We start from the raw sequence: 55,878 nt of genomic DNA on the forward strand, positions 1-55,878 counted from the left end.
TCGGTGAGCTCTCCACGCGCCATGGCGATGGCCTACCAGGACGGCAAGCCACCGCGCAGGCGAATCCCTCTGATCTCAACCTCGTACAGGCCCTAAGACGGGTCCCGAGCCACGGGGCCCGCCTGAAGGTAGGCGAGGACGGCCATGACGCGGCGGTTGTGGTCGTCAGAGGGCGGAAGGCCGAGCTTGGCGAAGATGTTGTTGGTGTGCTTGCCGATCGTCTTGTCCGTGACCCCGAAGCGGGTCGCCATCGCCAGGTTGGACAGGCCCTCCGCCATCAGGGCGAGGACCTCGTGCTCCCTGACGGTCAGCTCCGCCAGGGGTTCGTCCCTCGAGCGGCGGGTCAGGAGCTGGGAGATCACCTCCGAGTCCATGGCCGTGCCGCCGCCGGCGACCCGGCGGACCGCCTCGACGAACTCCGCCACGTCGCCGATGCGGTCCTTCAGGAGGTACCCGACGCCGCCCGACCGGTCCGAGAGGAGTTCGCGGGCATAGAGCTGCTCGACGTACTGCGACAGGATCAGCACGGGAAGTCCTGGCCGGCGCCGCCGGGCCTCCAGGGCGACGCGCAGGCCCTCGTCGGTGAAGGTGGGCGGGAGCCGTACGTCGATGACGGCCACGTCGGGGTTCCGCTCCACCAGGGCGGTCAGGAGCATGGGGCCGTTGTCCACCGCCTCGACGACCTCGAAGCCGTGCGCCGACAGCAGCCGGATCAGGCCGTCGCGCAGCAGGACGAGATCTTCGGCGATCACAACGCGCACGGCAGCTCCATGGTGAGGACGGTAGGACCGCCCGGCGGGCTCCGCACGGTCAGCGTGCCGTCGAAGGCGGACAGGCGCTGCGCGATCCCGCGCAGTCCGGTGCCCGCCGCCGGATCCGCGCCGCCGTGCCCGTCGTCGCCGACGACCAGGCGGAGGCCGTCGCGGGTGTGGCTCAGCCGTACCCAGGCACGGGTGGCGTGGCTGTGCTTGGTGACGTTGGACATGGCCTCGGCGGTGGCGAAGTAGAGCGCGGACTCGACCGGCGGCTCGGGGCGGCCGGTCAGGGCGAGTTCCGTCGCGACCGGGACGGGGCAGAGCAGGACGGCCGCTTCGATCGCGCCCGTCAGGCCGCGGTCGGCGAGCACGGGCGGGTGGATGCCGCGTACCAGATCGCGCAGGTCGGCAAGGGCCTGGCCGGCCGACTCCCATGCCTCCTCGATGAGCTCGCGGGCCTGCTCAGGGTCGCCGGCGTTCCTGGCCAGGCCGAGGCTCATCCGTACGGAGACGAGCCTCGCCTGCGCGCCGTCGTGCAGGTCGCGCTCGATCCGGCGCAGCTCGGCCGCTCGCGCGTCGACGGCGGCGGCCCTGGAGGCGGTCAGCTCTCGCACCCGCCGCACCAGCGGGCCGCCGTCGCCGAGGAGCAGTTCGGCGAGCCGGGCCTCGGCCAGTCCCATGAGAGCGGCGACGATCAGGGCGAGTGCCGAGAGGGTGAGCAGCGCCAGGCTGAGCGTGAAGGTCACGCTGGGACCGTTGACGGCGGGCCGCAGGGAGAAGACGACGCCCACCGTGTTCAGCACGGCGGCCACCGCCATCAGCAGGGCCGGGCCGGCGACGGTGTTGATCGCCAGCCAGGCCAGGACACGCGGCCCGGACCCGCCCGCGGGGACGGCCCGGCCCAGCGCCGCTCCCGCCCACGCTCGCTGCAGGGAGACGAGAGCCCTGCGGATGTCCGGCACCCAGGCGAGGACCACCGCCACACCCATGATCGCGTTCAGCGGCACCCCGGCCGCCGCGATCAACCCCCTCCTGACTCTGCTCACCTCGCCAGTCTGCCCTCTGGTCATCCGCCACACGGTAGGCCCAGCCCTACCTTCGAGGGTGGGAAATCCCGCCTCACGTGGTGGGCGTGGGCTGATGGAGGACGCGGGCGCACCGCGGCGAGGCTGGATCCGTGATCGAAGTCAACGACCTCACCGTCAGGTACGGCGACGCCATCGTGGTGGACGGGCTCACCTTCGCCGCGAAACCGGGCCGGGTGACCGGCTTTCTCGGCCCCAACGGCGCCGGGAAGTCCACCACGATGCGAGCCGTCCTCGGCCTGGAGGCCCCGCAGGCCGGCACCGCCCTGGTCGCCGGGCGGCCCTACGCCTCGCTCAAGCGCCCCCTGCTGACACTGGGGGCGCTGCTGGACGCGGGAGCCGTACACGGTGGCCGCACCGCACGGGCGCACGTGGCGTGCGTGGCGCGCAGCAACGGCATCGGCCTGGCCCGCGTGGACGAGGTGCTCGACCGGGCCGGGCTGACGTCCGTGGCGGGCAGGCGGATCGCGAAGTTCTCCCTGGGGATGAGGCAGCGGCTCGGGATCGCGGTGGCGCTGCTGGGCGACCCGGAGGCACTGATGTTCGACGAACCGGTCAACGGGCTGGACCCGGAGGGCGTGCGGTGGATCCGCGAGCTGATGCGCGCGCTGGCCGCGGAGGGCCGGGCGGTGCTCGTCTCCAGCCACCTGATGGCGGAGATGGCCATGACCGCCGACCACGTCGTGGTGGTGGGGCGCGGCCGGTTGATCGCCGACACGGCCATGGCGGCGCTCGCCGAGCGGTGCCGGCGCGACGTGCTCGTCCGTGCCGCCGACCCGGCGGCGCTGGCGACGGTCCTGCGGGCCGACGGGGGCACCGTACGGACCGAGAACGCCCCGGCGTCGGCGACGGTCCTGCGGGCCGAGGGGGGTGTCGTGCGGGCCGAGAAGGGGCTGGCGGTGACCGGCCTGGAGGTGACCGGCCTGGAGGCCGGGCGCATCGGTGAGCTGGCCTTCGCCCACGGCATCGCGCTGTACGAGCTCACACCGCGCGAGGCCTCCCTGGAGGAGGCGTTCATGGAGCTGACCGACGACAGCAGGGAGTACGTGGCACGATGACGGACGCGATCGCGGCGGAGTTCCTGAAGTTCAGGACGCTACGCGCCAACCTCTATCTGCTGATCTCCTCGCTGGCCGCGGTGGGCCTCAGCGCGGGCGTGGCCTTTCTGGTCACGCGCGGCTTCGACAACCAGCAGGGGGCGGACCTGCGGCGCTTTGACAGCCTGGGCGACGGGCTGGGCGGCGGGCTGCCCTTCGCCCACCTCGTGATCGGCGCGCTCGGCGCGCTGTCCGTCACCACCGAGTACGGCACGGGCCACATCGGCACCAGCCTGACGGCCGTACCGGCCCGCCACACCTTCCTCCTCGCGAAGATCCCGGTCCTGGTGGCCGTGAGCCTGGTCGCGGGGCAGGTGCTGGTCTTCGGCATGTACGCCGCCACCATGGCCGTCCTCGGCACCAGAGCGGACACGGTCCTGCTGGGCGGGGAGACGCTTGGCGCCTCCCTGTCCGAGCCCGGCGTCCTGGCGGGGCTGCTGATCACCGGTGCCTCGATGCCGCTGGTCGCGCTCATCGGGCTCGGACTGGGCACGGCGATCCGTTCCACGGCGGGCACCCTGGTCACGCTGACGGCCTTACTGGTGATCCTGCCTGTCGCCGCGCAGACCCTGCCGCGTCCGCTCGGCTACCAGGTCGGCGCGCACCTCATCGGGGCGCTGCCCGCCCAGATCGCGGCCGAGGGCCTGCTCACCCCGATCTCCGCGGGCGCGTTGCTGGCCGCCTACACCGTGGCCGCCCTGGCCGCCGCGGCGGTCGCCGTCGCGCTGCGCGGACGCCGCGTCCGGCCGCTGCTGGCCGGTTCGGTCGCCACCGTCGTCCTGGTGGGTGCCACGTCCGCGTCCGCCGCCGCCCCTCCCGCTTCCACCTTGGCGTGGAAGCCCTGTGACAAGATGCTCTGCGGTGAGATCCGCGTCCCGGTCGACTGGACCGAACCCCGGGGTCGTACGATCACGCTCCCCCTCGCGATGTTGCCGCACACCGGCAGGCGCCACCGCGTCGGCGTGCTGTTCTCCATCCCCGGCGGGCCCGGCGGGTCGGGAGTGCGGGACCTCGAACGGCACGCGGGCAGCTTCGCCCAGATCCGGGACAGTTTCGACGTCGTCAGCCTCCTGCCGCGCAACGGCATCGAGCTGGGCGTCCTCGACCAGGACTGCCTCACCACCGGGCCGTGGATCACCAGGCCGGACAGCGAGCGCGACTGGGGCGCGCTGGCCCGCTCGAACCGGGCGGCCGCCGAGGCATGCCGAGCCGCCGACCCCGAACTGTTCGCTCACCTTGACTCCGCCTCGTTCGCGCGCGACATCGACGCGATCCGTGCGGCGATGGGCGAGCGGCGGCTCACCCTCATGGCCACCTCCTACGGCGGTGTCCCCGGAATCGCCTACGCCCGGCTCTTCCCCGGCCGGGTACGGGCGATGTACCTGGACGGAAGCGTCAACACGCTCCGGGGCAGGACCGAGCAGGATCGGGCACGGTACACCCTCATGGAGGCACAGTTCGCCCGCTTCTCCCGGTGGTGCGCGAACGACTCCGCCTGCGCGTTGCACGGACGCGACGTCGGCACCGCCTGGGATCACCTCGTCTCCGCGGCCGACCGCTCTCCCGTGCCCGCCGAGAATGGGGTCGCCTACACCGGCTTCGACATCACCGTGGCCGCCATGCCCCACATCGTCACGCCCGGCGAGGACAACGCCCGGTGGAAGGAACTGGCCCGGGCGATCAGGCGGGCGGGACAGGGAGACGCCACCGGATTCTCCGACTACGTCAAGGCGGGGACGCTGGGCAGCGTGAAGCCGCCCTCGCCCGTCGGGATGAACATGACCCATTGCCTGGACGGAATCCGCTACCGCGACTACGCCGAGTACCGCCGCTCGCGGGCCCTGGGCGACCGGATCGCGCCGCGTCTGTCCGGCTCCGGGCTGTGGCACCCCCTGGGCTGCGTGGGCTGGCCGGAACCGGCCCGCGACCTCGCCGCGCCTCTCCCCGTGGACCGGTTGCCGCCGTTCGTCGGCGCGGGGACGTGGACCGACTACGCGGACACCGCCGACCTCGCCCTGCGGGTACCGGGGTCGGGCACGATCCGCTTCGAAGGGCCTGGGCACGGGCTGTACCACACGGGTGACCCGTGCACGATCGCGTACGCCAACCGGTACTTCGTCGACCTCCGCGTGCCGCCCGGGGACACCACCTGTCGCGCGGAGAGTTGATCCGTCGTACGGCCCCCCGGCCGGGATGTCATCCGGCGTCCCGGCGGGTGATCGAACCGTTGCCCGGACGGGTGACGACCTTGCCGGTGAGCCCGCGCAGGACGACGTCGCCGTTGCGGCTGTGGACGGTGACGTCGATGCCGGACGGGACGACGAAGGAGTAGTCGGTACGGTCGCCCGGCGTGTCGCGCATCGTCGTGCAGACGAACCCCTCGTCGCACAGGAGGCCGATGGTGAGGGAACCGCCTCCCGACGACTCGCTGCGCGGGGCGTCCCCGTGGTGGCGGCGCGTCACGCGGACGTCGGTGACGTCGGCGCCGACGATCTCCACGTTCCCGTGGTCGGTGTCCACGGAGAGGCTGCGGATCCCGGGGAAGACGGTCTGCTCGGGCGCCTCCCCGATGTTCCCCACGGAGAACGCCACCATGAGCGCCAGCACCAGCGCGATCGGGGCCGCGGCGAGGACCCACGCCCACGAGCCGAACCCGCGCACCGCGCCCATCGCCTCCCGCCCGAAGCCGTGGAGCGTCTCGTGGTCGTTCCATTCGGAGGTCGTGGAGCGTGTCGTGCGCATGCCGGGTCGTCCTTTCTAACGGGCGCGGGTGCCCGAGGTGGTGAGAGGTTTGTACCGCACCGGACATGCACGGCCCTTGCAGAGGGGTTGCCGGGTGGTTAGCGGCGCCTGCGGCTGGTCATCACCGGGGGACCCGGCAGCGGCAGGACCACCCTGGCCGTCCGGCTGCTGCTGCACCTGGCGGGCCCGGAGCGCGACGAGGCCGATCCGGGGCCGGTGCCGGTACCCGTCAACGGCTGGGACACCACCGCCCATCCGCGGCTGCACGACCGGCTCGCCGTCCGCCTGCCCCTGGACTATCCGGCACTGACCGCCCCGCGGTTCGGGACGGGCGCCGCGAGAGTCCTGCTCGATCCGACACCTCCCGGCTCGTCGGCTTCGCTCTCGTCACCTTCGGCCGGAACGAGCAACCGGCCGGGGATCGTCACCTCGACGCGAAAGATCGTGACCTCAAAGTGAATCTGACCGCGCCCGGCCGATCGAATGACCGTCCATGGGGCACAGCCAACAGGTGAGCAGCGGACGGCCCGGGCGCGGGGCGGTGCGGGAACGGCCTTCGCCGGCGGGAACGCGCGCACGCGTGGCGAGCGCGCTCGGCGCGGCGCTGCTGGCCGCGATGGTCGTCGCGCAGGTCGCCTCGGGGCTGCAGGCCCGGCCGATCACGCTGACCAGCGTGGTCGTCCTGCTGCTGGCGGCGAGCGCGCTGGCCTTCGCCTGCGCGACCCACCCTCCGGCCAGGGTCGTCGCGGCGTTCGCGGCCGTGGTCGCGACCGGGTACGCCGCCGAGTGGATCGGGATCAGGACGGGCCTGCCGTTCGGCGACTACCACTACACCGGCGTCCTGTGGCCCGCGCCCGGCGGGGTGCCGGTGATCGTGGCGCTGGCGTGGGGCGGCATGGGACTGGCGGCCCACGCGGTGGCCGCCGCCGTCGCGCCGGTGAGCCGGGCGGCGCGGATCGTCACCGGGGCGCTGGCCCTCACCGCCTGGGACCTGTTCCTGGACCCGCAGATGATCCGGCTGGGCCTGTGGGTCTGGCACGACCCCGGCCCCTACCGGGGCGTTCCGCTCGGCAACTTCGCGGGCTGGCTCGTGGTCTCCCTGCTGGTCATGGCACTGCTGGATCACGTACTCGCCGAGCCGTCCGCCTGGAGCGCCGGGCTGGTGTCGATCTACACGGTGATGGCGGTCATGGAGACCGTCGGCTTCGCGGCCGTCTTCGTCCCGCCGGACCCGCTGGTCGCCACGGCCGGGGGGCTCTCGATGGGGCTGTTCACGCTGCTCGCCTGGCGGCGCGGACGTCGTGGCGCTCTTGCGAAGGCGGGCCTGACATGACGGCGACCTACTCCCCGGAACTCCCCGGAACTCTCCGGAACTCTCCGGAACTCTCCGGAACTCCCTGGAACTTCCCGGAAAGGAACGCGGATGCCCGAGGTAACGGTGATAGGCGGCGGCGTCGGGGGGATGGTCGCCGCGCTGCTGCTGGCCCGGCAGGGGCACGAGGTGCGCCTGTACGAGCGGCTCCCCCGGCTGGGCGGCAAGCTCGCCGAGCACACCAGGGACGGTTTCACCTTCTCCGTCGGCCCCTCCCTGCTCACCCTGCCCGCCGTCTTCACCGACCTCGGGCTGGAGCTCGACCTCGTGGAGCTCGACGAGCTGTGCCGCTACCGCTTCGCCGACGGCTCGACGCTGGCCGCGTACCGCGACCCGGCCCGGATGGCCGCCGAGGTCGACCGGCTCGCTCCCGGGCAGGGGCGCGCCTGGCTGGCCTTCCACGACTGGGCGCGGGGCTGCTTCGACGCCTCGCGCCGCACCTTCTTCACCGGCCCGCTCACCCGGCCGCCCACCGAGGCCCGCCTGTCGGACCTGCTGGCGGTGGCGCCGGGCCGTACCCTCGACGGCCTGGCGCGCCGCTTCTTCACCGACCCGCGCCTGCGCCAGTACGTCGGCCGTTACGCGACCTACGCGGGCTCCAGCCCGTACCGCGCCCCGGCCGCGCTGGGGTGCGTCCCGGCGATCGAGCACGGCGAGGGCGGCTGGTACGTCCCCGGAGGGCTGCCCCGCATCGCCGACGCCCTCACCCTGATGCTGGAGAAGGCGGGGGTGGAGGTCGTCCTGGGCGCGGAGGTGGACCGGGTGCTCTCCGACGGCGATCGGGTCAGGGGGGTGCGGCTCGCCTCGGGAGAGCGCGAGCGCGCCGACATCGTGGTCGCCAACACCGACGCGGCGGCGCTGTACGGGAGGCTGCTGCCCGACCGGCGGCGGCTGCGGCGCATCGCCGGGCTCGGCACCTCCTCGTCGGTGTTCCTGCTGCTGGCCGGGGTGGAGGGCAGGACCGAGGGAATGGCGCACCACTCGATCGTCTTCTCCGGCGACTACGAGCGGGAGTTCGGCGACATCTTCCGGCGGCGCAGGCCCCCCGAGGACCCGACCGTCTACATCGGCCGTTCGGTCGTGGACGACCCGTCGCAGGCTCCGCCGGGCACGGAGAACTGGGTCATGCTGGTCAACGTCCCGGCCCGCGACCCGGGCCGGTGGCCGATGTCCCCCGAGGCGTACCGGGACCTGGTGCTCGACCGGCTGGCCTCAAGGGGGCACGACCTGTCGGGGCGGCTGCGCTTCGTGGACCTGTTCACTCCCGCCGACCTGCGCGACCGGTACGGCGCCTGGGGCGGCTCGATCTACGGCGGCGCCTACTCGGGCAGGCTCGCGCCCTTCCGCCGCCCCGGCAACCGGGGCCCCCGGCGCGGCCTGTACCTGGTGGGCGGCTCGGCGCACCCCGGCGGCGGGCTTCCGCTGGTCGCGATGGGCGCCCGCATCGTCGCCTCGCTCGTACGGGAGGACTTCCCCGCCACCCGCTCGGACGCGACCGGGACCACCTGGTGAGCCGGACGGCCTGGCCACGCGGACCATCCGGGGCATCCGGGGCATCCGGGGCATCCGGAGAGAACACGACCCGCCGTGAAGACACGACTCGCGGAGGCACGACGATGAGACTCCTGAACGCGCTGCAGGCCGTCGCCGCGGTGGCCGTGGCGGTGCGGCTGGCCGGGGGGCGGCGTCGCCGGCCCGCGCTGGCCCCCGTACGGGCCGCGTCGCCGCGTGTCTCGGTGGTGATCCCGGCCCGTGACGAGGAGGCCCGCCTGGGCCCGTGCCTGTCGGCGGCGCTCGCCGATCCGGACGTCGCGGAGGTGCTCGTCGTCGACGACGAGTCACGCGACGGCACGGCACTGCTGGCGGCCGGGCTCGGCGCGAAGGTCCTCACGGGGGCGCCGCTCCCCAAGGGCTGGGTGGGCAAGCAGTGGGCGCTGCAGCAGGGCGTCGAGGCGGCGGGAGGTGAGATCGTGGTGACCCTGGACGCGGACGCCCGGCCCGCGCCGGGGCTGTTCGGCGCGCTCGCGGCGGCCCTGGACGAGTACGACCTGGTGAGCGCGGGTCCCCGGTTCGTGTGCGAGGGGACGGCCGAGCAGGCGCTGCACGCCTCCTTCCTCGCGACGCTGGTCTACCGCTTCGGCCCGATCGGTCCGGCCACTCCCCCGCCCCCGCACCGGGCGATGGCCAACGGCCAGTGCACGGCCTTCCGCCGCACCGCGATGCTGGACGCCCACGGGTTCGCGCGGGTACGCGGGCACATGGCCGACGACGTGGCGATGGCCAGGACCCTGGCGGCCGACGGCTGGGCCGTGGGGTTCCTGGACGCCGGGGGCCTGCTGGAGGTCGACATGCACGACTCGGCCGCCGGGGTGTGGCGGGAGTGGGGACGGTCCCTGTCGCTGCGCGACGTCACCGCGCCGGACCGGCAGGCCGCCGACCTGGCCGTGATCTGGCTGGCCGCCGCGCTGCCCGTGCTCCGGCTGGTGACCGGCCGTCCCACCCGGCTCGACCTGTGCCTGCTGGCCGTACGGCTGCTGCTGGCCGGCGCGCTGCGCGGCAGCTACACGCGGCCGGGGCCGGGCGTGCTGCTCTCCCCGCTGCTGGACCCGCTGGCGGCCCTGCGGCTGACACAGGCCACGCTGCGCCCGGTACGCGACTGGCGAGGCCGCGCCTACCCGGCCGCCACGGTGGCCTCCCGGCTCGGCTCCGGCACGACGGGCACACGGCCGGGACCGGGGCCGGGCACAGCACCGGGGCCGGGGCCGGGGCCGGGTCAGGTCACGACGGGCGTTCGGTCCGCGCCGCCTGGCCGAAGCGCAGCCCGATGAGGCACATGAGCAGGCCGGTCGCGGCCACGTGCGTGACCGGCGCGAAGAGCAGCTGGAACAGCGGGATGCCGAAGACGCCGGCGCGCGCGCCGATCGCGAAGGATCGCGTCGCCACGGCGACCGTGACCAGGGCGGCCACCCCCAGCAGGAAACCCGGGGTGCAGATGACGGCGAAACCGCCCACGAAGGCGAGGATCGACCGGCCGCCCCTGAACCCGGCGAGGACCGGCCAGGCGTGCCCTGCCATGGCGGCGGCCACCGCCAGATACACCGGCAGCACGCTGTCGCCGCTCACCCCGCCGGGCCAGGTGAGGTGCGCGCCACCGGCCCACAGGCCGAGCAGCCCGGCGAGCGTGCCCTTGAGCGTGTCGCCCGCGAAGACCGGCACGGCGGCCCGCCAGCCGAGCCGCTCCTTGACGTTCCAGAAGCCGGGGTTGCGGTCGCCGACCTCGCGGGGGTCGAACCCGTGCGCGCGGGCGACCAGCACGGCGACCGGCACGGATCCGAGAAGGTAGCCGCCGATGACCGAGACGAGCAGCGGAACCATCGCTTCCTTCCATCTCATGAGATATGCGGATATAGGGGCTATGCGGTATATGGCGTTCGACCGGCCGGTGCTGAGACGCACGCCGGGGCTGACGTTCTGGCGGCTGCTCGGCTCCGGCCGCGGGGCCTCGACGAGCATGGGCGCGGACCTGCGCCGCTGGGCCCTGCTGGCGGTGTGGCGCGACGAGCGGGACCTGGACCGCTTCCTGCGCGACTCCCCGGTGGCGGAGCGCTGGCGGAGCACGACGCGGGAGTCCTGGCAGGTACGGCTGATCCCCCTCGCCTCGCGCGGCAACTGGAACGGGGTGGCCCCCTTCGGCCCCCTCCCCACGAGCCCGCCCGGTCTTCCCCCCGGGGACGCGTCCGGGTTTCCTCACGGGGGTGCGGGTGGGCCCGATCCCGGGGGTCCCGTCGCCGTGCTGACCCGCGCGTCGATCCGGCCCGCCCGCCTGGTGGCGTTCTACCGCTCGGTCCCCGGGGTGGACCGCCTCCTGGCGGAGCAGGACGGCTGCCTGGCCTCGGTCGGCGTCGGCGAGTGGCCGCTGGCCAGGCAGGGCACGTTCTCGCTGTGGCGCGACGCCGCCGCGATGCGCGACTTCGCGCACCGGGGGCGGGCCCACCGGCAGGTGATCGGCAGGACCCGCGCGGAGGGCTGGTACTCCGAGGAGCTGTTCGCCCGCTTCTCCCCGTACGCCAGCGAGGGCACCTGGGACGGCGCCGACCCCCTGGCCTGACCCGGCCCGGGCCGCCGGGCCGCCCCCTGCCCCTCAACGGACGGGTTCCGTGGCGAGGCGGTCCCCGAAGCGGGTGGCGACCCCGCCCTCGGCGAGGTCGTGCGCCACCGCGCAGGCGCGTGCGATCGTCGCCGCCCGCGAGGAGCCGTGCGCGACGACGACGGTGCCGCTCAGCCCGAGCAGCGCCGCCCCGCCGTGGGTCTCGGGGTCGTAGCGGCGGGCCACCTCCCGCAGGTCCTCGGCCCCGGCGACACCGGAACGCGCCACGAGCGTCAGCGCGGCCCGTACGGAGCCCTCGACGTTCTTGAGCACCACGTTGCCGGTGAAGCCGTCGGTGACGATCACGTCGACGGTGCCCGCGAGCACGTCGTGGCCCTCCACGTTGCCGTGGAAGCGCAACGGCAGATCGGGGAGCAGCTCACCGGCCCTGCGCGTCAGCCGGTTGCCCTTGCCCGGTTCCGAGCCGATCGACAGCAGGCCCACCGACGGGTCGGCGACGTCGAGCACGAGCTGGGCGTAGGAGACGCCGAGCAGCGCGAACTGGGCGATCATCTCCGGGGTGGGGTCGGAGGTCGCCCCCGCGTCGATCAGCACGGTGGCGCCGCCGGTGACCGAGGGCAGCGCGATGGCCAGGGCGGGCCGCAGGACACCCGTGGCGCGGCCGATGCCCCGGATGGCGCACGAGACGACCGCGCCGGTGGATCCGGCCGACACGAACGCCGAAGCCGCCCCGCGCCGTACGAGCTCGCAGCCGACCGTCAGGCTGGTCTTGCCGGAGGAGCCGGAGGAACCGGAGGAGACGGAGGAGACCGCTCCCGCTCCCCGCTCGGCCATCGGGACGACGTCCTCGGCGTGCACCACGTCGATCTCGGCGGCGGCGCCGTGCCGGTCGAGCTCGGCGCGGACGTCCCCGGCCCTGCCCACCAGCAGCACCGGGATCCCCAGCTCGCGCCGGGCCGCCACCGCCCCGGCGACCGTCTCGACCGGTCCGTGGTCTCCGCCCATCGCGTCGACCACCACAGGTTCCGACATCACGCCCTCCCGGCGACAGTGTTGAACGACCCGGCGAACGAGGGTGGCCCCGTGACGGACGCCCTCGTAATGGACACCTTCGTGATGGACACCTTCGTGACGGGCCACCCGACGACAGACGACACGGCGACGGGCCTCCCCATGACATGCCGCCCCGTGGCGGCCCCGTACGGCCCGTTCACGGGAGCTCGGCGATCAGGCGGCGTTCGGCGCGGTCGGCCGCGGACGCCGCGAGCAGGTGCCGCGCGAAGATCACCGCTCTCCTCCGCCGGGGTACGGCCACCCTCCCGCCGAGGACGTCGTAGCGAGCGTTCTCGATCCGGTCGAGGATGCCCCCGTACAGCTGGAAGGCCGCGCGGATGCACGGCCGGGAGGAGGGGGTCAGCATGCCGATGCCCTCCTCGGCCCGCGCGTAGTGGTCCCTGGCCCGCCGGGTCTGGAAGGCCAGCAGCTCGCGCAGGGCCGGGGTGGCTGTGTCGCGCCCCAGGTCGGCCACCGGCACCCCGAACTCCTTCAGGTCCTCCAGCGGGAGGTAGACCCGGCCGCGTTCCAGGTCCTCGGCGACATCGCGCAGGAAGTTGGTCAGCTGGAAGGCCAGCCCCAGCTGGCGGGCCGGTTCGCGGGCCTTCTCCTCCATGCCGGGCAGCGGTTCGAGGACGGGCAGCATCATGGTTCCGATCACCGCGGCCGAGCCCTCCATGTAGGCGAGCAGGTCGTCGTAGGTCTCGTAGCGGGTGACGGTCAGGTCGGCCCGCATCGAGCGCAGGAACGCGTCGATGTCCCCGTGCTCGACGCCGAAGGAGCGCACGGTCTGCGCGAACGCCGGGAGCACCGGGTCCTCGGTGCTCCCGCCCGCCAGGGTGGTGGCCAGCCGGGCGGTCAGGCCGTCGAGCGCCCGCGCCCTGTCGCCGGTCATCGTGAAGGAGTCCACGATCTCGTCGGCGTAGCGCGCGAAGCCGTACAGGGCGTGCACGTGCGGGCGCTTCCAGGCGGGCAGCAGCAGGGTCGCCAGATAGTACGAGCGGCCGTGGCGGGCGTTGAGCCTGCGGCAGAGCTCGTAACTCGCGGTCAGGCTCATCGGGCGCCCTCCAGCACGCGTTCGGCGGCGAGCCGGCCGGAGATCAGCACCGGGGGCACCCCCACTCCCGGCGCGGTGTACATCCCGGCGAAGTGCAGCCCGGGAACACGCCTGGCCGCGCCCGCGGGCCGGAACCAGGCCGTCTGGGTGAAACGGTGGTCCAGCGCGAACGGGGTGCCCGCCGAGTGGCCGAGCCGCGCCCAGGCGGGCGGGTCGAGGGTGAGTCTCGGCGCGGAGGACAGGTCGCCGTAACCGAGGTCGGCGAGCCTGCCGAGCAGCCGGTCCTCCAGGTGCGGGGTGAGCCGGTCCCAGTCGGCGCCGCCGCGCAGGTTCGCCGTCGGCTCCAGCACGGTGAGGGTGGCGTGGCCGCGCGGCGCCGCGCCGGTGTCGGACTCGGGATAGGTGACCAGCAGGTTCGGGTCGGGCTGTGGCCGCCCGGCCCGCAGCGCGTCGAAGGTGGCGTCCCACTCCCTGCCGAAGTGCAGGGTGTGGTGCGCCTGCCCGGCCAGGCGCCGGTCGAGGCCGAAGTGCAGGACCAGGCAGGAGGGCGAGTAGCGGGGGCGCCGGAGCCGCCAGTCGCCCGCGCCCTTCGGGAGCAGCCCGGTGTGGGCGCGGGACAGGTCGCAGGCGACCACGACGTTTCCCGCCGCCAGGCGCTCCCCGGTGTCGAGCCTCACCCCGGAGACGCCGGAGGACCCGGCCTCGACCTTCACGGCGCGCACCCCGTACCGGATCCGCGCGCCCGCCTTCTCGGCCAGCGCGGCCAGGGCACGCGGGATGGCGTGCATCCCGCCCTCACGCGGGAAGAACACGCCCCCGACGGTGTCCATGTGGGCGATGACCGCGTAGATCCCGAGCGCCCGCCGGGGCGGCAGGCCCACGTACAGCGCCTGGAAGGTGTGCGCCTTGACCAGCCGGTGGTCGGTGAGGTGGCTCCTGACGAGGGAGTCCAGGCTGCGGAAGCCGCCCAGCGCCGCGATGCGGGCCAGGACGCGCGGCCGGGCGAGGTGGCGCAGCCGCGTCATGTCGTGGTCGATGAAGGCGGGCCACTCCGCGTCGAACAGCTCGCCGAGCCGGGCGCGGAAGCGCCGGTACCTCTCGGCCTCCGCGGGGCCGCTCAGCGCGCGCACCCGCTCGGCCATCGCCTCCTCCCCGGCCACCACGTCAAGGTGGGAGCCGTCGTGGTAGCGCAGCCGGTAGTACGGGTCCAGCCGCCGCAGCGGGAGCGCGCTCTCCATGTCCTCCCCGGCGGCGGCGAAGACGTCGGCCAGGACCTCCGGCATGGTCAGCACCGAGGGGCCGGTGTCGAAGCGGTACTCCCCGAGGGCGGCCGTACCGCAGCAGCCGCCCGGCACGTCGCTCGCCTCCACGATCGTGACGTCCCGCCCGGCGGCGGCCAGCCGGACGGCGGCGGCCAGCCCGCCCAGACCGGCGCCGATCACCACCACCCGGCTCACGCGGTCCTCCCCGTCGCCAGGTCTCCGCGACCGGCCGGCGGAACCGCTCCTCGCCCGGTACGGGGGTCCGTCCGCTCACCGGGCCGATCGGCCTCACACGTGACAGCGGCCATGGGGCATCACTCCTTAGCGTCCATGGAGGACTTCGCGAACGATGCCGCGTCCGGATGCGTCCGGACGCGTCCGTGCGGCGGCATGCTCGCGGCCCATGACCGACGGCGTCGGGCGACCCATCCCCGGACGGGGCTACCGGTAAATCAACCCGTCGCGCAAGAAGGGGCAAAGGAAGCGATGAGGGCGCGAGAGAGACCAGGTCAGAGGTCGAGCGCGCGAGAACGCCGGGCCACGTACCGGGCAGCCGGCGGGAAGAACGGGTCAAGCGGCTTGTGCGGGTGTGCGGGTTGTATGGCCCGTCCCGATCGGGCACCCGCGACCGGGCCAGGCCGCCGCCTCGGGCGTGGGACGGCCGGTGACACCCGGCCCCTTCCCCGTACGGGGAAGGGGCCGGGTGCCCACGGTTCAGGTCAGCGGACCGCCCTGAGGGCGTCGACGATCCCGTGACCGTAGAAGCCGTTGCGCAGCACGTTTCCCTCGCAGGTGTGCGTCGAGGTCGCCGTGGTGCCGTCCGGCAGGTTCCTGGTGTAGGTGTAGGCGGGCGGGGTGGGGCAGGCCGTCCTGGTCGCGGTGCCCTTGAGGACCGTCTCCACGACGGCCGGGTGGAGCTTCTTGCCGCCGTGCACCCGGTCGCGCTGGCCGTACTTGCCGACGATCAGCGCGGCGACCCCGGCGGCGCGCGGGGAGGCCATCGAGGTGCCCTGGAGATACACGTAGTAGGCGCAGACGGAGCCCTTGCAGCTGCGGACCACGTTGGTGACGTTGGGCGTGCCGTCGGGGTTGAGCTGGCCGCGCGCCTCGGCCACGGACCGGGGGTAGGCCGCCAGCGTCGCCCTGGTGACGTCGCGGGTGTTGCCCGCGGTGTCGTAGACGTCGCCGCCGGGGGAGGAGATGTCGACGTAGCCGTTGCCGTAGTTGGAGTAGTACGACTTGCGCTTGCTGATGCCGGTCGAGGAGACCGAGATCACGTGCTTGCCCTCGCTCGGCATGGAGACGCAGCTCGGCGGGATCGTGCGCGTGTAGGGCACCTCACCGGGCACACCGGCGAAGTTGGGGCTGGAGGCGTCGACGATCGTCTTGGTGTAGTCGGAGGCGCCGTTGCCCGCCGCGGCCACCAGGGTCACGCCCTTGGCGTGCGCGTAGTCGAGCGCCCGCTGCATGGCCTTGATGACCGTGGCCTGCTCCTGCCGGTCCTCCGGGGAGTCGGCCGGGTTGTCGACGCAGTTGAACAGCCACGGGTCGACGTAGTAGCTCATGTTGACCACGTCGATGCCGACGTCGCCGGCGTAGGTCAGCGCGTCGATGCTGGGCTGCAGGAAGAAGTATCCGGAGTCCTGGCCGGCCCGCAGGTTCACGATCGAGGCCTTGGGCGCCACGCCCGACGTGCCGAGCCCGTTGACGGGCGAGGCGATCGACGACGCCACGTGCGTGCCGTGCTCGTTCTCGTCGACGTCCGCCGGGTCGTTGCAGGAGCCGTCGGGCTCGGCCTCGCACGGGCCGTCGACCTCGTTGCCGTCGGCGTCGACGGGGATGTCGACGGTGAAGTTGCGGCTCAGCGCGCGGTTGAAGTTCGGTGCGATGTCGGGGTGGGAGCCGTCGACACCGGTGTCGATGACACCGACCAGCACGCCCGGGTCACCCTGCTGGTGACGGTAGGAGCCGTCGACGGTCGCGTGGATCTGCTTCATGTCCCACTGGAGCTCCGACAGCGGCTCCGCGGCGGGGGCGGGCCTGCCGAAGGTGGAGGCGGCGGGCGCGCCGTCACCGGCCTTCTCCACCTCCCTCGACTGCACGATCGCGCGGCCGGTGCTCCCCCGCCTGGCGGTGGGCACGCTGCCGATGGACCGGTTGTGGGCGATGTCGTCGATCGAGGCGGCGTCGCGCACCGTCTCGGCGAAGCGGTCGTTCGTCGTGGTGATGGTGGCGACGCCGACCGCGGCGTTCTCCTTCAGAATGCTCCCGCCCGCCTCCCGGATGGCCCGCTGGGCGTCCGCGGGACGCGCGCCTTCCGCGTAGAGGACGACGTACTCGGCTTGCGCGCCCGGTTCGGCGGTCGCCTGCCGGGCCTGCGCCGGGGGCACCAGCGCGGCTGCCGTAAGGGCGGCGACAGCTGCGGTGATGATGACGCGTTTCACATATACCTCCGTATATCCGAAGAGCTCCCCGCAAATGTGATTTCACGCGCGCCGAACAATCCAGTCGTGCCCACATTTGCCGCCAAGGTGTAATAAAGCCAGCAGTCGCCGGGGAACCCGGAACTCCTGCGACCTGCACACGTTGGCGAATCATGCCATCGGGGAACCGTTACGCGGGAATTCTCGCGCCACAACCGGTGACAGCGTGGAGTTTCACATGGTCAAGCCTGCTTTTAGACGGGCGGATATGGGGACAAAAGTGTCACAGAGGGCGGAAGGGGCAGATGGAGGACAGGACGGGGCTCAGCCGGGCGGGCCGACCCGCTCCTGCCGTTCCGGCCGCGAGGTCACGTACGAGATGAGCGCGCGGAGCGGACCGGGCAGGTCGCCCTCGCGGGCGCGCGTCGCGAGCACCCGGCCGCCGTCCTCGACGGTCAGCTCGTAGTCGAAGCGGTCGGGCCGCCCCTCCGGGGGCGCCTGCCGCTCCGGCGCGCCGGACAGCCCGGCCCGCTCCACCCTGGCGCGCAGCTCGGCGGTGACCTCCGGCGCCAGCGAGGCGGAGTCGACCGTGATGACCGTGACGAGGCCGGCGATGCCGCCTCCCCGGACGATCGAGACCTTCATGAGAACGATCCTAGACGGACCCGCGCGGCCCGGCCGGTGCCGTCGTCGACGATCGGACGATGCCCGCCACCGGGTCGCGCCTCACCCGCGGCAGGCGCGCGAGGAGACGCGGGCGGCCTCCCGGCTCCTCGCGGCCTCCCGGCTCCTCGCGGCCTCCGGCTCCTCACGGCCTCCCGGCTCCTCACGGCCTCCCGGCTCCTCACGACCCCCGGCTCCTCACGGCCTCCCGGCTCCTCACGACCCCCGGCTCCTCACGGCCTCCCGGCTCCTCACGACCCCCGGCTCCTCGCGACCTACGCGCGGGTCACGGAGGCGACGGTGGCGGTGGCGACGGTGGTGCGAAAGCGTGCCCGGTAGGTGGTCGGGGCGATGCCCAGGGTGTGCTGGAAGACGCGGCGCATGGTCTCCGCGGACCCGAAGCCGGACTCCTCGGCCACCTTCTCCACCGGGTTGTTCCCCGCTTCGAGGAGGGCCTGGGCGGCCTCCAGCCGTACCGATTCGAGATAGTGCCCCACGCTCAGCCCCGTCTCGCGGCGGAAGAGCCTGCTGAGGTGACGGGCGCTGACACCGGCGCCACGGGCCAGGGACTCCAGGCTGTGCGGGGCGGCCGGGTCGGCCACGACGGTGTCCATCACGAGCCGCAGCACCGGGTGCGCCGCCTCGCGCGGGGCCAGGCGGGCGCTGAACTGGGACTGCCCTCCGGGGCGGGCCATGAAGACGACCAGCTCGCGGGCGACGTCGCGCGCGAGGGCGGCCCCGTGGTCGGCCTCGACCAGGGACAGCGCCAGGTCGATGCCAGCGGTGACGCCGGCGGAGGTGACGACGTGGCCGTCCCTGACGAACACCGGGTCCTGCTCGACCCGTACCCGGGGATAGGCGGCCGCCAGCTGCGCCGCGAGCCGCCAGTGGGTGGCGGCGCGCCGCCCGTCGAGCACGCCGGTCTGCGCCAGTACGAAGGCCCCGGCGCACACCGAGGTGACCCGCGCCGAGCGGCGGGCGAGCTCCGCCACCAGGGTGAGCAGGTCCTGGTCGGCCACGGCCCGCCGCCAGTCGTGGCGGCCGGGCACGACGACCGTGCCCAGTCGCGCGGGCAGGCTCTCCAGGGCCCCGTCCACCCCGATCCGCATCCCGGACGAGGTCCGCACGTCCGCGCCGGACGGGGAGACGACCCGGACCGCGTAACGGGCGCCGAAGCCGTTGGCCGTGGTGAGGACCTCGGCGGGACCGGTGACGTCCAGCAGCTGCACGCCGTCGAAGGCCGCCACCGCGACCACGTGCTCCGCCCGCCGCCGTGAGACTACTCGGCCCACGGGGAGTCCAGGATGGTGCGCACGAAGTCCCCGCGCACGAAACCGGGAACGTAGTGGGCGAGCACGTCGGCCTTCACGTTGCCGAACGTGGTCTCCGGCTTGTCCCTGATCCCCTCGGTGAAGGCTTCGAGGATGCGCCGCTTGAAGTCCGGGCGCGGGTGCAGGGCGACGACCGCCGCCCGGTCGGCCTCGCCGAGGTCGTCGTAGCCGATGCCCAGCACGTCGTACTCCACCCCCGCCGTCACCAGCGCCACCTCCGGCTCCATGAACTCGGGGATGCCCGGGGTGGTGTGCAGGGCGATCGCGGTCCACACCCGGCGGACGCCGTCCTCGGGCACCCGGTGCTCCCGGAGGAAACGGCGGGCCTCGTCGGCGCTGTCGACCTCGAACCGCCGCCCGCTGCCGTGGAAGGGCTCGCCCAGGCCCAGGTCGTGGAACATGGCCGCGACGTAGAGCAGCTCGGGGTCGAAGTCCAGACCCCGGTCGCGCCCCCGCAGGGCGCCGAAGAAGTACACCCGGCGCGAGTGGTCGTAGATCAGCTCGCTCGCGGTGTCGCGTACCAGCGCGGTCGCCTCCCTCGCCAGCGTCGAGTCCGGTACCCGTACCCCGGCCGGTGCGGAGAAGTCCCCGATCATCGCCATCACCCCTGCTCACGATGCCTGCCGGCCCCTCCGGCGGCACCTCCAATCTACGAACCGCCCGGCCACGGCGCCATGACCGTGGGGCCCTTTAACCCACAGATACGGACATCGACCATCGCCCGGAATCGACGGCGCGCCGCCGTCGGACGCCGGACCGCGCCGGAATCGCTGGAGGCTGTGATCTGCCCCCGTGGCCGGTGGAGTCGCGTTCGCGCTTTTGGGAGGATCGGACCGGATCCGGCGGCGGGTACAGGGTCGCAGCACGAGCCTCCGATGGGAGTATCGAAAACTGAGAACAACTCGGGTCGTCGCCGCGGCCCTCGCCCACGGGATCGCGATCTTCCTGCTGGCCGGTGGCGCGTCGCGACGGTTCGCGACACACCTGCGGGACTGCCGGACATGACCCAGGCATGAACGTCACCGACACCGGGCCGCCGCGCACCCAGCGCTTCGCCCACCTCTACGAGCAGACGTACGCCGCGCTGCTGCGGTTCGTCGAGCGTCGCGTCCAGCCCTCCCACGCCGAGGACGTGGTCGCCGACGTGTTCCTCGTCGCCTGGCGGCGCCTGGACGACGTGCCGGCGGCGGCGGACGAGGCACGGGCCTGGCTGTTCGGCGTGGCGCACCGCACCCTGCGCAACGGTCTGCGGGCCGACCGGCGACAGCAGGCGCTCACCGTCCGCATCGCCGACAGTCAGCTGACCGGCACCGAGGCGGCCGGGCTGGACCCCGAGCTGGTGGCACGCCGGCTCGACCTCGTCCGGGCGTGGCGGCGGCTCAGCCCGCGCCACCAGGAGACGCTCGCCCTGGCCGTGTGGGACGGCCTCACCGCCCCGCAGGCCGCGCGGGTGCTCGGCGTCTCCCCCGTCGCTTTCCGGCTCCGGCTCACCCGGGCCCGGCGTGCCCTGCGCCACCACGCGGACTCGGCCCCCGCCACCACGACCCGGCCCGTGGCGAACGCCACCGAGAACTCCCGGAGCACGCGATGAACGACATCCTCGGCCGCGCCCTGCGCGACCTCGACCCGGCCGTCACCCCCGCCGACCTGGACACCGGCACCGACCCCCGGGCTCGGGCCCTGCTGGCCCGGGTGATGGCCACCGACCCGACGGCGGCGCCCGAACCGGCGACCGGCGACCCTCGCCTGCCCGTCAGGCGTCTCACCGCCGTCGGCGCGGGGGTGGCCGCCGGCGTCGCGGCAGCGCTGCTGCTGCCCGGCGTGTTCGGCGGCGGCTCGGCGATGGCGGCGTGGACCGCGACGCCGCACCCGGTGAGCGGAGACCGGGCCGCCGACGCCCAGGAGAGGTGTCTCGACAACGCCCGCGACGCCGCCGAGCGCACGACCGGGCGCGAGTTCGGCTTCCGGCCCCTGGTGACCGAGGGCCGGGGGCCGTGGACGCTCGTCTACGTCAACGACGGCAGCAGCCACCTCGCCGAGATCACCTGCCTGCTCCACGACGGCGACCTCGTCGGCTCGACGGGCAGCACGCCGGGGCCCGGCGCGCGACCGCTTCCGCCGGTTCCCGCGGGATCGGCGCGGGCCGTCCTCGGCTCGGTCATGAGCACGAGCGAGGAGAGCGTGCGTACCGTGACCGGCAGGGTCGGTGCCGGCGTGGTGGGTCTGGAGCTCTCCACGGAGGCGAGGGGCAGCGTGACCGCGACCGTCACCGGCGGCTACTTCGCGGCCTGGTGGCCGGACGCGCCGGTGACGGAGCCGCGCGAGAACGCCTCGCCTCGTGGCGGTGTCAAGGGCGTCACGGCGATCCTCCAGGACGGGTCGCGGCACAGCGTCTCCCTCGAGGATCTCACCGGCCGGACGAGCGCACAGCTGAACACCCCGGCCACGGGCGGCTCCGCGCACGACTGACCCGCCCCCCGCACCGGCGCCGGGCCTCACGGTCCGGCGCCGGTTCTGACCGGCACCGACCTCACCATTGAGGCTCGTTTCACTTCCGGAGACGACCGCGGTCAACGCCGAACCCGTCAAAGGACGGCTCCACTCATCCACGGTGGTAGTCGCTCCGCGAGCAGGGCTCGCAGCTCCAGGTCCTCACTGATCGCGGTGACACCGCCCCAGTAGCTGTGGCGGCGGTCGTCGGCCAGGACATCCCTCATGATGGCCAGATGGCCCTCCGGCAGACCGTCGATGCCCGCGAGGGCTCGGGCGGCGGCCGACGCGACGGGGAGCGGGCGGCCTTCGAGAAGTTCGGCGATGGGGCGGATCAGGATGTGGGCACCCTCGCCCGGATCACCGGTGATCTTGATGAGGGCGTGGGCGGCCTCGTGGGCCGTCCAGGGGTCGAGGGCTTTGGCCAGCAGCCGCAGCGTCGGAACGTGGGCGGTGGCGTGCGGGCCGAGGTCGCCGAGGCGGCGGGAGACGTGGTGTTCCTCGCCGAGGCGGGGGCCGAGGATCCGCAGGGCGGGCTCGGGATCGCCGGTCACCCGGAAGTGTGCCCAGGCGATCTCGATGAGCGTCCGCCGCTCGCCCGTGCCGAGCAGCCGTTCCAGTTCGGGAGCGGCTTGCGCGGCTTGAGGGCCGATCTCGCCCAGTACCGCGGCGGCCCAGCCCCACTCGTCGCGTTCAAGGAGCGGGGTCAACTCCGGGACGACCCGCGCGACCTCGGTGGCTTGCGTAGCGGCCCACTCCGCGAGGATCTCCAGCAAGGACCGCCGGAGGTCGTCGGCGGAGTCCGGGCGCAGATGCGGGGAGAGCGCGGGGATCAGGGAGTGCGCCCAGGACGCGCACGGCGTCAGCAGCTCCGCGAGCGAGGGCGCGCTCGGCCAGAAGCTGAATCTCCCTGCGCGCTGTCCGTAGAGCGTGAAACCCGCCTTCGGCCGGGCGAGCAGGTCCAGAAGGCCGGGGACGGCGCGGTCGTCGCCGGACCAGGCCAGGCCCCACAGCGCGATGTCCGCCGAGGGCCCGTCCAGGTGGGCGGCCATGAGGTCGGCATCGTGGGCGTCCTCGCGACGGGCGTGCGCGGCGAGGATCCTCAGGGCGAGAGCCGGATCGTCCAAGGCGTCCACGCGACCGCGCAGCGCGGAGAGCACACGAGGCGCGCGCGTACGAACGAGCGCTTTGACCGCCGCGTCGACGCCCGCGACGCGCAGGCGCTGTTCAGGGCGGGCGAGCAGGACGATGCAGACCGCTTCGTTGTCGCGCCGGTCGAGATCGCGCAGCACGTTTCCGGTCGCGTGGCCGGGGTCGCGCGAGGCGAGGTTGCTGTGCGGCAGTGGAACGGGCCCGGCTGCGAGCCCCGCGATGATCGGGGCGGTGGGGATCGGGCGGCCGGGGAGTGCCTTGGCCAGAGCGAGGGTCGCGTACATCGCGTGGTGGGTGTCGGCACCGTCCGCCTGGTCGCGAAGGAAGACGAGGACCTCGGGCAAGACGGCCACCGAGAGGCGCTCCACGAGGCTGCCGAGGGTGAGCAGCATGTCGGTCCGGACCGAGACATCGGGGTCGGGCCACCCGGCGACGAGCGCCCCGGCGACCTCGTCAGGGTCCTCGGTGTCTTCACCGAGAGCCCAGATCGTCCCGGTCCGGACTGCCGGGTCCTGATCACCGAGCAGGGCGAGCAGGCCGGGGCGCGCCCGCGCCCACGCCCCGGGCCAGTCGGCGGCCACATAGCGGGCGGCGACCACCGCGGCCGTCCCCGCGAGGCACGCGATGATCTCCAGCACCTCCGGACGGCACCGGACACGCGGCGACCCGGCGGCCTCCACGAGGAAAGGCAGGATCGCCGGGGCGGCCGTGCAGACGAAGCCGCCCTGGTGGTGAAGCTCATTGAGGAGCTCATCGACTGCCTCGAACGCCTCGTCGCCGCCGAGAAGGGAACGCAGGAGAGCGGGCACGTCGCAGCGACCCCAGTAGGCGTAGGTGAGCTCACCCCACGCGATGTCGTCAACACCCTCAAAGATCACGTAACGACCATAACGCTTGGCCGGATCGGGAAAAGGTGGTGCGCCGCGGCTACCGGCAGGCGGTATGACCCGCGGCCCGTTTCCGCCGAGTTCCAGTGGCATCCCGGGAACGAGGCGCCGGTGTCGGCGAGCGCGACGACGACCTGGCCGGTGAAGACGGGGCCCGGCAGGAGCGGCCCCCCACGTCGCCCCCACCATCGTCGGCCAGACGTCTCGGGTGACCAGCCCTTCGGCCGGTCGGCTCCTCAGCTCTCCAGTCGCCGCTTGGCCCCGCGCATCTCCTCACGTACGTCGGCGGGCAGCCTGCGACGCAGGATCGGCTCCAGCGGCCAGCGGAGGAAGGGTGCGAAGTCGATCGAGATCATGCGCCTCACCCTGGAGACGCCGTCCGCGACGGCCTCGGCCTCGAAGGAGGCGCTGAAGCGGGACAGCCGGTGGTTCAGACGGTTGCGGGGCAGGGGGGCGTACCGGACGTCGACGCGCAGGCCCGGGGTCAGGCGCATCTGGGAGACCAGCTTGGGCGCGGGGCCCGGGATGCCCGGCAGAACGGGACGGAACCTGAACTCCACGAGGTTGTCGACGCGGCGCACCCAGTCGATCGAGCCGATCTTGTCGTCGATCTCGGCATAGCGTCCGACGTCCATGACGAACTCCAGGTATTCGTCCGGCGTGCAGTGGATGGTCTCTTGCACGATCACGTGAACCATAGAAAGAGAGTACTCTCTCACTATGGCGAGAACGACCCCCGGCGTGACCCGGGAGCGCATCCTCGACGAGGCCGTCCGGTTGTTCGCGCTGCGCGGCTACGACGCGACCTCCGTGGCCGACATCCAGCAGGCCTGCGGGCTGGCCGGCGGCTCCGGAGCGCTCTACAAGCACTTCCCCTCCAAACGGGCCCTGCTGGAGGCGGCCGTACGGCGCAATCTGAGCACGATGGCGCACAGGAGACAGCAGGTGGTGGAGCGGGTTCCGGCCGATCCACGCCAGGCGCTGCGCCTGATGGCGCGAACGGTGTGGGACGTGATCGAGGGCGACAGGGATCTGGTGCGCATCATGCTGCGCGAGTTCACCGCGTTCCCCGAGATCTTCGAGCCGATGTGGCAGGGCGTGCTGGCCACCCTCTATCGCGAGTGCGCCGCCTGGATCGAGGCTCAGCGGGCGCTGGGCGTGGTGGAGGCGGCCGACCCGGAGGCCACGGCCGCCGTGCTCCTCTCGTCACTGACCTACTTCCCGCTGCTGGAGCTCCTCATCGGCCACACACCGGGCGAGCTGGGCCGGGAGGCGTTCCTCACGGCGTGGACCGAACACGCGGCCCGCACGCTGGCCCTGCGAACGGACCCGGACCCGGACCCGGACTCTCCGGCGGCGAGCTGAGCGGCGGCCGCCGCCGGAGAGGCCCAGGCGTCCGTGGAGACGCGCGCGAGCCCGCTCCAGGAGCGTCACGTGTTCCGGCCGCCGGACGTCCGGCCCGCGCCTTCGCGAAGCCCGCGGCCCGGTGCGACCCGCGCCGTCCGGCCGGTCATGGACGTCTTCCAGCGACACCCCGCCGGGCGCCACGGCGCGTCCGTGCGTGTAAATAAACTTTGACATGATGTCCGGGACGTCTTACATTGATTGATGTCAGCTTTGTTTTACACGAGGAGCCCGCATGGCCTTCGAGGAAAAACGTGCCTGGGTGATGATCGTGGTCTCCGTCGGCGCGTACGCGATCTACGTGGTGACCGTCCTGAGCAGGGCCGGCGACGGCCCGCTCGCCGACGTCGCCTACGCGGGAGCCCTGCTGTGGACCATCGGTGGCGCCGTCGTCGCCGCGATCGTGGCCAACATCGCGATGGCCGTCGCGGGCGGCCACGGCTCCGACCGCACCGACGAGCGCGACCGCGAGATCAACCAGGTCAGCGAGCGCATCGGGCAGTCGATCCTCGTCGTCGGCGCGCTCGCCGCGCTGGTCATGGCCGTCTTCGAGCTGCGCCACTTCTGGATCGCCAACGCCATCTACCTGGCGTTCCTGCTGTCCTCGGTGCTCAGCTCGTTCACCAAGATCGTGGCATACCGCAAGGGCGGCTTCCAGACGTGGTGAAGCCGACGCGGGTCACCAACGCGATCCGGGCCCTGCGGTTCGCGCACGACGAGATGACCCAGGCCGAACTGGCCGACCGGGTCGGCGTCACCCGCCAGACCATCATCGCGATCGAACAGGGTCGCTACTCCCCCTCACTGGAGATGGCCTTCCGCATCGCCCGGGTCTTCCGGGTCGGGCTCGACGACGTCTTCCAGTACCCCGACACCGAAGGAGACCTCCCATGAAGGCGATCGTCCAGGACGAGTACGGCCCGCCGCGCACGCTGAGCCTCGGCGAGGTCCCGATCCCGACGCCCGGCGCGGGCGATGTGCTCATCCGGGTGCGCGCGGCCGGCGTCGACTACGGCGTGTGGCACCTCATGACCGGGCTGCCGCTCATCGGCCGCCTCGGCTTCGGCCTGCGCCGGCCCCGCAGGCGCGTGCCCGGCATGGACGTGGCCGGCGTCGTGGAGTCCGTCGGCGCCGACGTGACCGCGTTCCGCCCCGGCGACGAGGTGTACGGCGAGGCGACCGGCGCGTACGCGCAGTTCGCGCTCGCCCGCCCGCACAAGCTCGCCCGCAAGCCCGCCAACCTGAACTTCACCGAAGCGGCTGCCGTACCCGTGTCAGGGGTGACCGCGTTACGGGCCGTCGGCCAGGTCACCGCGGGCCAGAAGGCACTGGTCATCGGCGCCGGGGGCGGGGTGGGCAGCTTCGCCACGCAACTCCTGGCCGCCGGCGGCGCCCACGTCACCGCCGTGTGCAGCACGGCCAAGGCCGACCTCGTCCGGTCGCTGGGCGCCCAGGCCGTCATCGACTACACGCGCGAGCCGCTCACCGGGACCTACGACCTGATCGTCGACATCGCGGGCATCCGTCCGCTGCCCCTGCTGCGCGGGCTGCTCACCGAGCGCGGCCGGCTCGTCATCGTCGGCGGCGAGGGCGGCGGCCGCTGGTTCGGCGGACTCGGCCGGCCGCTGGCCGCCCGCCTGATCACCCCGTTCATCCGCCAGCGTCTGGACGCGCCGATCTCGCTGACCCGCACCGCCGGCCTGGACACACTGCGCGACCTCATCGAGGCCGGGGCCGTACGACCGGCCGTCGGACGCACCTACCCCCTGGCGGAGACCCCCACCGCGGTGAGCGACCTGGCGGCGGGCAACGCACCCGGGAAACTCGTCATCACCGTCGACTGACCCCGGAAAGCCGGGATCGGCGTCCAGCGCCGAGCCCCGGCGCAGAAGCGCACCTGACGCCGGCCGGTCGCGAGGGCACCGGGAACGACCGACGGGTCGTTCGGCTTCGCCGATACACCGGCCACGGCAGGCGAACACAGGCCGGCGGCCACGGACCGGCTGTCGGGCGAGGCCCGAAACGCCTCAGCCTGACGACAGGGGGCGGGCATTGAGGTCACCACCGTAAATGGGTGAGACGCATATCCCATTTTCGACAGAAGTATCGTATTTTTCCCAGGCCGAAGACCGGCGTTCGCGATCGGCCGCACCCGCCCGGCGGGGACGTCACAGCAGGCCGCCGTCACCGTCGCCGCAGAACGGCGGCCCCGCACGGAGCGCGCAGGCGCCGGTTTCCGGTCCGGTGTTCCTCATCCCCCGGAACGAGCCCGGTTCACTTCAAGGTGTACTTGCACGAACTCTCGCCGCCGTCGTTGGTGGCGACCTCCTCGCCGTCGACGAGGATGCGGCACCCTGCCGGTTTGAGCATGCGGTCGGAGTCGCGGACCGCCCCAGGGATGACGGAGAGCGGATAGCCGACCTTCTGCTCGGCCTTGGTGAGCTCGACCGTCACGGTCTTCTTCCAGGGGAGGGTGACATCCGACTCGCTGCCGTTGGTGTCGGCGAAGTACGCGATCGGCTGGTAGAGCTTGCCCTTGCCGTTCACCTCCAGCGTGACCTCGTAGGTCTTCGTCCGGGGCGCGGCGGACCGCGTGGGCGACTCGCTCGAGGGGGAGGTCGCGGCGGGGGGTGACGCGGACGCCGCCTTGTCGGTGCCACCACAGGCGGTGACGGTCAGAGCGACCATCGCGAGCAGTCCGATGCCTCGCCTGTTCATCATCAATGAGGACATGGCGGCCAAGATTATCGATGTCCATGAGCGGTCGCGCGCGGTTTGACGCCATACGTGTCATCCGGCCCGGCGCCCACCCGGCGAACAGCGCCCCCCTTGAAAGCGCTGCCGGGAGCGGCTTCCGGAACGTCGCGGGCGGTGGCCTCCTCGGTACCGGGCGTCTCAGTCGTCGTGGGCGATGAGCATGAGCTGCCGCCACAGCAGCACCACGAACACCGCCGAGCCGGCGAAGGCGAACCAGAAGGGCGCCGCGACGCCGAAGCGGGTGGCCAGCACACCGCCGATCAACGAGCCGACCACCAGACCGGCGTAGACGCAGACGGTGTTGACGCTGCCCACCCGGCCCTGCAGCTCGCGCGGGACCGCGCGCTGGCGGACGGTGACCGAGGTCGTGCCCCAGATGAACGCGTGCGCGCCGAAGACCAGGAAGATGCCCCCGGCGACCCATGGCGAACGGGTCAGGGCCAGGCCCAGGTGAGTGAACGTCTCGATGACGAGCCCGATCCGCATCAGGGCGCCCAGGCTCACCCTGCGGGTGATGGCCCCGTACAGGCCGGTGCCGATCAGGCCGCCGATCCCGCCGACGGTGGTCATCAGGCCGAAACCCAGGGCGCCGAGGCCGAGCCGCTCCTGGGTGTAGAGGACGAGGACCGACCAGGCCGCGCCGAACGTGAAGTTGAAGATCAGGATTGTGAGCGCCAGCGTACGGACCGCCGCGTGCCGGACGGTCCAGCTGAACCCGGCGACCAGCTCCCGTACGGTGTCGGGCGCGAGATCGTCGCCCTGCCGGTCGCGCGGCGGCGGCGTGATCCGGGAGACCAGGACGATCCCCGCCGCCACCAGGAGCAGCTGGGCCGCGAACGGCCAGGTCAGGCCCAGGCCGAACAGTGCCGCGCCGATCGGCGGCCCGGCGAGCTGGTTGAGCGTGATGAACCCCGTGCCCAGGCGGGCGTTGGCGATGACGAGATCGTCCCTGTCGACCATCATGGGAGTCAGGGTGGCCGTCGCGTTGTCGGCGAACACCTCGGCGACGGACCGGAGCGTGAGCGCCACCAGCGCCGTCGCCACGGTCACGGTGCCGCTCACCATGAGCGCGACGAGCGCCACCAGCACCGCGGCCCGCACCGCGTTCGCGACGAGCACGATCCCGCGCCGGTCGTGCCGATCCGACAGCACGCCCGCGTACAGGCCGAACAGCAGTGGCGGCGCCCAGCTCACCAGGGCCGACAGCGAGATCAGCAGCGGGTCGCGGGTCAACGTCGCGATCAGCAGCGGGCCCGCCGCCGCCGCGATCCCGTCACCGAGGTTCGTCAGCCAGCTCGAGGCCAGCAACCACCGGAATCCCTCTCCCAGCCGGGCAGGCAGGACTCGCTCCATCACTGTGATCACGAGCGCAGAACAATACGTTTCAGGAGCGTCCGTGGCAACGCGTTTTCGCGCCGTACGCCGAGGAGGGCCGTGCGCCAAGGAGGGCCGCGGTGCCCGCGTGAGCCGCCGTGCCGGATACCGGGATCAGGCCCGGAAGACGGACAGGGAGGCCGAGCAGAGGGTCTGCTCGGCGCCGTACTGCTCGAACGTGCCGATGGGGCGGAAGCCGAGACGGTTGGCGAGTCTCAGGGATCGCTCGTTCGCGGTCCGGGTCACGAGCAGGACCGGCTGGTCGGGGAGTTCGGCGGCGGCGGCGCGCAACGCGGCCGCCGCGGCCTCGAACGCGAACCCCGCGCCCCACGCGCCGCGCCGCAGCACGTAGCCCAGTTCCAGCTCCTCGCCCCCCTCGGTGACGTGCCCGGGGCCGTCGGCCGGCCGGCGGGCGAGCATCAGTGTCCCGATGAACCGGTTCGTCGTGTTGTCCGCGATGACGTAGTTGCCGGGCCTGGACGTCGCGCCGGCGATCGCCGCGTCGAAGCGCCGCTCGACGTCACCCCGGGGCTGGGGACCGCCGATGTACGCCTGGACCTCGGGGTCGGTCGAGAGCTCGACGAATCCCTCGCGGTCGCTCTCGTGCAACGTCCTGCGAAGCAGGAGCCGCTCCGAAAGGACCTCCGTGGCGGACAGCGTGCGCGACTGGCTCATAGGCCCGTGATCATAGAACACGGGCCCCTTGTCCGGGCCGCCGTCCTCGCCCGCGCCTGCGGCGTTGACGCGCACCCGGCCTCCAGCTCGGGTCGCACGCTCCGGACGCGAACAGGGCCGTCCCGCCGCCGTGGAACCCACACCGGCCGGGCCCGGGCCGCCGCCGCCCTCGACCGGCGGGAGAGCGCCCCTCGGAGACGGGCTCAGATCAGACCTGCCGATTTCCAGATGCGTACGAGCACGTCGAGCTGTGCCGGGTTGTAGAGATCGAGCAACGCCTCGACGACGGTGCCGGCGGCGGCGTCGCGCCCGGATGGCGAATCTGCAGGAGCCGTACCGGATGCTCGGTGCGGTAGACCTTGTAGCCGTTCGACAGCCGTTCCGGCTCGTCGAGCAGGCCGATCTCGTGATAGTGCCGCACGGTTCGCAGGGTCGTCCCGGCGAGCCGCGCGATCTCCCGCGTGCTCCAGCCCATCCGGCCCCCCTACGCGACTCGCGACCTCGGATTTGAGTATGCCGCAACGGCACGGTGTCTCCTGACCTCCTGAAAGGCGACCGCGCGGGGCGGCGCCGGAACGAGGAGAGGGAACGGGAATGCGGGAAAGAACTTCGGGGTCCGGGCGAGGCCGGACGTGGATCCTCTGGCCCGTGTCGGCGGGTGCCGCGTGGCTGGCGTCCGTGGCCTGGGTGGCCGGCCGGATCGGGGTGGACGGGCTGGTCGCCGGTCTCCTGCTGTCCGCCGTCGTCACTCCCCTGGTCGTGGGCGCGTTCCTGTGGCTCGACCGCTGGGAGCGCGAGCGTCCACGCCGTCTCGTCTCGGCGTTCGCGTGGGGCGCCTCGATCGCGGCCTTCTGCTCGATCTGGTCGCAGGAAGGGCTCCAGGCGCTCGTCGACACCACCGTGGGCACCGATTTCGGCGCGTGGTTCCGGCCGCTCGTGATCACCCCGGTCACCGAGGAGGTCTTCAAGGGCCTGTTCCTGGTGTGGCTGCTGGTCCGTCCCCGCGGGCAGATCACCGGCCTGCTCGACGGCGTCGTCTACGCGGGGCTCGCCGGCGCCGGATTCTCCTTCACGGAGAACATCCTCTATCTCGGCCGTACCGTCACCGCCTTCGCCGCGTCGGACACCTCCGACGTGAACGCGGTCGCCCTGTTCGGCGCCAGCCTCTTCCTGCGCGTGGTGATGGTGCCGTTCTTCCACCCGCTCATGGTCGCCGTGTTCGGGCTCGGCGTCGCCGCCGCCGCCACGAGCGGGCGCGGCGGGGCCGCACGCGCGGGGCTCGCTCTCGCGGGCCTGCTCGTCGCGATCACGCTGCACGGGGTGTGGGACTGGGCGGGGCTCGCCGGAGGCGACCCGTACCTGATCTACAAGATCTACGGAGCCGTGATGGTGCCGGTCTTCGTCGCGATGACGGTCGTGGCGCTCGTGCTGCGCGGGCGCGAGGGGAGGATGATCGCCGCGGCCCTGCCGGTTCTCGCACGCGACGGGCACATCGCTCCCGAGGAGGTGGCATCGCTCGCGGACCTCGCGGAACGCCGCCGCGGGCGGCGAGACGCACGTCGCCGCTCGGGCCGGGCCGCCGCTCGCGCCACCGGCCGCTACCAGGCCGAGGCGAGCGCGCTCGCCATCCGGACGGCACGCGCGCGGGCCACCGGCGACCGGGAGGGGCTCGACGAGCGAGCACGGGCGACGGCCGCCGCCAGGGCGCGCATGCTCGCCGCGCTCGCGGGATCGCCCCGCTGAACGGCTCTGTCCCCTGTTCCGGTGTTCGCAGGGAGGTGGGCCCGGGGAACGCGGTGACGGCCAGGGGCGATCCCGGTGCTCCGGCGGCCCCCGGCAGGGTCCTCAGAAGATCATCGAGAACCTGCCGGCGATCGGTAATGCTCCCGATTTTCCGGACATGGACGGGTGACCGATGATTCACGGGAGGAGGCCGAATGGGATCCGATCCCCATGGCCGGTTCGTACAGATATACGAACACGCCTATCGCCCCATACTCGGCTACGTGCTGCGCCGGTGCCAGAACACCGACGACGCGGCCGACGTGGTGGCCGAGACGTTCGCCGTCGCGTGGCGGCGGATCGACGAGATCCCGCCGGGGGACGAGGCCAGGCTCTGGCTGTACGGCGTGGCCCGCAGGGCTCTGGCCAACCACCGCCGCGGCGAGCTGCGGCACGAGCGGCGCACCGCCGCGCTGCGCGAGCAGATCGCCGCCTCCCCCGCGCTGTCCGGACCGCCCCCGGCTGAGTACACACAGCTCGGCCGGGTCTTCAGGAGCCTGAACGACGACGACAGGGAGCTGCTGTCGCTGGTCGCCTGGGAGAGGCTCGACACCGAGCAGGTGGCCCGCACGCTCGGTATCACCCGCAACGCCGTACGTGTCCGGCTGCACCGCGCACGCAAACGGTTCACGCACGCCCTGGACGACGCGGGGATCGACCTTCCGCTCTTCGAGAGGAGCGCACTGTGAACATGGACGATCTCGCCAGGGTGCACGACGAGGACCTGGGCCGCGAGCCGGCCGGGCAGGCGTCCGGAGCGGGGGCCCGGGCGCTGCTCGCCTCGATCATGTCGGAGCCGCCGGGGCGGGGCGGCAGGCCGCGCGCCACGTGGTTGCGCGGGCCGATACCGTGGCTGGCGTCGGCGGCGAGCGTGGCCGCCACGGTTCTGGTGGTCACTATGGTGACGGCGCCGGACGGGCGGCGGCCGAGCCCCTCGCCGGCGGCCGCGACCGGCGCGCAGCCCCCGGCCCGCCAGATGCTGCTGTCCGCCGCCACCGCGGCCGCCGCCGCGAAGGACCCCGGGCCGGGCGCGTACTGGCGTGTCAGCGTGGTTTCCGGCATGGACGCGATCTCCCCGGATCGCGGATACGTCATCAGACGGCTTTTCTCCAACGACCACTGGCTGGCGCGCCGGCCCGGGTCGCAGAGCTGGCGGATCACGCAGTCCCTCGGCGCGAAGCCGCTCACCCCCGAGGACCGGGCCGCCTGGCGGAAGGCGGGCTCGCCGACCCGGTGGAGCTACCCGATGGACATGACCGGATACGTCGGAGCCGTCTCGTTGGAGTCGGTACTGGCCAAGACGGAGGGGAGGAGGGTCGAACGGCTGCGCGGCGGCTGGAAGGGCTCGGGCGGGTATCTGGCCAGGGAGCTCCTCACCTGGGAGGAGCTCCGCCGCGTTCCGAGCGGCGAGGGGGAACTACGCGCCTACCTCGAACAGCGCCTCGCCGCCCAGATCAAGGCCGGCCGTGCCCCTCAGGACCCCCGTTCGCCGGAGGAGGCCCTGGGGGAGCTCTGCGTGCAGATCATCTTCGGCCTGCCCGTCTCCCCCGCCGTCCGCGCCTCCGCCTACCGCATCCTGGCCACCCTGCCCACGCTGAAGTCCCTGGGCGAGATGAAGGACCCGCTGGGCCGCACGGGCGAGGCGTTCGGCTACCGGCCGGCTCCCGGATCCGGGCGGGAGAACGCCCATGAGGTCGCCTGGATGATCGACCCCGCGACGGGCCTGCTGCTCACGGCCCTGACGACGACCACGGTCAAGCTCGCCGACGGCCGTACGGCGAAGACCATCGGCTTCAAGGCCTACCAGCGGGTGGGCTGGACCGACGCCGAGCCGCCGCTGCCCGCCGGGCGCGATTGACCCCTTCTCTCGAACGGGGAAGACGGAGGTCTTCCCCGTTCTCGCGGTCGTGGCCCCGTACCGCCGCTACCTTCCCTCGCGAACCCCCCGGGCCAGTGCGGCGGTGAGGGCGCGCAGGGACGCCAGGCCGGTGGTCTCGTCGGGGGCGTCGAGGAGGGCCTGGACGAAGGCGGTGCCGACGACCACGCCGTCGGCGAAGCCCGCCACCTCGGCGGCCTGGCCGGGGGTGGACACGCCGATGCCGACGCAGACCGGCAGCTCGGTCGTCGCCCTGGTCCGCCGTACGAGGTCGGCGGCCGAGGCGCCGACGCTCTCGCGGACGCCGGTGACGCCCATGGTCGAGGCGGCGTAGACGAAACCGGAACCGGCGGCGGTGATGCGTCTCAGCCGTTCGTCCCCGGTGCTGGGCGCGACGACGAAGACGGTCGCCAGGCCCCGCTCACCGGCGTGGTCGCACCACGTCGCGGACTCCTGGACGGGCAGGTCGGACAGGATGCAACCCGCCCCGCCCGCGCCGGCGAGCTCGGCGGTGAAGCGCTCGACACCGTAGCGGGCGATCGGGTTCCAGTACGACATGACCAGGACGGGCTTGCCCGTGGCGGCGTGGACCTCGCGGACGGTGCGGATCACGTCGGCGATCTTGAGGCCGCCGCGCAGGGCGAGGTCGTCGGCGGTCTGGATGACGGGGCCGTCCAGGACCGGGTCGCTGTGCGGCAGCCCGACCTCGACGATGTCGGCGCCGGAGTCCAGGACCGTCCTGATCGCCGCGATGCCGCCGTCGACGGTCGGGAGACCGGCCGGGAGGTAGGCGACGAGCGCGGCCCGGCCCTCGGCCCTGACGCGGGCGAAGGTGTCGTTCAACAGCTGGAGGTTGCCGCTCACCTGGACTCCCCGTCGGTGTCGTACAGCCCGAAGTAGCGGGCGGCGGTGTCCATGTCCTTGTCGCCGCGGCCGGACAGGTTGACCAGGACCAGACCGTCCCGGCCGAGCTCCCCGCCGACTTCGAGGGCTCCGGCCAGGGCATGGGCGCTCTCGATCGCCGGGATGATCCCCTCGGTGCGCGACAGGAGCCGGAACGCCCGCATCGCCTCGTCGTCGGTGACCGGGAGATACTCGGCGCGCCCGAGGTCCTTGAGATGGGCGTGCTCGGGGCCGATGCCCGGGTAGTCCAGGCCGGCGGAGATCGAGTGCGGCTCGGTGATCTGGCCCTCCTCGTCCTGGAGCACGTAGGAGCGCGAGCCGTGCAGGACGCCCGGCTCGCCCGCCGACAGCGTCGCCGCGTGCTCGCCGGACTCGATGCCGTGCCCGGCGGCCTCGCAGCCGACCAGGCGCACACCGGCGTCGGGCAGGAAGGCGTGGAACAGGCCGAGGGCGTTGGATCCGCCGCCGACGCACGCGACCGCCGCGTCGGGCAGGCGTCCGGTGCGCTCCAGGAGCTGGCGGCGGGCCTCGACGCCGATGACGCGCTGGAAGTCGCGGACCATGGCCGGGAACGGATGCGGGCCCGCCGCCGTGCCGAACAGGTAGTGCGTGGACTCGACGTTGGCGACCCAGTCCCGGAACGCCTCGTTGATGGCGTCCTTGAGGGTACGGGACCCGGATGCCACCGGGACGACCCTCGTGCCGAGCATCCGCATCCGGGCGACGTTGAGCGCCTGTCGCTCCATGTCGACCTCGCCCATGTAGACGACGCATTCGAGGCCGAACAGGGCGCAGGCGGTGGCCGTCGCCACGCCGTGCGACCCGGCGCCCGTTTCGGCGATCACCCGCGGCTTGCCCATCCGCCGGGCGAGCAGGGCCTGCCCGAGGACATTCGTGATCTTGTGGGAGCCGGTGTGGTTCAGGTCCTCGCGTTTGAGGAACATCCGGACGCCACCGGCGTGCTCGGCGAACCGGGGCACCTCGGTCAGGGCGCTCGGCCGCCCGGTGTAGTCGGCGAGCAGCGCCCCGAACTCGGCGGTGAACCGCGGATCGGCCTTGGCCTTCTCGTACTCCTCGGCGACCTCGTCCACCGCGGCGACGAGCGCCTCCGGGATGAACTTGCCGCCGAACGCGCCGAAGTAGCCCTCGGCGTCCGGGGCTCGGCCTTCGGGGGCCGGGATGAAGAACGTGCTGGACATGCGACAACTCCTCCGCCGGGGCGGGTGCCCCGGCCGTCAGGTCAACGGTGGTCACCGGTCGCGTCTCCACGCAGAGGGGCAGGGCTCCCGCCTTCTCAGCCATCCCGGCGACCCCGGCCACCCCGGCGGCACCCGCGAGCCCGGACGCGCCGGAGGCGTCGAGGACCTGGCAGGGGGCGGCGGATGGATCGGGAAGGAGGACTGTGGACGGGCGGAGGAGAACTCCTCAGACGCCCTGCGTCATGCGCGGCGCGCGAAGCCATCGCATGCCGTTGACCTGGCCGGGGTCGGAGCCGATCGCGTACCGGACCCGCCGGCCGTGCACCCGCCGCGCGGGCGCCCGGCAGCCGCGAGGGCGGCAACCAGGGGCAAGACGTGCGGCGACGGACATGTCTCGGAGCCTACCGGAGTCAGCGGTCGTCCTGGCGTCGGGATATCGGTCCTTTGTCCGGGGTCGACAGGTGAATTCGAAGATCGTTGGGCCACGTCGGGCAGTAGGCTGGCCGCAGTCCGCCCGCGACGCTGAAGGAGCCACCGATGACCGAAGACCCGACGATGACCCGGATCGGCCAGGGGGTGGAGCTGCACCACCACCAGGGTCAGCGTGAAGCCGCTCGCGACCTGTTCGCGAAGATCTGGGACGACATCGGCGGCGAGCAGGGCGATCCGCTGCATGTCTGCGTCCTCGCCCATTCGATGGCCGACGTGCAGGACGACGTACGGCAGGAACTGATGTGGGACCTGCGGGCGCTCGCCGCCGTCGGCATGATCACCGACGAGCGGGTGGCCCAGGCCGGGGTGCCGCTCTCGGTGGCCGGCCTGTATCCGTCGCTGCACCTCAACCTGAGCGACTGCTATCGCAAGCTGGGCGACCTCGACAGTGCCCGCGAGCACCTCCGGCAGGCGCGGGCCGGGATCGGCGCGCTGAACGACGACGACTACGGACGGCTCATCAAGGGGGGCCTGGAGCAGCTGGCCGAGCAGCTGGACAAGACCGTCTGACCGCGTCCCGGCGGATCCGGATCGCGCCGGGGCGACCGGAAGCCTCCGGCGGCCCCGGCGCGGTCAAGCGTCGACCGAACTCCCGCGTCGTGGCTGTTCGCCGGCCTCGGCCCGGCGAACGATCTCGTCGACGACGTGCGCGAGCGGTGCGGTGGCGTCGATCGTGATGCCGTTCCCGGGAATGTCTTCCTTCGTCCGGTGCAGGCGCAGGATGAGTTCCCGTTCCGCCTGCTTGCCGCCCCACTCGTCTTCCGGTCGCCGGTCAAGTCGCCGGTTCAACGTGTCGAGGTCGACTTCCAGCACGAAGACGCCGTCGAACAGATCTATGAACCGGGGAAAGTTCCTGGACCCACCGCAGAAGAACGTCACCGGCTCCCCCTGATCGGCGACCAGGGCTCTCACCTGATCCACCCGCCAGATGTGGTGCTCGTGCCCCTGACCGCTCGTCGGCCTGCCCGTTTCCGGATCGCCCTGGTAGGCCAGATCGGTGTCACCGTTGACGGCGTGGTAGCCGCGCCGCCGCAGTTCCTTGCAGACCGACGTCTTGCCGGTGCCGGAGACTCCTTCGATCAGATAGTTCCTGATGCCCATCGCCAGAGGATAACCAAGGACGTACCCGCCCCCTCGATGTCGTCGATTTCACCGTCGATTCAGGTGACCATGGATGCGTGACATGGACTCCCCGCCGTGTCAGCGGCCACACTGAACTGGACATCAACCCTGACCTGCTCGTTTGGGCGCTGTACGCCCGCGAGTCCGAGGATGCCGACGGAGAAGCCGAGCAACGGCGGTGCCGGGGCGAAAGCCACGGGCGATCAGCGCCGGACGTCCTGTCCGGGGCGATGGCCGCGTGAGGGGCGCCCCGAAAGCGCCGGGCGGATAACGCGTGAGGGCCGTCCATCGCCGTGGGAAGCCTCAGTGGCCGAGTCTGCGAACCGCCGTTCCCAGAATGCGCTCCAGCGGAAAATAACCCATCTGTCTGGAGTCGAAGCTCGCATCGGGATTGTCTCCCAGGAGAACCATCTGTCCCTCCGGGACATTCTCCTCCCCGGCCTCGGCCAGGGCGGGAACCGTGTCACGGGGTACGGGGTCACCGGGGGTCGCCGCCACCCGCTTGATGATCCATCTTCGCCCGGGGATCTCGGACGGCTCCGCCGCGGGCCCCACGGGCGGGTCCGGCCACACGCCACCGTTCCCCGGGTACTCGACGACGACGACCTGTCCCGGGGCCGGGGTGAAGTCACGCCGTACGAGAACGCGCTCACCGTGGTGGTAGGTCGGCTCCATACTCTTGCCGCGCACGGTCACCGTGACCAGTTTGCGCCTGAGCTTTGACAGGACGCCGAGGCAGGGGCCGATCAGCATCATCAAGCCGCAGGTCAAAGCCCAGCCGCGTTCTCCGGCGAGCGACGACGTCAGTAGGCCGCCGCCCCCGAGGACCATCAGGACGAGCGGCGTCCACCGTGAAGGGGACATGCGTCGGCGTCGCGGGGCCTCGCCGGACACCAGGAAATCCTCGGGTCTCGTTCCGTCAGGGGGTGTCAGGGCTCGCGCCCTGCCCGGAGGGCCGCCGGACGGCGGGATCCGCGGGAGCGGCGGGAGAAGTGGTTCGGATCCGGATCCGGCCGACGCCGTCTCGTCCCGCTGTGTGCCGGGTGTCATCGCGTTCCTCCCGTCGGCGCCGTCTCGTCCCGCGCGCCGGTCTGGTATCCGGACGCCTGCAATGTGAACAGCCGGGCGTATTCGTCGGCCCCGGTCATCAGCGCGGAGTGGTCGCCCTGCTCGATGACGCGGCCGCCGGAGAGCACGACGATGAGGTCCGCCTCACGCACGGCACCGAGCCGATGCGAGATGAGCAGGCTGGTCCGCCGGCCACGATGCCGTCTAAGGGCGGTGTGCATCTCGTGCTCGGCCTGGGCGTCGAGCCCGGACGAGGGCTCATCGAGGATCATGAGTTCACGGTTGTCACGCAGGAACGCGCGTGCCAAGGCGAGCCGCTGCCACTGTCCGCCCGAGAACGCCACGCCGGTGTCCGGATCATCCTTCTCGGACTCCATGAAGAACACTCTCGACAGCAGGGAGTCGTATCCCCGGGGCAATTCCATGATCTTGTCGTGGATGCCGGCGTACTTCGCGGATCGCTGAATCCGCTCGTGGTTCCCCAGCGCATCCAGATCGCCGAGGGCGATGTTCTCCGCCGCGGTCAGGTCGTATTCCATGTAATCCTGGAACGCCGCGCCGATTCGTTTTCTCAGCTCGGCGGCGTCGACGTCGCGCAGATCGACGCCGTCCCACAGGATCGCGCCGCGGGTCGGATCGTAGAAACGGCACAGCAGCTTCACCAAGGTCGACTTCCCCGCACCGTTGAGCCCGACCAGTGCCGTCGCCCTGCCGTGAGGAATGTGCAGGTCGACTCCGCGCAGGATCCACGGGTGGGAATCGGAGTAGCGGAACCACACGTCGCGAAACTCGATGCCTTCCCGCAGTTCCGGCAGGACGCGTGGATTCCGGGCCACCGGGAGGTCGGAGCGAGTGGCGATCACCGTCAGGTAGTGGTCGAACAGCAGTAACGCCTGGTGGGTGCGCGCCATCGCATCCGCCAGCGTGCCCAGGGCGCCCTGGACACCGGCGACCGCCGCTATGAAGATCGTGATATCGCCGACGGACAGGCCTCCTGAGCCGGCGGCGTTCACCGCCCACAGCAGCCCGCCGCCCGACACCAGTGCGCCGGTCAGTCCCAGCAAGGACTGCGTGCAGACCTCGCGTCTGTCCATGGCTTGCCTGGCGGCGTTGGCGGTACCGCGTTCGTCCAGCATCCGCCCGCGGAAGAAGGCCCCGATGCCGAACAGCCGGATCTCCTTGGCCGCCCGCACGCTGGTCAGCAGGTCGCTGTAGAACATCTCCCGCCGCTCGACCGGGCCGATGTCCCAGATCATCCGTGCTCGCCGCCGTGACAACATGAGCTGAGCGGCCAGCGTCGGCACCCCCGACGCCAGGACCAGTACGGTCATCACCGGGCTGAGGAGGAACAGCGAGCCGGTGAAGCCGGTGATGGTGACAGCCGACTGCGAGATGCTCAGCAGCCCGTCGACGGCCCTGTTGGGAATCGCCCCCCCGGACTGCTGCGCGAGCCTTATCCGGTCCAGGAAGGGCGGGTCCTCGAAGTTGCCCAGCCCGACGAAGCCCTCGGTCGCCGCGAACAGATGGTCCTGCGCGAGCAATCCCACCTTCCGATCCATCTGCGCCTGAAGGTACTTGGTCATCTGCGGTATCACCCCGACGGCGACGCCGGTCGCCGCGAGGCCCGCACCGAGCGTGATCAGCGTTCCCGGCGGTGCGCCGCCGATGACGCCGTCCAGCACCGACTTGGTCAGCCAGGCGGTCACCACCGGAAACGCTCCCGTGGCCAGCGTCAGCGTCACGTACAGGGCCAGGGCGCCGGGAGCCGCCTCGGCGGCCAGGGAACAGGCGGCGAAGATCTGCCGTGCCGTCGATCGCGTCTCCGCCCGCCCGTGTCGCGGCATGACGTCCCCGGCGCCTGGCCCGACGTTCCGCCCCTGGTGTGGCGTGTCGTCCCCGGTGTCCGTGGTGACGTGGGTATGCCCGGTCTCCGGTACGTCGCTCATGCGGTGGTGACAGGATGCCCGAGATTCACATCGTTCGCCGTGACCACGAGCCGGCCGTCGGCTCTCGTGCCGACCCTTACCAAGGTCGGGTACGCCTTCGTCTTGAACGCGGTGCTCAATGCGCCCTCGGCGTTCTCGACCACCACCCGGGTCACCGGGTTCAGGTCACCGACGAACCCGGCGGCCTCGTCAGGGTCGCCGACCACGACGGCCAGTAGCCGATCCCGCCCGCCGGGCAGCTTCCTCGCATACTCCACGAACGCCGGAACCGTTGTCTTGCACGGCCCGCACCCGGGGGAGAAGAACGCCACCAGGCTGTCATCGGACATGAGGCCGTCACTCAGCAGCTCGCCGTCCACCGTGGACGTCAGGAACCCGCCGATCTCCTTGCCCACCGGGATCGTGGGGGGACCGCTCATCCCGGACAGAAGGCCGGAGTGCTCGCGCAGCCGTTTGATCACTCCCACCGTAAGGATCAGGTTGACGGCACAGAGCATTCCCACGAGCGTCATCGCCACGACAACAATGGCCATTGCTGCTCTCCTCTTCTCAGTTATCGGCTGTCGCGGGCGAGGCCCGGTGCCTTGTCGATGGGGTGGAACAGGTCGAGGATCTCGTCGCTCACGACGGCCAGGCCTCCCCAGACCAGACCGCCGAACACGGCCACGGCCGTACCGGCCGGAGCCAGGGGACCGGTCATCGGTGCGGTCACGGCACCCACGACGGCGCAGAGAACGAGGATCAGGTTGCGGGTGATCTGCCGGGGGCCGAGGGGGGACGCCGCCCCCCCAAAGCACCGGCACGGTGCGCGGACTCCCCGGTGGACCGCCGTCGCGACGGCGACCGTGAAAACGGCCAGCAATCCCGCCGCGAGGAGGAAACCCGCCAGGGCCGTGAATGGCCCGGGAAACGCCAGCAGGCCACAGACGGCGAACTCCGAGGCTATTACAAGAATCGCTGCCGGCCGCCACAGGGAAGGTGGCATTATCCGCATGCCACCCAATGAGGTCGTGAAGTCACCGAAGGCCCGCCGTCCCATGATCTTACTGACGGCCGAGGCCAGGAAGACGACGCCGATCAGAAGCCGCATGCCGATCGCTATGTATTGCACCGAAATTTTCTCCGCGCTTACGGTGGGTCGCAAGGGGCCGGGCCCGGGGAATATCCGCGTCAGCGTCGAGTCCTGAAAGCGGATACTCCCCGGGCTATGTGGTGACTACCTGCAGCGGAGCTCGCCGTTGCAGGTGTTCACGGAACACGGGGAACCCGCGCACTGCCAGCAGGCACTCCAGCTGTACCAGCCGCAGGCCTGGGCGTCGGTCTTGGGCACGAACCGGCTGAGAAGGCTGCTTCCCAGCGCTTCGATCCTGGCGTACATGAAATCACCTTTCCTGTCAGGGACATTGATTTGTACGAGGGAATTATTAACTTATGCGGAGAAGTGATGGCAACAGCCTTAAACACTTCATGCAATACCTATCTGTATGATAGGAAATACCTTTTATCGGGCCGTTCCCCAAACTGGTCGTTCTTCAAAAAAAGCGGGGCTGCTCGGTTAACGGCACATACGCTCTGTAGCCATTCAATGGCGCACCGCCAGCATGGGGTGTGTCCGGCCGGAAGGTGCCGGGAAACGCACCTCTCGGGCGAGACACGTTCTCTTCTTTTCGGCGACGATGCTCAGCGTCGGCGCCTTCCACCAATGCTCATGACCAATGCCCGCGCCCATGTCCGCCGGTGGTGAAAGAATTCCCGCGCCGCGCCTCTCCGCATCACGAAGCCTGGCGCGTCGCGAAGCCAGGTCGCGCTGGGAAAGCCGGCGCCGAGAACGGCGCTCCGCCTTCTCAGAGAAGGCGGTCGGCCACGGTGTGGATCCCGGCGGCCTGGGCTTTCACGATCATCGTCCGCAGCCCCTGGTAGACCGCGAGAGCCGCCCAGGCCTCCTGGAAGGCGCCGTCGGGCCTCTTGGAGCGCAGCACGATCTCCGTGTCCGCCTGCCCGCCGGGTCGGAGACAGGTGAGAAACGACCGGGAGCTCCACCTGCTCGCGTAGGTGTCGGCCAGTTCGGCCGCGCTCGCCTCGTCCGGGTCCAGGACGCTGCTGACCAGGTGGCCCTCTTCCGTGCCGGGACCATGTCCCGCCACCCGTACCCGTACGGGCCTTCCGGTCCGGCCCGGGGGCGATCCGAGGTGGGAGATCCACGACCCGTCCGGCAGGGGCGCGACGACCGGGAAGGAAACGGACCGTGGGGCGAGCGAGATCAGGGCGGCCCCCCGGGCCGTCGCGGCCGAGTGGTGAGCCGGGGAGAAGAGCCGGGGAGCGACGGCCAGCACGGTGCCCGGCCCGAAGGCGGCGACCAGCCTGCGGAACGACGCGCTCTCATCGGCGGTGTGGCCCTCGACCCGCGCGGCCGCGATCGTCCCCGTCCGGCAGTCAGCCCCCACCATTACCCGGACCTGAGGAAACGCCTCGGTACCGGTGTCGCTGGGAGGACCGCTCAGCCGCTCCTGGTTGGCCTTCGTGGGCTGGGCGCGCAGTCCGAATCCGTCGACCGCCACCACCGCACGGTCTCGCCAGCGCCCGGCCGCGTCCCCGAGGAGCGGGACGGCCGCGTACTTCAGCAGCAATGTCAGCGGCTCGCTGCCCAGCCGGTGTTTGGCGTCCGATATCGACGAGGAGACCGGCGGGCGGACATCGTCGCCGAGGCGGGTGTTGTTCAGCCAGGCCAGCCCCATGGTGAGTCGTGCCCACACCTCCTCGTGGGAGTGCTCGTGCCACAACACGCACGCCAGAACGTAGTAGGTGACCAGCTGTGCGGTGAGGGTTCGCGACCGCCGTTCCTTCGCCCCCGCCTGCTCGACGGCGGCTCTCACCATCGAGGGCGGGAACATCGAGACCAGCGTTCCCAGCGCGATGTGATCCCTCGGATGCGCGATGCGCGATCTGCTCTGCCCTGCTCTGGCCATGACGATCCCGCTTAATCGAGCGGTTCCGCGCGAATGCCCCGGTGTGCTCGAACCAGTCTGCTCATTACGCGTTCACTCCATTTCCATCGTCCACGGCCGGTGCTGTCCACGCCCTGGCGGGGCCCGCGGGCGCCGGCGACGCCGAGCGCGGCGGCCAGACAGGCCAGGGGGATGACCGGCAGCACGTAGCGATGGTCGAAGTCCAGGACGGCCACCGGCGCCACCAGCAGGAACACCGCCGTTCCCAGGGGAAGCAGCGCCCTGCGCCGCGTTCCCCGCGCCCCCGGCGACAGCGTCGCCCGCCGCGCTCCCGGAACTCCCGGAACTCCCGGCGTGCCGGGCGACGGTGCTCCGCGCCACACTCCCAGCGCGCCCAGCAGCAGCAACGCGGCGAGCATCGGCCCCCGGACGTAAGCCGGATACTGGTAGGCCGACAGGAAACCGGCGTAGGGGGCGACGGAACGAACACCGTTCACCGCCGGGTCGTAGGTGTGGACGATCCGCCTCACCGCCGGGTCGTCGCGTAGCGGCCAGTTCCCTTCGACGAAGCCGAAGGCCGGTCTAACCCGCTTGGGGTGAGGCACGGGGGTCCAGGCGAAGGCGAGCAGGGTGTCGCCGACGACCGAACGCACGTAGTCGAACGGCTGAGCCGCGATGGCGCGCACGGCGAACTCCCGGGCCAGGTCGTTGTTGCCGAACCCACCCGGCATCCGGTTGATCGCCGAATCGGCCGCCCAGACATACTCGGAGGCGGCGTCCTGCCGTGAGCCGTTCGGACACAGGGGGGCGAGTCTGCGCGGCGGCCTGACGACCTCACAGTCGGCGAAGGTCATCGTCCGTGCCCACAGCGCGACACCGTCCCCGCCGACCAGGCCGAACCGGCCGTGGTGTCTGCCGTACCAGCCGGCGTAGAGCGCCAGGGGAAGGGCGGTGACCACCGTGAGCACACACAGCCTCCGCCAGCCGACACGGCGGGCCAGCAGGTACGCCGCCACCAGGACGATCAGCGGGACCGCGATCGTCCGGGTGAGCGCCGCCGCTGTCAGCAGCAGACCGGCCGAGGCGACCTGCCACGCCGACGGACGCGGCGACCACATCAGCGCGGTGACCGCGGAGACGACCAGGAAGACGAACATCGTGTCGGACAGCACGCTGTGCTCCAGCGCCAGGAACGACGCGTTGAGCAGCACCGGGACGGTGGCGAGCGTCGCGCCCCAGGCGGGCAGCGACATACGGCGCAGCAGCGCGTAGATCATCACTCCGACACCCAGCCCGAGCAGGTGCTGGAACGCGGTGACCACGGCCAGGCTGTGAAAGGGCCGCAGCGCCCACAAAAGCATCGGATAACCGCTGGGCTGGAATCCCCATAACGGGCGCAGACGTTCGGCAGCGTCCAGATAGGCGTAGGAGTCGCCGTAGAAAAGCCAGGCCGGCCGGTATCCCAGCATGGTGACCACCCGCAGTGCCACGGCCAACGCCAGAACGGTCAGGAACAGCGCGTGACGTTTCGCGCCGGGGCGCGGCCCGAGGACTCCACGCGGCCGAGAGAACACGGGATCCGGCCGGACGTCGGTCGAACCGGCGGCGGACGTGGAAAGGCTGAAAAGCGTTCGGAAATCGTGGGCGTGCAATAGGTCACCCCGCTGTCGCGCCAGGTGTTTCCCGGCATCAGTGCGGTAGTACAGCCAACAACGGATAACGCCGACGTAACCGTCTGTGGTTACGTCGGCGTTAGGTCGTCCAGGTGACAATGGCCGTGACACGCCCGTGCGCCGGGGTTTGTCCGAGAGGAACACGGGTGCCGGTTCGGAGGAATGCGAGTGCGCGTACTTATCGCCGAGGACGAGCGGATGATCGCCGACTCGGTCGCGGAGGGACTGCGGGCCCACGCCCTGGCCGTGGACGTCGTCTACGGCGGCGACACCGCCCTGGACCGGCTCGCCGTCAACGACTACGACGTGCTCGTGCTCGATCGTGATCTTCCCGGTGTGCACGGGGACGAGGTATGCCGTCTGCTGGCCGGTTCCGGCTCGCCCGTCCGGGTGCTGATGCTCACCGCGGCGAGTGACGTGCGCTCCCGGGTGGCCGGGCTGGCGCTCGGCGCCGACGACTACCTCACCAAGCCTTTCGCCTTCGAGGAACTGGCCGCCAGGGTGCACGCCCTGGGCCGCCGCAGCCGGCTCGCCGTTCCCCCCACGCTGGAACGGGCCGGGCTGCGGCTCGACCCGGCCCGGAGGGAGGCCTATCGGGACGGCCGGTACGTGCCACTGGCTCGCAAGGAGTTCGGGGTGCTCGCCGAACTCCTGCGCGCCGACGGCGCGGTCGTCTCCACCGAGACGCTCCTGGAGAAGGTCTGGGACGAGCACATCGACCCCTTCACCAACACGGTACGGGTCACCCTGGTGAAACTCCGCCGCAAGCTCGGCGACCCGGCGGTCATCGAGACCGTCCCCGGGGTGGGATACAGGATCCGATGAGGCTCACCATCCGGATGCGGCTCACCCTGCTCTACAGCGGCATGTTCCTCGTCGCCGGCGTCGCACTGCTGGGGGTGACCTACCTGCTGATGCGCGCCGGCCTGCGGGAGCAGCTCGCGGTCCTGGCGCCCTCCCCGCGTTGCGTGCCCCCCGCCTACACCGGGTGCGGCAGCGGCGACAAGATCCTCTACCTGGTCCCGAGGGAACAGGTGCTCATGGCGCAGCGGCGGTACGAGCAGACCACACTGCGCTCCCTGCTGACCCAGGGATACGTCGCGCTCGCCCTGGTCGGCGCGGCGGCGCTCGGGCTCGGCTGGCTGGTGGCCGACCGGGCGCTGCGTCCCATCCGCCGGGTCACCGAGACCGCCCGCAAGGTCGCCCATGGCCGTGACCTCACCGAACGCATCGCCTACACCGGGCCGGGCGACCACATCAAGGAGCTGGCCGACACCTTCGACATCATGCTCTCCCGTTTGGCGCACGCCTTCGACGGCCAGCGGCGCTTCGTCGCCAACGCCTCCCATGAACTGCGCACCCCCCTGGCCATCAACCGGACCCTGGTGGACGTCGCGGTCGCCAGGCCGGGCGCGACCGAGGACGTCAAGCGGCTGGGTGAGGCCCTGCTGACGGTCAACGCCCGGCACGAGCGGCTGATCAACTCTCTACTCATTCTCGCCGACAGTGAACGGCCCGTCCTCAACCGTCATTTTCTCGACCTGGCGGACGTGGCCGAGCACGTCGTGGACCTGGCGGCCCCGGAGGCCGGTGAACGCGGGGTGAGCATGGAGTGCTCGCCGCAGACCGCGCCCACCACCGGCGACTCGGTTCTGCTGGAACGGCTTGTGCAGAATCTGGTGGAGAACGCGATCCGCCACAACCACGCGGGTGGCCGGCTGTGGGTGACCACGCAGAGCCACGCCGGCCGCGTCAGGCTGGTCGTGGCCAACACCGGGCCCGTGGTCCCGGCGTACGAGATCGGCAACCTGTTCGAGCCGTTCCGGCGGCTTCACGCCGACCGGCTGAGATCCAACCACGGCAACGGCTTGGGGCTGTCCATCGTGCGGGCCATCACCGAGGCCCACGGCGGCGTCGTGACCGCCCGGCCCCGCGACGACGGCGGTCTCACGGTGACGGTCGAACTGCCCGCCGAGCTCCTGTCCGATCCCACCGGACGTCGCGAGGACCCCGGTCCGCGATGATCGTCCCGGACGTCGATCACGACGGCCACGGGGTGGACGATCAGGCACGGACGCCCGTGACCCGGATCCCCGCGTGCCCACGCCGATCACACCACCCGGGTGTGCAACCGCCGATTCCCAGCGCTTGCACACCCGACATCACACCGCCTCCCGACCTCCTCGTGCCGTGACCCGCGCGATCACCCGTAACTCCCGCGTGCTCGCGGGAGCCGGGCGCCGGGGTCCGCGGTGGCGTCATCGCCGCGCTCGCGCCCCGGGCCGTGCCGTCCGGTGCTCGAGCTCGTCGGCGAACTCCGCCCAGGCGGCGGCGTTCTGCCTGGCGACCTGGCAGACGAGGCCGACGCAGTGCTCGGGAACCGCGTCGATCAACTGCTCCCCTCCGGGCGTGAGCGAGGCGCTGGCACTGAGCAGCCGCAGGAGGAGCCGGCCACGCTCTCCGGATCGCAGCGACGGATCTCTGATCAGGATGCCCAGCGGTGACGTCCGGTCCCGGTCGTACCCGGATCCGGACGCCCGGCGTGGGCCAGGGGAGACGAGTGTGGACGGGGCGTCAGGAGTCGTCGACCGGTTCCGGGAGACGGTCCCGGGAGGGGTGTCCGCGGGCTTCAGCGAATTCGGCAGGGGATGCTCGCCCCGCCGCAGGCGGTCACGGACGTCGCGTACGGTGCCCGGTGAGATCCCCGCCTGTTGTGCGATCTGCCGGAGCGAGGCGTGCGGTCCTTTCTCGATCAGCTCGGCCGCACGGATCCGGCCGGCGGAGCTGTCCAGCGGACGCACCTTGCCGTCATGTCCCCGCCTTACCGTCGGCTGGGCGGTCTCGGCGAAGGCGGCGCGGCGGATGCGGCTCACCGTCCGGGCGGACAGCCCGGAGATCCTGGCGATGGCCCTGTCGGACCAGTGCGGGTGTGACCTGACGATCCGCCCGGCCGCCGCAGCCCGGTCACCGGCGGAGAGCGGGAGGCCGTGCGAGGTGTTCTCCCTGACGGCGACCACGAAGGCGTCATGCTCGTCACCTTCGAAGAACCGCACCCGGATCGTGTCGTCCCCGCGCAGCATCGCCGCCCGCAGCCGGTGCATCCCGTCCAGCACCCGCATGGTGGAGCGGTGCACGATCACCGGAGGAAGCGCGGCGCCCACCTCGCAGAGCAGCCGCACATGCTGGAGGTCCTCTCCAACACTCCGCGGAGAGTCAGCGGGAAGCAGCGAACGGAGGGGGACGGTCTCGACCGCCGACAGCATGGACCGGGAACGGTCGTCGGGTTCTTCCCTCCCGGCCTGGGCGACGTCCGACGACGTGGTCACTCCGTTCCGGATGGCCAAGGTTCTTTCCCCTTCTGGCGGAGCATTTCTCGACTTCTCCGTTGTCGCACCGGACCGGTAGGCCTGAACGGGCCGCCGGGCCGGGGCGGCGGGCGGGCGGGCGGGACGCGTCTGCCCCCGGCCGTCTACCGAGGGGGTGTTCGAGCTGTCGCGCCGGATGGTGATCGGGTCCGAGAGGCAGGGATGGGGATGAGGAGGAAGAGATCACGCTCATATCTCTTTTCGAGATGCCGATCGATGCCGCCCGCCGCCGTAACGTCAGCAGCACGCCGGTGAACGGCTCGTACCTTTCACTCAACGCACAACCGCGCATGGGCCCACAAGCCGGAGCGGGACCGCCGGCGACCTCACACCCCCAATCGGTTTCCCCGGACATCGTTCACGACAAGTTGAAGTCACTTTGGTCGCACGGTTTGAGGATTGTCAACCGTCCCGGCCGAGGATGGCGTACATTGGGGGTTCCAGTTGACGCCGGTATTCCAGGAGGATCAGCGGGAGGATGGTGAAACGGACACCGCACACGCGAAAATCGGATGAGCCGATCCTTGTGACCGGCGGTTTCTTCGGAAGACGATCCGCTTGTACATTGGTTGACACGCTACTGACGGCTTCGGAGATCTATGCCCACGCCTGATATACCACTCAGCTTGGCGGAGAAATTGGACACCCTGTTCCAGTTGCGTCTTCATCCTGAGCGTGCCGAGGATCCGAATGCCGCCCGACGCCAGTTCTCCTACGGAGAGGTCGCCGAGGCCATCCAGCAGCAGACCGGAGGTCGTATTCGCATCTCCCGTCAATACCTTCAGATGATCCGCGAGGGGCAGCGGCCGGGCAACCTGAGCCTTGACAAGGTGGTCGCCCTGGCGAACTTCTTCGGAGTCGACCCGATCTACCTCTACGAACCCGGCCATTTGGACCCGGAGGACGAGGCGAGAGTGGACGTCCAGGTTCGCCGTATCGACGAGCAGCTGAAACTCCTGAGGAGCATGCGGGACAACCAGGTCCAGTGGTTGGTGGGGCGCCTTCTCGACCCCTCGAAGGAGGGGCGGGAGCGGATCAGCCGGATCATCGAGGCGATCCGCAGCCTGGAGGCCGCGATCGGCCCCGGTTCGCCGGCTCCCTCCTCACCTCCGGACGCGACGGACGGACGCTCCCGGGCCTAGGGCCTGACAAAGCGGGCCATCCGCCCAGGCTTTTCGAGGTTGTCCGTACATCGCCTTCCATGCGACGCGATATACGATAAGCCTTTTCGGGCGCGATCAGAGGTGAGGATGATTCACATGCCGGACGGTCCCCATTGAAGAAGGCGCGACGCACACCATGTGAACTGCTGATCGAGGAGCTTGAGGACGGAGACGTCCTACCCGATCCCTTCGATTTGGATATCTTTGTCAGCCGTGTGGAAAAACGAAGAGCCCGCCGTATCCGTCTGGTCGCCATGTCGGCCGTCCGTAATGCGCCGTGCGGTCTCTACATAAAGTCGAAGACAACTGATTTTCTGTGTTATGTTCGCAGTGAATCCCCGCTGCACCAGTGTCACATCGTCCTGCACGAGCTGGGTCATCTGCTGCTCGACCACCACGACAGCGGGTGGCGCAGCGAAGAACTCCATAACATGCTCCTGCCCGACCTGGACCCCGAGATGATAAAAAGCGTTCTCTGCAGAAACGGTTATACGAACCCCGCGGAGGACGAGGCGGAGGCATTCGCCGATTTGATTCTCGCCCCACGGGTCCTCACTCCCGGCCTCAATATCGTGTCGGCGACCGAGCCGCCCCCCGACGTGGCCGACGTGATCAGGAATATCGAGAGGGCCTGGGGCGCCCAGGCGGGGCGGGCACGTGACTGAGGCTTTCTACTGGGTGGAGGCCGTCATCATATGGGTGATCGTCATTCAGACGGTCCGCCATCTGACCGCCCGCCGCCGCTCTCCCGCGGACACCGCCTCGCTGGTACACGTGGTGACACTCGGCCTGGGAGCGGTGGCGCAGTCCCCGGACGTCCGCCCCCGGCTCGATCTGCTGACGGGCGTCGACGGGCTCGGCCGTTGGCTGTCGTTCAGCATCATCCTGTGCTCGATGGCCGCGTTCTGGACGGTGGTCGCCTATGTGACGCACCGCCAGGCCGACCGTCCCCCGCGCGTCCGGGCCCGTCTGATCGGGGTGGCCTGCGCGATCGCCGGCATGGGAGTGACGCTGCTCGGATCGGGCACCCGCGACGACGTGGGCGCGAGCTTCCTCGCCGTCTACGGCGGGAACGCGCTCGTGGTCTGCTGTTACGCGATCTTCCTCGGTTACATCGCCGCCGTTCTGGTGGACACGCTGCGCTCGGCCTGGCGGTACAAGAACTACGCCAGGCAGTGGTACCTGCGGGTGGGGATACGCATCCTCGTCGTGGGTGACATCTGCGGGCTGGGCTACTGCCTTTATCTCGGGTCCACCGTGGCGACGAGTTACCTGGCGTTGCCCTTGCCGCCAGGGGCGACCACCTACGCGGCGACCTACATCGGTTTCGGGGCCGTGGCGCTCATCCTCGCCGGACCGACGATCAGTGTGTGGGGGCCCCGGCTGACGGGGCCCTTCCGGGTGGCGGCCCAACGGCTGGCGCTACGCCGTCTCCACCCGCTGTGGCTGGCATTGACGACCGCGATGCCGTACCTGAGGAGCAGGCCGTCACACGCGCTCGGTGACGTCGTGGGCTATCGGCTGTACCGCTGCGTGATCGAGATCCGTGACGGCCTGCTCATCCTGGAGCCCTATCGGGACCTCGCGGCGGAACAGCGGCCCGTGGCCGACGTGGCGGCTGACGCCCGGTCCGTCGCCGTGGCTCTGCGCGCGTTCTCAGTCGGCGAAGGCGGTGAAAGCGGTGAAGGCGGCGAGAGCAGCAAGGGAGCCGAGATCGTCGAGGTGGCCGAGAGCGGTGTGGGCGGGGAAAGTGAGGAACTGGCCGACGCCTTCACCGACGACGGTGACCGGCTGGACGCGAACCGGGAGCCCGGCGGGCACGACGGCACGGTGATCGCGCCGAAGATGCCGCTCATGAAAGACGAAGTCGCCTACCTGACACGACTGTCCCGCGCCTTCGAGCGCCTCGAGAAAGAGAGCTGACACCCGGCATGCCTATCGTCGATTCACCCCGGAACCACGATGAACGCGACATCCCCGAGATCGGGCCGGTGAGACGTTGGACGTTGCCGTCCGGCGAGGAGGGCTACCTGGTCACGCGGCACGAGGACGTCCGCCGCGTCCTGTCCGACCCGGTGTTCAGCAGGGCGGCGACCTTGGAGCCCGGCGCCCCCCGCTACGCGCCGAGGCCGTCGCTGGGAGTGCCCGACAGCCTGCTCGACATGGACGCGCCCCGCCACACGCGGCTGAGGGGCATCGCGTCCAGGGCCTTCACCCGCCGCCGCGTCGAGGCTATGCGGCCGGGTGTCCAGGAGGTCGTCGACCGGCTTCTGGACGACATGGCGCGGACCGGTCCGCCCGCCGATCTGGTGGAGGCGCTGTCCGCCCCTCTGCCGATCACGGTGATCTGCCAGCTTCTCGGCGTGCCGTACGGGGACCGGGTGACCTTCCGTGAATGGTCGACGGCGATGCTGTCGGTCACGGACCCGCCCGAGAAGGTGTTCGAGGCCGCCGGGAACCTGCGCGCCTACATGTCCGACCTGGTCGCCTCCAAGGCCGCCGAGCCGGGTGACGACCTGCTGAGCGCTCTTTCCACGGCGGATGAGGAGGGAGACGCGCTTACCGGTCCCGAGCTGGTCAACCTCGCGGTGGTGCTGCTCGTGGCGGGGTACGAGACCACGCAGAGCCAGCTCACGGCGGGTGTACACGCGCTGCTGCGCCGACCGGAGCTGTACGCGGAACTGTGCGCCGACCCGTCGCTAGTCCCTTCGGCGACCGAGGAACTGCTGCGCGCCCACCCGGCCGTTCCCCAGCTCCTCTTCCGGGTCACCACCCAGGACGCGGAGGTCGCGGGTGTGACCATCCCTGCACGCAGCGGGGTCGTGCTGTCGGCCGTCGCCGCGAACCACGACGGCGCCGTCTTCGCCGACGCCCACGGGATCGATCCGCGCCGCGACGACAACGTCCACCTGACCTTCGGCCACGGTCCGCACTTCTGCCTGGGCGCGCTCCTGGCCCGCACCGAACTCCAGGTGGCGCTGGCCGCCCTGGTGAGCCGGTTCCCTGCCCTGGAGCTCGCCGTACCCTCCTCGGAGATCCCCTGGCGGGCCGGTCACCTCGTCAGCGGCCCAACGGCGTTGCCCGTGACATGGTGATGGCCGCCCCCGGCCGCCGGAGTATCACTACGCGCCGGGTTCCGGGGTCGTCTCACGTCTGATCCAGCCGAGCTCGACCGAGGCGATGAGCTGTGCGTCGGCGGCCAGGCGCTGTCCCACCACCGCCGAGCCGGGAGGACAGGTCTTCCCCGCCGGGCTCCATCCGCGGCCGGTCGCCCATGTAGCGCCCGGACGGCAGCCCGGCGGCGGCCAGGTGGGCGATCACCGCGCCCTTGACCTCCCTACGGCTCAGGGATCTGGGCAGCCGGAAGGCCGTCACCCTGGGGGAGGCGGCCTCGATCCCGGGGCAGCGCGCCCTCAGGCGGCCGACGCCGGGATCGGGGTCGTGCAGGTGCAGCCATGTCCTGACCTCCGGGGGAGGACCCGTGCCGGACAGGCGCGGGGTCCTCACGCCTTCGAGGAGATCCCGGCGGCTCGTGCCGGGCTCACAGTCCGAGCGGCACCGGCCTGGCCGGGACCCCGTCGGCGATCAGGGCCGCCAGCGGCGTGGCCAGGCCACGCGGCGAGAACACGTCGGGGCCGCGGTAGCCCGCGATGTCCGGCAGCCGCCACCAGCGGAAGCCGGCGATGTTCTCGGTGGCGAGTTCGTCGTCGGACATCGCGCCACGGGGGTCGAACGACGCGACGCGGACGAGGAAGTAGTCGTTGACCACTCCGTCGTAGCCCACCGCGTGTCCGGGGTCGACGACCTCCTGGTGCCAGACATGCGGCGGGTCGGTGTCGATGACGATTCCCGTCTCCTCGTGGAGTTCCCGGCGCAGGGCGACAAGGACGGCCTCGTCACGCTCGACGCCCCCACCGGGCGCCGCCCACACGGTGATCGTTCCGGTCGGCTTGGGAATGACCATCCGGCACAGCAGGACGCGGTCGTCCTCGTCGAGAACGACCGCGCGGACCGAATGACGCAGATGCACCAGGGACATCCGCGCATGCTATCCGCCCGCCTCCGGTCCGGATGAGCCCTCCGCATCGAATCCTCCAGGCGCACGCCTCGGCGCGGACGTCCCTCGACGCGAGGCACCTCGCGGACCGGATGGCGCAGACGTATCAGGGACATCCGCGGCGGGCGGGTCACCGCACAGGCGGACCCGCGCTCACCTTGTGGGCGGACGACGGGCGCCGTCGTGACGGCGACCATGGATTCTGCTTACCGCAGCTCTCGTCGAAGGACACGAACATGTTCAAGAAGTCTCTGCCGGCCGCGCTCGCGGCAACGGCCGTCGCCGCCCTCACCCTGGTCCCCGCCGGCCCCGTCGGGGCCGCCACGGTCGAGATCCGTCCCGGGCAGGTCTCGACCCTGAAACAGTCGAACAGCAAGTTCAACTGCCCGACGAACGAGGTGCTGGTCGGCCGCGGGCACCGCGGCGACGAGAACGGCGACACCACGTTCCACTGCGGCCGCATCTACATCGACAACGTCCAGGTCACCGTGGTCAAGTTGGACATCTGGGGCACCAGGACGGACGAGAACGACCACGACCACCGCACTCCGGCGAACCAGGCGATCACCGGGATCCGGCACGACGGGGACGAGAACGGCGACACCATCTACTACAGCGGCGCGCTGTTCTGGCAGGGCAAGGCGGTGCAGATCACCCCCAGGCAGCTGGAGGGCTGGGTCAGGGAGAACAACCACGCCTCGCTGGGCGGCACCAACCAGGTGATGACCGGCCGCGGGCACAGCGGGGACGAGAACGGCTGGACCCGGTACGAGTACGGCTGGGTCTCCTACAGCGGCTGACCGCGGAGCCGGGCGGCGACCCGTCCCACAGGGACACCGCCCGGCACCCGCGCCCGCCCGAACCCCGCCGCCGCCCGGCCCTCGGGCATGCTCCACGCGTTGACCAGGGCCGACACCGCTCGCAGCCCGATGGAGACTTCGCGTCCCCAGCCCGTGTGAAATCCCGGGGGCCCGGGTCAGTAGGCGGGGTCGGTGAGGTGGTGGCGGGCGGTGGTGAGGGCCGCGTCGACGTCGACGCCGAGTTCGCGGACCGCGACGGCGTAGGCGCGGGCGGCGTCGGCCAGGCGGGCGGCGCGTTCGGTCTCGGACAGCTGGGGGATCTCGCGCACGACGGTGCCCTGCCCCGCCCGGCCACGCAGGTAGCCCGCGGCCTCCAGCTCGCGGTAGGCGCGAGCGACCGTCCCCGCCGCCAGGCCGAGGTCGCGGGCGAGTTGCCGGATGCTCGGCAGGCGGGCGCCGACCTCCAGCTCCCCTGTCCGGATCAACGCGGCGACCTGGCTCCTGAGCTGCTCGTACGGCGGGGTGGCCGCGTCCGGGTCGATCTCGACGATCACGCCGGGCCACTCAGGGCGGGACGCGGGCGGGTGCGGAGGCCGAACCAGGAGTACAGCGCCGCCAGCAGCATCGCGAAACCCAGCACGCTCGTGATCCAGTTGAAGGGTTCCGGGGCGTCGAGGTCGAGCAGCATGGCCCACATCGCGTCGAGAGCCGCCAGGCACATCAGGGCCAGCGACGCCCCGCTGATGGTGTGCAGCGCGCTCGCCCGGATCCCGTCGTCGGCCTCGTCGAGATCGACGGCGCGCACCGGCCGGGGGCGCATGACGACGAACCGGCACGACAGCCACAGGACGGCCGTGGCCAGGCCTATGCCCGCCAGATCGAGGACGACGCGAGACGGTGACACCTCGGCGGACCCCGCCTTGGGCCACACCTGATAGATCCAGGTGTGGACACCCAGCGCCGCGACGATGAGCACCGGACCCCAGCGCGCCCACCAGGTCAGGCTCTCACCGGGGCCGCGCGCCGTGAGAGCGGCGCGGCGACGGCCCTCGGGCATCGGCAGGGAGGTCCCGGCCTCGGCCGCCAGCGCGCCCGCGAGGTATCCGGCCGCGCCCAGGAAGTAGTAATAGCCGCTGCCGGAGGTGAACGCGCCGGCCGCCAGCCAGCCGATCGCCCCGCCACAGGCCCGCCATCTGCTCGTTCTGGCCAGGTAGGCGGAGATGACCGGCCTGGTGTCGCGGGTGAGGGACACGCCGTACCTCATGGCGAAACGGGCGACCCGCCTCTCGGAGACCGGCCAGAACCCGAACAGCGACACCAGCGTGGGCACGGCCAGCAGCCCTATGAGCATCACCGTCGTCGACGACATTGGCAGGCCCCTTCCTCTTTGCCCGCCAATGTATCAACATAATGGTACATCTGATACATCGAGTTCGGATTGCCGGCAGGGCCCCCTCCCTCGGGGCGCGGTCACCTGTCGTGGTCGGCGCCTCCCGGGAGGACCCCGACCTGCTGCCACGCGGCGCGCACCTTCCGCTGCTCCTCCCCCTCCGCGCCGAACAGCTCCCCGGCCACCTCCACCGTCGCCTCCGCGGCCTCCCGGAAGTCGGAGCGCGGCCGGAGCCGCTCGGTGAGCGTGACGTACCAGACGCGCCCGGCGCGCTCCCAGGCGTTGCCGCCGATGGCGGTGGCGGCGAGGTAGAAGGCGTGGTTGGGGATGCCCGAGTTGATGTGGACGCCTCCGTGGTCGTTGGCGGGGTCGCCGTCGTCGGGCAGGTTCACGTAGTCGCGCATGTGTCC

At 71.6% G+C, this 55,878-nt stretch carries 58 protein-coding genes (1 of these 58 only partly in view); 24 read left to right on the forward strand and 34 right to left on the reverse strand.

Annotated features, from left to right (window positions below; genetic code table 11):
* Positions 1-92 precede the first annotated feature (92 nt).
* Together ACFYWM_RS26370 and ACFYWM_RS26375 are read right to left on the reverse strand one after the other, a co-directional pair.
* Complete coding sequence (locus ACFYWM_RS26370; RefSeq protein ID WP_389918364.1) at positions 93-761, reverse strand: response regulator; 669 nt, start codon at positions 759-761, stop codon at positions 93-95.
* Entirely contained in the window at positions 749-1,801 is a 1,053-nt protein-coding gene (locus ACFYWM_RS26375) for a sensor histidine kinase (protein WP_389918366.1), read from the reverse strand. Before ACFYWM_RS26375 ends, ACFYWM_RS26370 begins: the two co-directional genes overlap by 13 nt.
* A 131-nt stretch (positions 1,802-1,932) precedes the next feature.
* Between ACFYWM_RS26375 and ACFYWM_RS26380 the strand changes: the two genes are divergently transcribed.
* Both ACFYWM_RS26380 and ACFYWM_RS26385 read left to right on the forward strand, forming a co-directional pair.
* Entirely contained in the window at positions 1,933-2,898 is a 966-nt protein-coding gene (locus ACFYWM_RS26380; RefSeq protein WP_389918368.1) for an ABC transporter ATP-binding protein, read from the forward strand.
* Positions 2,895-5,105, forward strand: coding sequence for an alpha/beta fold hydrolase (locus tag ACFYWM_RS26385; RefSeq protein ID WP_389918370.1), 2,211 nt, complete (start codon positions 2,895-2,897; stop codon positions 5,103-5,105). Before ACFYWM_RS26380 ends, ACFYWM_RS26385 begins: the two co-directional genes overlap by 4 nt.
* A 28-nt stretch (positions 5,106-5,133) precedes the next feature.
* Here the strand turns inward: ACFYWM_RS26385 and ACFYWM_RS26390 are convergent, their stop codons facing one another.
* The gene (locus ACFYWM_RS26390) at positions 5,134-5,679 is read right to left on the reverse strand and encodes a hypothetical protein (RefSeq protein ID WP_389918372.1); all 546 of its coding nucleotides are present in this window, start codon (positions 5,677-5,679) and stop codon (positions 5,134-5,136) included.
* Positions 5,680-5,895: 216 nt separating this feature from the next.
* Between ACFYWM_RS26390 and ACFYWM_RS26395 the strand changes: the two genes are divergently transcribed.
* From ACFYWM_RS26395 to ACFYWM_RS26410, 4 genes are all read left to right on the forward strand, one after another.
* Entirely contained in the window at positions 5,896-6,138 is a 243-nt protein-coding gene (locus ACFYWM_RS26395; protein WP_389918374.1) for a hypothetical protein, read from the forward strand.
* Positions 6,139-6,259: 121 nt separating this feature from the next.
* Positions 6,260-7,012: a carotenoid biosynthesis protein gene (locus ACFYWM_RS26400; RefSeq protein ID WP_389918376.1), complete on the forward strand. Its 753-nt coding sequence runs from the start codon at positions 6,260-6,262 to the stop codon at positions 7,010-7,012.
* 90 nt (positions 7,013-7,102) lie between these two features.
* Positions 7,103-8,563, forward strand: a complete 1,461-nt coding sequence (locus ACFYWM_RS26405; RefSeq protein ID WP_389918378.1) for a phytoene desaturase family protein — start codon at positions 7,103-7,105, stop codon at positions 8,561-8,563.
* A gap of 104 nt (positions 8,564-8,667) precedes the next feature.
* Complete coding sequence (locus tag ACFYWM_RS26410; protein WP_389918380.1) at positions 8,668-9,879, forward strand: glycosyltransferase family 2 protein; 1,212 nt, start codon at positions 8,668-8,670, stop codon at positions 9,877-9,879.
* Here the strand turns inward: ACFYWM_RS26410 and ACFYWM_RS26415 are convergent.
* On the reverse strand, positions 9,830-10,444 hold the full coding sequence (locus ACFYWM_RS26415; protein WP_389918382.1) for a glycerol-3-phosphate acyltransferase: 615 nt from the start codon (positions 10,442-10,444) through the stop codon (positions 9,830-9,832). The two genes, ACFYWM_RS26410 and ACFYWM_RS26415, sit on opposite strands and share 50 nt — an antisense overlap.
* Positions 10,445-10,466: 22 nt before the next feature.
* On the opposite strand from ACFYWM_RS26415, the gene ACFYWM_RS26420 reads away from it, so the two are divergent.
* Positions 10,467-11,159, forward strand: coding sequence for a spheroidene monooxygenase (locus ACFYWM_RS26420; protein ID WP_389918384.1), 693 nt, complete (start codon positions 10,467-10,469; stop codon positions 11,157-11,159).
* A 33-nt stretch (positions 11,160-11,192) separates the two neighbouring features.
* On the opposite strand, the gene plsX is transcribed toward ACFYWM_RS26420, so the two are convergent.
* From plsX to ACFYWM_RS26455, 7 genes are all read right to left on the reverse strand, one after another.
* The gene (gene plsX / locus ACFYWM_RS26425) at positions 11,193-12,191 is read right to left on the reverse strand and encodes a phosphate acyltransferase PlsX (protein WP_389918386.1); all 999 of its coding nucleotides are present in this window, start codon (positions 12,189-12,191) and stop codon (positions 11,193-11,195) included.
* Positions 12,192-12,369: 178 nt separating this feature from the next.
* Complete coding sequence (locus ACFYWM_RS26430; RefSeq protein ID WP_389918388.1) at positions 12,370-13,269, reverse strand: phytoene/squalene synthase family protein; 900 nt, start codon at positions 13,267-13,269, stop codon at positions 12,370-12,372.
* On the reverse strand, positions 13,266-14,726 hold the full coding sequence (gene crtI, locus ACFYWM_RS26435; protein ID WP_389918389.1) for a phytoene desaturase family protein: 1,461 nt from the start codon (positions 14,724-14,726) through the stop codon (positions 13,266-13,268). Before crtI ends, ACFYWM_RS26430 begins: the two co-directional genes overlap by 4 nt.
* A gap of 524 nt (positions 14,727-15,250) precedes the next feature.
* Positions 15,251-16,975: a S8 family serine peptidase gene (locus tag ACFYWM_RS26440; protein WP_389918391.1), complete on the reverse strand. Its 1,725-nt coding sequence runs from the start codon at positions 16,973-16,975 to the stop codon at positions 15,251-15,253.
* 303 nt (positions 16,976-17,278) lie between these two features.
* Complete coding sequence (locus tag ACFYWM_RS26445) at positions 17,279-17,599, reverse strand: protealysin inhibitor emfourin (RefSeq protein ID WP_389918393.1); 321 nt, start codon at positions 17,597-17,599, stop codon at positions 17,279-17,281.
* A gap of 293 nt (positions 17,600-17,892) precedes the next feature.
* Positions 17,893-18,909, reverse strand: a complete 1,017-nt coding sequence (locus tag ACFYWM_RS26450) for a GlxA family transcriptional regulator (RefSeq protein ID WP_389918395.1) — start codon at positions 18,907-18,909, stop codon at positions 17,893-17,895.
* Positions 18,897-19,550: an HD domain-containing protein gene (locus tag ACFYWM_RS26455; protein WP_389918397.1), complete on the reverse strand. Its 654-nt coding sequence runs from the start codon at positions 19,548-19,550 to the stop codon at positions 18,897-18,899. Before ACFYWM_RS26455 ends, ACFYWM_RS26450 begins: the two co-directional genes overlap by 13 nt.
* 410 nt (positions 19,551-19,960) lie before the next feature.
* Between ACFYWM_RS26455 and ACFYWM_RS26460 the strand changes: the two genes are divergently transcribed.
* Both ACFYWM_RS26460 and ACFYWM_RS26465 read left to right on the forward strand, forming a co-directional pair.
* Entirely contained in the window at positions 19,961-20,539 is a 579-nt protein-coding gene (locus ACFYWM_RS26460) for an RNA polymerase sigma factor (protein WP_389918399.1), read from the forward strand.
* A complete protein-coding gene (locus tag ACFYWM_RS26465) occupies positions 20,536-21,417 on the forward strand; it encodes a hypothetical protein (RefSeq protein ID WP_389918401.1) in 882 nt (293 codons plus the stop codon). The genes ACFYWM_RS26460 and ACFYWM_RS26465 overlap by 4 nt, the downstream gene beginning before the upstream one ends.
* A 116-nt stretch (positions 21,418-21,533) precedes the next feature.
* On the opposite strand, the gene ACFYWM_RS26470 is transcribed toward ACFYWM_RS26465, so the two are convergent.
* Both ACFYWM_RS26470 and ACFYWM_RS26475 read right to left on the reverse strand, forming a co-directional pair.
* Positions 21,534-23,468 (reverse strand): hypothetical protein, encoded by a 1,935-nt coding sequence (locus tag ACFYWM_RS26470; RefSeq protein WP_389918403.1) that lies wholly within the window; start codon positions 23,466-23,468, stop codon positions 21,534-21,536.
* A 245-nt stretch (positions 23,469-23,713) separates the two neighbouring features.
* On the reverse strand, positions 23,714-24,166 hold the full coding sequence (locus tag ACFYWM_RS26475) for an SRPBCC family protein (protein ID WP_389918405.1): 453 nt from the start codon (positions 24,164-24,166) through the stop codon (positions 23,714-23,716).
* A 31-nt stretch (positions 24,167-24,197) separates the two neighbouring features.
* Between ACFYWM_RS26475 and ACFYWM_RS26480 the strand changes: the two genes are divergently transcribed.
* The 4 genes from ACFYWM_RS26480 (at position 24,198) to ACFYWM_RS26495 (ending at position 26,725) form a co-directional block, all read left to right on the forward strand.
* A complete protein-coding gene (locus ACFYWM_RS26480; RefSeq protein WP_389918407.1) occupies positions 24,198-24,842 on the forward strand; it encodes a TetR/AcrR family transcriptional regulator in 645 nt (214 codons plus the stop codon).
* A gap of 274 nt (positions 24,843-25,116) precedes the next feature.
* On the forward strand, positions 25,117-25,548 hold the full coding sequence (locus tag ACFYWM_RS26485) for a hypothetical protein (protein WP_389918409.1): 432 nt from the start codon (positions 25,117-25,119) through the stop codon (positions 25,546-25,548).
* A complete protein-coding gene (locus tag ACFYWM_RS26490) occupies positions 25,542-25,775 on the forward strand; it encodes a helix-turn-helix transcriptional regulator (RefSeq protein WP_389918411.1) in 234 nt (77 codons plus the stop codon). Before ACFYWM_RS26485 ends, ACFYWM_RS26490 begins: the two co-directional genes overlap by 7 nt.
* Entirely contained in the window at positions 25,772-26,725 is a 954-nt protein-coding gene (locus tag ACFYWM_RS26495; protein WP_389918413.1) for an NAD(P)-dependent alcohol dehydrogenase, read from the forward strand. Before ACFYWM_RS26490 ends, ACFYWM_RS26495 begins: the two co-directional genes overlap by 4 nt.
* Before the next feature lie 430 nt (positions 26,726-27,155).
* Here ACFYWM_RS26495 and ACFYWM_RS26500 read toward each other — a convergent pair whose 3' ends face one another.
* From ACFYWM_RS26500 to ACFYWM_RS26515, 4 genes are all read right to left on the reverse strand, one after another.
* Positions 27,156-27,614 carry a hypothetical protein gene (locus ACFYWM_RS26500; protein ID WP_389918415.1) on the reverse strand — a complete coding sequence of 153 codons (459 nt, stop codon included), beginning with the start codon at positions 27,612-27,614 and terminating at the stop codon, positions 27,156-27,158.
* 162 nt (positions 27,615-27,776) lie between these two features.
* Positions 27,777-29,003: an MFS transporter gene (locus tag ACFYWM_RS26505; RefSeq protein ID WP_389918416.1), complete on the reverse strand. Its 1,227-nt coding sequence runs from the start codon at positions 29,001-29,003 to the stop codon at positions 27,777-27,779.
* A gap of 123 nt (positions 29,004-29,126) precedes the next feature.
* Positions 29,127-29,687 carry a GNAT family N-acetyltransferase gene (locus tag ACFYWM_RS26510; protein ID WP_389918418.1) on the reverse strand — a complete coding sequence of 187 codons (561 nt, stop codon included), beginning with the start codon at positions 29,685-29,687 and terminating at the stop codon, positions 29,127-29,129.
* 208 nt (positions 29,688-29,895) lie between these two features.
* On the reverse strand, positions 29,896-30,162 hold the full coding sequence (locus ACFYWM_RS26515) for a MerR family DNA-binding transcriptional regulator (RefSeq protein WP_389918421.1): 267 nt from the start codon (positions 30,160-30,162) through the stop codon (positions 29,896-29,898).
* Positions 30,163-30,335: 173 nt separating this feature from the next.
* On the opposite strand from ACFYWM_RS26515, the gene ACFYWM_RS26520 reads away from it, so the two are divergent.
* From ACFYWM_RS26520 to ACFYWM_RS26530, 3 genes are all read left to right on the forward strand, one after another.
* On the forward strand, positions 30,336-31,430 hold the full coding sequence (locus ACFYWM_RS26520) for a PrsW family intramembrane metalloprotease (RefSeq protein WP_389918424.1): 1,095 nt from the start codon (positions 30,336-30,338) through the stop codon (positions 31,428-31,430).
* Between the two features lie 194 nt (positions 31,431-31,624).
* Complete coding sequence (locus tag ACFYWM_RS26525) at positions 31,625-32,158, forward strand: RNA polymerase sigma factor (protein WP_389918427.1); 534 nt, start codon at positions 31,625-31,627, stop codon at positions 32,156-32,158.
* Between the two features lie 2 nt (positions 32,159-32,160).
* Positions 32,161-33,327: a CU044_5270 family protein gene (locus ACFYWM_RS26530; RefSeq protein ID WP_389918876.1), complete on the forward strand. Its 1,167-nt coding sequence runs from the start codon at positions 32,161-32,163 to the stop codon at positions 33,325-33,327.
* Positions 33,328-33,393: 66 nt separating this feature from the next.
* On the opposite strand, the gene trpA is transcribed toward ACFYWM_RS26530, so the two are convergent.
* The 3 genes from trpA to trpM all read right to left on the reverse strand — a co-directional run bounded on the left by trpA (position 33,394) and on the right by trpM (position 35,838).
* Entirely contained in the window at positions 33,394-34,209 is an 816-nt protein-coding gene (gene trpA / locus ACFYWM_RS26535) for a tryptophan synthase subunit alpha (protein ID WP_389918430.1), read from the reverse strand.
* On the reverse strand, positions 34,206-35,447 hold the full coding sequence (trpB, locus tag ACFYWM_RS26540; protein ID WP_389918433.1) for a tryptophan synthase subunit beta: 1,242 nt from the start codon (positions 35,445-35,447) through the stop codon (positions 34,206-34,208). The genes trpA and trpB overlap by 4 nt, the downstream gene beginning before the upstream one ends.
* A 226-nt stretch (positions 35,448-35,673) precedes the next feature.
* A complete protein-coding gene (gene trpM / locus ACFYWM_RS26545) occupies positions 35,674-35,838 on the reverse strand; it encodes a tryptophan biosynthesis modulator TrpM (RefSeq protein WP_386324324.1) in 165 nt (54 codons plus the stop codon).
* 146 nt (positions 35,839-35,984) lie between these two features.
* On the opposite strand from trpM, the gene ACFYWM_RS26550 reads away from it, so the two are divergent.
* Positions 35,985-36,449 carry a hypothetical protein gene (locus tag ACFYWM_RS26550; protein WP_389918437.1) on the forward strand — a complete coding sequence of 155 codons (465 nt, stop codon included), beginning with the start codon at positions 35,985-35,987 and terminating at the stop codon, positions 36,447-36,449.
* Between the two features lie 63 nt (positions 36,450-36,512).
* Here ACFYWM_RS26550 and ACFYWM_RS26555 read toward each other — a convergent pair whose 3' ends face one another.
* From ACFYWM_RS26555 to ACFYWM_RS26590, 8 genes are all read right to left on the reverse strand, one after another.
* On the reverse strand, positions 36,513-37,040 hold the full coding sequence (locus ACFYWM_RS26555) for an AAA family ATPase (protein ID WP_389918440.1): 528 nt from the start codon (positions 37,038-37,040) through the stop codon (positions 36,513-36,515).
* 324 nt (positions 37,041-37,364) lie between these two features.
* Complete coding sequence (locus ACFYWM_RS26560; protein WP_389918443.1) at positions 37,365-37,925, reverse strand: S26 family signal peptidase; 561 nt, start codon at positions 37,923-37,925, stop codon at positions 37,365-37,367.
* A 182-nt stretch (positions 37,926-38,107) separates the two neighbouring features.
* Positions 38,108-40,075 carry an ABC transporter ATP-binding protein gene (locus ACFYWM_RS26565; protein ID WP_389918446.1) on the reverse strand — a complete coding sequence of 656 codons (1,968 nt, stop codon included), beginning with the start codon at positions 40,073-40,075 and terminating at the stop codon, positions 38,108-38,110.
* The gene (locus ACFYWM_RS26570; RefSeq protein ID WP_389918449.1) at positions 40,072-40,608 is read right to left on the reverse strand and encodes a hypothetical protein; all 537 of its coding nucleotides are present in this window, start codon (positions 40,606-40,608) and stop codon (positions 40,072-40,074) included. Before ACFYWM_RS26570 ends, ACFYWM_RS26565 begins: the two co-directional genes overlap by 4 nt.
* Positions 40,609-40,628: 20 nt before the next feature.
* Positions 40,629-41,186 carry a MauE/DoxX family redox-associated membrane protein gene (locus tag ACFYWM_RS26575; protein ID WP_389918452.1) on the reverse strand — a complete coding sequence of 186 codons (558 nt, stop codon included), beginning with the start codon at positions 41,184-41,186 and terminating at the stop codon, positions 40,629-40,631.
* A 105-nt stretch (positions 41,187-41,291) separates the two neighbouring features.
* Positions 41,292-41,453 carry a hypothetical protein gene (locus ACFYWM_RS26580; RefSeq protein WP_389918454.1) on the reverse strand — a complete coding sequence of 54 codons (162 nt, stop codon included), beginning with the start codon at positions 41,451-41,453 and terminating at the stop codon, positions 41,292-41,294.
* Between the two features lie 466 nt (positions 41,454-41,919).
* Positions 41,920-43,041 (reverse strand): transposase domain-containing protein, encoded by a 1,122-nt coding sequence (locus tag ACFYWM_RS26585; protein WP_389918457.1) that lies wholly within the window; start codon positions 43,039-43,041, stop codon positions 41,920-41,922.
* Positions 43,042-43,052: 11 nt separating this feature from the next.
* Positions 43,053-44,510, reverse strand: coding sequence for a hypothetical protein (locus ACFYWM_RS26590; protein WP_389918879.1), 1,458 nt, complete (start codon positions 44,508-44,510; stop codon positions 43,053-43,055).
* Between the two features lie 351 nt (positions 44,511-44,861).
* Here ACFYWM_RS26590 and ACFYWM_RS26595 point away from each other — a divergent pair, with 351 nt between their 5' ends.
* Positions 44,862-45,518 carry a response regulator transcription factor gene (locus ACFYWM_RS26595; protein WP_389918460.1) on the forward strand — a complete coding sequence of 219 codons (657 nt, stop codon included), beginning with the start codon at positions 44,862-44,864 and terminating at the stop codon, positions 45,516-45,518.
* Positions 45,515-46,717, forward strand: coding sequence for a sensor histidine kinase (locus ACFYWM_RS26600; RefSeq protein ID WP_389918463.1), 1,203 nt, complete (start codon positions 45,515-45,517; stop codon positions 46,715-46,717). Before ACFYWM_RS26595 ends, ACFYWM_RS26600 begins: the two co-directional genes overlap by 4 nt.
* A gap of 234 nt (positions 46,718-46,951) precedes the next feature.
* On the opposite strand, the gene ACFYWM_RS26605 is transcribed toward ACFYWM_RS26600, so the two are convergent.
* On the reverse strand, positions 46,952-48,019 hold the full coding sequence (locus ACFYWM_RS26605; protein ID WP_389918466.1) for a ParB/RepB/Spo0J family partition protein: 1,068 nt from the start codon (positions 48,017-48,019) through the stop codon (positions 46,952-46,954).
* Between the two features lie 665 nt (positions 48,020-48,684).
* Between ACFYWM_RS26605 and ACFYWM_RS26610 the strand changes: the two genes are divergently transcribed.
* From ACFYWM_RS26610 to ACFYWM_RS26625, 4 genes are all read left to right on the forward strand, one after another.
* Entirely contained in the window at positions 48,685-49,200 is a 516-nt protein-coding gene (locus ACFYWM_RS26610) for a helix-turn-helix domain-containing protein (RefSeq protein WP_389918469.1), read from the forward strand.
* A gap of 134 nt (positions 49,201-49,334) precedes the next feature.
* Complete coding sequence (locus tag ACFYWM_RS26615; RefSeq protein ID WP_389918472.1) at positions 49,335-49,886, forward strand: hypothetical protein; 552 nt, start codon at positions 49,335-49,337, stop codon at positions 49,884-49,886.
* On the forward strand, positions 49,879-51,144 hold the full coding sequence (locus ACFYWM_RS26620; protein WP_389918475.1) for an MAB_1171c family putative transporter: 1,266 nt from the start codon (positions 49,879-49,881) through the stop codon (positions 51,142-51,144). Before ACFYWM_RS26615 ends, ACFYWM_RS26620 begins: the two co-directional genes overlap by 8 nt.
* A gap of 8 nt (positions 51,145-51,152) precedes the next feature.
* Positions 51,153-52,316 carry a cytochrome P450 gene (locus ACFYWM_RS26625; RefSeq protein WP_389918478.1) on the forward strand — a complete coding sequence of 388 codons (1,164 nt, stop codon included), beginning with the start codon at positions 51,153-51,155 and terminating at the stop codon, positions 52,314-52,316.
* A gap of 52 nt (positions 52,317-52,368) precedes the next feature.
* Here the strand turns inward: ACFYWM_RS26625 and ACFYWM_RS26630 are convergent, their stop codons facing one another.
* Positions 52,369-52,728, reverse strand: coding sequence for a hypothetical protein (locus ACFYWM_RS26630; RefSeq protein WP_389918481.1), 360 nt, complete (start codon positions 52,726-52,728; stop codon positions 52,369-52,371).
* A gap of 34 nt (positions 52,729-52,762) precedes the next feature.
* Positions 52,763-53,260 carry an NUDIX domain-containing protein gene (locus ACFYWM_RS26635; RefSeq protein ID WP_389918483.1) on the reverse strand — a complete coding sequence of 166 codons (498 nt, stop codon included), beginning with the start codon at positions 53,258-53,260 and terminating at the stop codon, positions 52,763-52,765.
* Positions 53,261-53,514: 254 nt separating this feature from the next.
* Between ACFYWM_RS26635 and ACFYWM_RS26640 the strand changes: the two genes are divergently transcribed.
* Entirely contained in the window at positions 53,515-54,078 is a 564-nt protein-coding gene (locus ACFYWM_RS26640) for a hypothetical protein (protein WP_389918486.1), read from the forward strand.
* Between the two features lie 176 nt (positions 54,079-54,254).
* Here the strand turns inward: ACFYWM_RS26640 and ACFYWM_RS26645 are convergent, their stop codons facing one another.
* The 3 genes from ACFYWM_RS26645 to ACFYWM_RS26655 all read right to left on the reverse strand — a co-directional run.
* The gene (locus ACFYWM_RS26645; RefSeq protein WP_389918489.1) at positions 54,255-54,632 is read right to left on the reverse strand and encodes a GntR family transcriptional regulator; all 378 of its coding nucleotides are present in this window, start codon (positions 54,630-54,632) and stop codon (positions 54,255-54,257) included.
* On the reverse strand, positions 54,629-55,447 hold the full coding sequence (locus ACFYWM_RS26650) for a hypothetical protein (protein WP_389918492.1): 819 nt from the start codon (positions 55,445-55,447) through the stop codon (positions 54,629-54,631). Before ACFYWM_RS26650 ends, ACFYWM_RS26645 begins: the two co-directional genes overlap by 4 nt.
* A 101-nt stretch (positions 55,448-55,548) precedes the next feature.
* Positions 55,549-55,878, reverse strand: the 3' portion of a protein-coding gene (locus ACFYWM_RS26655) for a M4 family metallopeptidase (protein WP_389918495.1). Its footprint extends 786 nt past the window's final position; 330 of the gene's 1,116 nt are visible here — the last part of the coding sequence; the start codon falls outside the window, past its right edge; the stop codon is at positions 55,549-55,551.

Source organism: Streptosporangium sp. NPDC002721, from assembly GCF_042888905.1.
Lineage (GTDB): Bacteria > Actinomycetota > Actinomycetes > Streptosporangiales > Streptosporangiaceae > Streptosporangium.

Bases quoted from the DNA above. Each gene is read 5' to 3' on its own strand.
- ACFYWM_RS26385 (WP_389918370.1), top strand. From the start codon at position 2,895: ATGACGGACGCGATCGCGGCGGAGTTCCTGAAGTTCAGGACGCTACGC.
- ACFYWM_RS26390 (WP_389918372.1), bottom strand. From the start codon at position 5,679: ATGCGCACGACACGCTCCACGACCTCCGAATGGAACGACCACGAGACG.
- ACFYWM_RS26405 (WP_389918378.1), top strand. From the start codon at position 7,103: ATGCCCGAGGTAACGGTGATAGGCGGCGGCGTCGGGGGGATGGTCGCC.
- ACFYWM_RS26410 (WP_389918380.1), top strand. From the start codon at position 8,668: ATGAGACTCCTGAACGCGCTGCAGGCCGTCGCCGCGGTGGCCGTGGCG.
- ACFYWM_RS26415 (WP_389918382.1), bottom strand. From the start codon at position 10,444: ATGAGATGGAAGGAAGCGATGGTTCCGCTGCTCGTCTCGGTCATCGGC.
- ACFYWM_RS26420 (WP_389918384.1), top strand. From the start codon at position 10,467: ATGCGGTATATGGCGTTCGACCGGCCGGTGCTGAGACGCACGCCGGGG.
- plsX (WP_389918386.1), bottom strand. From the start codon at position 12,191: ATGTCGGAACCTGTGGTGGTCGACGCGATGGGCGGAGACCACGGACCG.
- ACFYWM_RS26430 (WP_389918388.1), bottom strand. From the start codon at position 13,269: ATGAGCCTGACCGCGAGTTACGAGCTCTGCCGCAGGCTCAACGCCCGC.
- ACFYWM_RS26445 (WP_389918393.1), bottom strand. From the start codon at position 17,599: ATGAAGGTCTCGATCGTCCGGGGAGGCGGCATCGCCGGCCTCGTCACG.
- ACFYWM_RS26455 (WP_389918397.1), bottom strand. From the start codon at position 19,550: ATGGCGATGATCGGGGACTTCTCCGCACCGGCCGGGGTACGGGTACCG.
- ACFYWM_RS26460 (WP_389918399.1), top strand. From the start codon at position 19,961: ATGAACGTCACCGACACCGGGCCGCCGCGCACCCAGCGCTTCGCCCAC.
- ACFYWM_RS26465 (WP_389918401.1), top strand. From the start codon at position 20,536: ATGAACGACATCCTCGGCCGCGCCCTGCGCGACCTCGACCCGGCCGTC.
- ACFYWM_RS26480 (WP_389918407.1), top strand. From the start codon at position 24,198: ATGGCGAGAACGACCCCCGGCGTGACCCGGGAGCGCATCCTCGACGAG.
- ACFYWM_RS26485 (WP_389918409.1), top strand. From the start codon at position 25,117: ATGGCCTTCGAGGAAAAACGTGCCTGGGTGATGATCGTGGTCTCCGTC.
- ACFYWM_RS26495 (WP_389918413.1), top strand. From the start codon at position 25,772: ATGAAGGCGATCGTCCAGGACGAGTACGGCCCGCCGCGCACGCTGAGC.
- ACFYWM_RS26500 (WP_389918415.1), bottom strand. From the start codon at position 27,614: ATGTCCTCATTGATGATGAACAGGCGAGGCATCGGACTGCTCGCGATG.
- ACFYWM_RS26510 (WP_389918418.1), bottom strand. From the start codon at position 29,687: ATGAGCCAGTCGCGCACGCTGTCCGCCACGGAGGTCCTTTCGGAGCGG.
- ACFYWM_RS26515 (WP_389918421.1), bottom strand. From the start codon at position 30,162: ATGGGCTGGAGCACGCGGGAGATCGCGCGGCTCGCCGGGACGACCCTG.
- ACFYWM_RS26525 (WP_389918427.1), top strand. From the start codon at position 31,625: ATGGGATCCGATCCCCATGGCCGGTTCGTACAGATATACGAACACGCC.
- ACFYWM_RS26530 (WP_389918876.1), top strand. From the start codon at position 32,161: ATGGACGATCTCGCCAGGGTGCACGACGAGGACCTGGGCCGCGAGCCG.
- trpB (WP_389918433.1), bottom strand. From the start codon at position 35,447: ATGTCCAGCACGTTCTTCATCCCGGCCCCCGAAGGCCGAGCCCCGGAC.
- trpM (WP_386324324.1), bottom strand. From the start codon at position 35,838: ATGTCCGTCGCCGCACGTCTTGCCCCTGGTTGCCGCCCTCGCGGCTGC.
- ACFYWM_RS26550 (WP_389918437.1), top strand. From the start codon at position 35,985: ATGACCGAAGACCCGACGATGACCCGGATCGGCCAGGGGGTGGAGCTG.
- ACFYWM_RS26555 (WP_389918440.1), bottom strand. From the start codon at position 37,040: ATGGGCATCAGGAACTATCTGATCGAAGGAGTCTCCGGCACCGGCAAG.
- ACFYWM_RS26560 (WP_389918443.1), bottom strand. From the start codon at position 37,925: ATGTCCCCTTCACGGTGGACGCCGCTCGTCCTGATGGTCCTCGGGGGC.
- ACFYWM_RS26565 (WP_389918446.1), bottom strand. From the start codon at position 40,075: ATGAGCGACGTACCGGAGACCGGGCATACCCACGTCACCACGGACACC.
- ACFYWM_RS26570 (WP_389918449.1), bottom strand. From the start codon at position 40,608: ATGGCCATTGTTGTCGTGGCGATGACGCTCGTGGGAATGCTCTGTGCC.
- ACFYWM_RS26580 (WP_389918454.1), bottom strand. From the start codon at position 41,453: ATGTACGCCAGGATCGAAGCGCTGGGAAGCAGCCTTCTCAGCCGGTTC.
- ACFYWM_RS26585 (WP_389918457.1), bottom strand. From the start codon at position 43,041: ATGGCCAGAGCAGGGCAGAGCAGATCGCGCATCGCGCATCCGAGGGAT.
- ACFYWM_RS26600 (WP_389918463.1), top strand. From the start codon at position 45,515: ATGAGGCTCACCATCCGGATGCGGCTCACCCTGCTCTACAGCGGCATG.
- ACFYWM_RS26625 (WP_389918478.1), top strand. From the start codon at position 51,153: ATGCCTATCGTCGATTCACCCCGGAACCACGATGAACGCGACATCCCC.
- ACFYWM_RS26635 (WP_389918483.1), bottom strand. From the start codon at position 53,260: ATGTCCCTGGTGCATCTGCGTCATTCGGTCCGCGCGGTCGTTCTCGAC.
- ACFYWM_RS26640 (WP_389918486.1), top strand. From the start codon at position 53,515: ATGTTCAAGAAGTCTCTGCCGGCCGCGCTCGCGGCAACGGCCGTCGCC.
- ACFYWM_RS26650 (WP_389918492.1), bottom strand. From the start codon at position 55,447: ATGTCGTCGACGACGGTGATGCTCATAGGGCTGCTGGCCGTGCCCACG.